This window comes from Kluyvera sp., from assembly GCF_047971185.1.
In the GTDB taxonomy this organism is placed as follows: domain Bacteria; phylum Pseudomonadota; class Gammaproteobacteria; order Enterobacterales; family Enterobacteriaceae; genus Kluyvera.
The window spans coordinates 1-55,019 of the sequence record NZ_JBKDZH010000034.1; the positions used below are offsets into that span (position 1 = coordinate 1).

58 protein-coding genes and 1 pseudogene are annotated in these 55,019 nt (G+C 56.9%); 31 read left to right on the forward strand and 28 right to left on the reverse strand.

Features of this window, described 5'->3' with window-relative positions; all coding sequences use genetic code 11:
- Window positions 1-497 (reverse strand): glyceraldehyde 3-phosphate dehydrogenase NAD-binding domain-containing protein (locus ACK5JN_RS09235; RefSeq protein WP_416869901.1); only part of this gene is annotated, 497 nt, incomplete at its 3' end.
- 339 nt (window positions 498-836) lie between these two features.
- On the opposite strand from ACK5JN_RS09235, the gene msrB reads away from it, so the two are divergent.
- Both msrB and ACK5JN_RS09245 read left to right on the forward strand, forming a co-directional pair.
- On the forward strand, window positions 837-1,250 hold the full coding sequence (msrB, locus tag ACK5JN_RS09240) for a peptide-methionine (R)-S-oxide reductase MsrB (RefSeq protein WP_416869902.1): 414 nt from the start codon (window positions 837-839) through the stop codon (window positions 1,248-1,250).
- A gap of 43 nt (window positions 1,251-1,293) precedes the next feature.
- Entirely contained in the window at window positions 1,294-1,572 is a 279-nt protein-coding gene (locus tag ACK5JN_RS09245) for a YeaC family protein (protein ID WP_416869903.1), read from the forward strand.
- On the opposite strand, the gene ACK5JN_RS09250 is transcribed toward ACK5JN_RS09245, so the two are convergent.
- The gene (locus ACK5JN_RS09250; protein ID WP_416869904.1) at window positions 1,569-3,497 is read right to left on the reverse strand and encodes an aliphatic sulfonate ABC transporter substrate-binding protein; all 1,929 of its coding nucleotides are present in this window, start codon (window positions 3,495-3,497) and stop codon (window positions 1,569-1,571) included. The genes ACK5JN_RS09245 and ACK5JN_RS09250 overlap by 4 nt on opposite strands.
- Before the next feature lie 273 nt (window positions 3,498-3,770).
- On the opposite strand from ACK5JN_RS09250, the gene ssuD reads away from it, so the two are divergent.
- Genes ssuD through ACK5JN_RS09265 form a run of 3 tightly spaced genes read left to right on the forward strand, consistent with a single transcriptional unit; the run spans window position 3,771 to window position 7,792 of the window.
- Entirely contained in the window at window positions 3,771-4,943 is a 1,173-nt protein-coding gene (ssuD, locus tag ACK5JN_RS09255; protein ID WP_416869905.1) for an FMNH2-dependent alkanesulfonate monooxygenase, read from the forward strand.
- A gap of 10 nt (window positions 4,944-4,953) precedes the next feature.
- Window positions 4,954-6,339: an FAD/NAD(P)-binding protein gene (locus ACK5JN_RS09260; protein WP_416869906.1), complete on the forward strand. Its 1,386-nt coding sequence runs from the start codon at window positions 4,954-4,956 to the stop codon at window positions 6,337-6,339.
- 55 nt (window positions 6,340-6,394) lie between these two features.
- Window positions 6,395-7,792 carry an LLM class flavin-dependent oxidoreductase gene (locus ACK5JN_RS09265; protein ID WP_416869907.1) on the forward strand — a complete coding sequence of 466 codons (1,398 nt, stop codon included), beginning with the start codon at window positions 6,395-6,397 and terminating at the stop codon, window positions 7,790-7,792.
- Between the two features lie 56 nt (window positions 7,793-7,848).
- Here the strand turns inward: ACK5JN_RS09265 and ACK5JN_RS09270 are convergent, their stop codons facing one another.
- Complete coding sequence (locus ACK5JN_RS09270; protein WP_416869908.1) at window positions 7,849-9,102, reverse strand: glycoside hydrolase family 18 protein; 1,254 nt, start codon at window positions 9,100-9,102, stop codon at window positions 7,849-7,851.
- Between the two features lie 47 nt (window positions 9,103-9,149).
- On the opposite strand from ACK5JN_RS09270, the gene ACK5JN_RS09275 reads away from it, so the two are divergent.
- The gene (locus ACK5JN_RS09275) at window positions 9,150-9,341 is read left to right on the forward strand and encodes a hypothetical protein (RefSeq protein ID WP_416869909.1); all 192 of its coding nucleotides are present in this window, start codon (window positions 9,150-9,152) and stop codon (window positions 9,339-9,341) included.
- On the opposite strand, the gene pncA is transcribed toward ACK5JN_RS09275, so the two are convergent.
- The 3 genes from pncA to sppA are packed head-to-tail and all read right to left on the reverse strand — an operon-like array spanning window position 9,338 to window position 12,916.
- Window positions 9,338-9,979 carry a bifunctional nicotinamidase/pyrazinamidase gene (pncA, locus tag ACK5JN_RS09280; RefSeq protein ID WP_416869910.1) on the reverse strand — a complete coding sequence of 214 codons (642 nt, stop codon included), beginning with the start codon at window positions 9,977-9,979 and terminating at the stop codon, window positions 9,338-9,340. The two genes, ACK5JN_RS09275 and pncA, sit on opposite strands and share 4 nt — an antisense overlap.
- Window positions 9,980-9,989: 10 nt before the next feature.
- Window positions 9,990-11,006: an asparaginase gene (ansA, locus tag ACK5JN_RS09285; protein ID WP_416869911.1), complete on the reverse strand. Its 1,017-nt coding sequence runs from the start codon at window positions 11,004-11,006 to the stop codon at window positions 9,990-9,992.
- Between the two features lie 56 nt (window positions 11,007-11,062).
- Window positions 11,063-12,916 carry a signal peptide peptidase SppA gene (gene sppA, locus ACK5JN_RS09290; RefSeq protein WP_416869912.1) on the reverse strand — a complete coding sequence of 618 codons (1,854 nt, stop codon included), beginning with the start codon at window positions 12,914-12,916 and terminating at the stop codon, window positions 11,063-11,065.
- 162 nt (window positions 12,917-13,078) lie between these two features.
- On the opposite strand from sppA, the gene ACK5JN_RS09295 reads away from it, so the two are divergent.
- The 3 genes from ACK5JN_RS09295 to ACK5JN_RS09305 all read left to right on the forward strand — a co-directional run bounded on the left by ACK5JN_RS09295 (window position 13,079) and on the right by ACK5JN_RS09305 (window position 16,745).
- A complete protein-coding gene (locus ACK5JN_RS09295) occupies window positions 13,079-13,630 on the forward strand; it encodes an NAD(P)H nitroreductase (protein WP_416869913.1) in 552 nt (183 codons plus the stop codon).
- 129 nt (window positions 13,631-13,759) lie between these two features.
- The gene (selD, locus tag ACK5JN_RS09300; RefSeq protein ID WP_065357628.1) at window positions 13,760-14,803 is read left to right on the forward strand and encodes a selenide, water dikinase SelD; all 1,044 of its coding nucleotides are present in this window, start codon (window positions 13,760-13,762) and stop codon (window positions 14,801-14,803) included.
- 4 nt (window positions 14,804-14,807) lie between these two features.
- Window positions 14,808-16,745, forward strand: a complete 1,938-nt coding sequence (locus ACK5JN_RS09305) for a DNA topoisomerase III (protein WP_416869914.1) — start codon at window positions 14,808-14,810, stop codon at window positions 16,743-16,745.
- Between the two features lie 143 nt (window positions 16,746-16,888).
- Here ACK5JN_RS09305 and gdhA read toward each other — a convergent pair whose 3' ends face one another.
- Complete coding sequence (gene gdhA / locus ACK5JN_RS09310) at window positions 16,889-18,232, reverse strand: NADP-specific glutamate dehydrogenase (protein WP_167576135.1); 1,344 nt, start codon at window positions 18,230-18,232, stop codon at window positions 16,889-16,891.
- Between the two features lie 235 nt (window positions 18,233-18,467).
- Between gdhA and ACK5JN_RS09315 the strand changes: the two genes are divergently transcribed.
- Window positions 18,468-18,737: a DUF1496 domain-containing protein gene (locus ACK5JN_RS09315; RefSeq protein ID WP_416869915.1), complete on the forward strand. Its 270-nt coding sequence runs from the start codon at window positions 18,468-18,470 to the stop codon at window positions 18,735-18,737.
- Here ACK5JN_RS09315 and ACK5JN_RS09320 read toward each other — a convergent pair.
- A complete protein-coding gene (locus tag ACK5JN_RS09320; protein ID WP_416869916.1) occupies window positions 18,697-19,113 on the reverse strand; it encodes a pyrimidine (deoxy)nucleoside triphosphate diphosphatase in 417 nt (138 codons plus the stop codon). The two genes, ACK5JN_RS09315 and ACK5JN_RS09320, sit on opposite strands and share 41 nt — an antisense overlap.
- A gap of 78 nt (window positions 19,114-19,191) precedes the next feature.
- Between ACK5JN_RS09320 and ACK5JN_RS09325 the strand changes: the two genes are divergently transcribed.
- Window positions 19,192-19,761: a carboxymuconolactone decarboxylase family protein gene (locus ACK5JN_RS09325; protein ID WP_416869917.1), complete on the forward strand. Its 570-nt coding sequence runs from the start codon at window positions 19,192-19,194 to the stop codon at window positions 19,759-19,761.
- Entirely contained in the window at window positions 19,751-20,383 is a 633-nt protein-coding gene (locus ACK5JN_RS09330; RefSeq protein WP_416869918.1) for a CDP-alcohol phosphatidyltransferase family protein, read from the forward strand. The genes ACK5JN_RS09325 and ACK5JN_RS09330 overlap by 11 nt, the downstream gene beginning before the upstream one ends.
- On the opposite strand, the gene ACK5JN_RS09335 is transcribed toward ACK5JN_RS09330, so the two are convergent.
- The 8 genes from ACK5JN_RS09335 to ACK5JN_RS09370 form a co-directional block, all read right to left on the reverse strand.
- The gene (locus ACK5JN_RS09335; RefSeq protein WP_416869966.1) at window positions 20,380-21,684 is read right to left on the reverse strand and encodes a rhodanese-like domain-containing protein; all 1,305 of its coding nucleotides are present in this window, start codon (window positions 21,682-21,684) and stop codon (window positions 20,380-20,382) included. The genes ACK5JN_RS09330 and ACK5JN_RS09335 overlap by 4 nt on opposite strands.
- 84 nt (window positions 21,685-21,768) lie before the next feature.
- A complete protein-coding gene (locus ACK5JN_RS09340) occupies window positions 21,769-22,401 on the reverse strand; it encodes an ATP-binding cassette domain-containing protein (RefSeq protein ID WP_416869919.1) in 633 nt (210 codons plus the stop codon).
- On the reverse strand, window positions 22,401-23,936 hold the full coding sequence (locus ACK5JN_RS09345; protein ID WP_416869920.1) for an ABC transporter permease subunit: 1,536 nt from the start codon (window positions 23,934-23,936) through the stop codon (window positions 22,401-22,403). The genes ACK5JN_RS09340 and ACK5JN_RS09345 overlap by 1 nt, the downstream gene beginning before the upstream one ends.
- Complete coding sequence (locus ACK5JN_RS09350; protein ID WP_416869967.1) at window positions 23,909-25,069, reverse strand: ABC transporter substrate-binding protein; 1,161 nt, start codon at window positions 25,067-25,069, stop codon at window positions 23,909-23,911. Before ACK5JN_RS09350 ends, ACK5JN_RS09345 begins: the two co-directional genes overlap by 28 nt.
- Before the next feature lie 17 nt (window positions 25,070-25,086).
- Window positions 25,087-25,779 carry a TVP38/TMEM64 family protein gene (locus ACK5JN_RS09355; protein WP_416869921.1) on the reverse strand — a complete coding sequence of 231 codons (693 nt, stop codon included), beginning with the start codon at window positions 25,777-25,779 and terminating at the stop codon, window positions 25,087-25,089.
- The gene (locus tag ACK5JN_RS09360) at window positions 25,776-26,438 is read right to left on the reverse strand and encodes a TVP38/TMEM64 family protein (RefSeq protein WP_416869968.1); all 663 of its coding nucleotides are present in this window, start codon (window positions 26,436-26,438) and stop codon (window positions 25,776-25,778) included. The genes ACK5JN_RS09355 and ACK5JN_RS09360 overlap by 4 nt, the downstream gene beginning before the upstream one ends.
- Before the next feature lie 175 nt (window positions 26,439-26,613).
- Window positions 26,614-27,417, reverse strand: coding sequence for an exodeoxyribonuclease III (gene xthA / locus ACK5JN_RS09365; protein ID WP_416869922.1), 804 nt, complete (start codon window positions 27,415-27,417; stop codon window positions 26,614-26,616).
- Window positions 27,398-27,733, reverse strand: coding sequence for a hypothetical protein (locus ACK5JN_RS09370; protein ID WP_416869923.1), 336 nt, complete (start codon window positions 27,731-27,733; stop codon window positions 27,398-27,400). Before ACK5JN_RS09370 ends, xthA begins: the two co-directional genes overlap by 20 nt.
- 134 nt (window positions 27,734-27,867) lie before the next feature.
- On the opposite strand from ACK5JN_RS09370, the gene ACK5JN_RS09375 reads away from it, so the two are divergent.
- The 6 genes from ACK5JN_RS09375 (at window position 27,868) to spy (ending at window position 34,726) form a co-directional block, all read left to right on the forward strand.
- A complete protein-coding gene (locus ACK5JN_RS09375) occupies window positions 27,868-29,088 on the forward strand; it encodes an aspartate aminotransferase family protein (RefSeq protein WP_416869924.1) in 1,221 nt (406 codons plus the stop codon).
- On the forward strand, window positions 29,085-30,119 hold the full coding sequence (gene astA, locus ACK5JN_RS09380) for an arginine N-succinyltransferase (RefSeq protein ID WP_416869925.1): 1,035 nt from the start codon (window positions 29,085-29,087) through the stop codon (window positions 30,117-30,119). The genes ACK5JN_RS09375 and astA overlap by 4 nt, the downstream gene beginning before the upstream one ends.
- Window positions 30,116-31,594, forward strand: coding sequence for a succinylglutamate-semialdehyde dehydrogenase (gene astD / locus ACK5JN_RS09385; protein WP_416869926.1), 1,479 nt, complete (start codon window positions 30,116-30,118; stop codon window positions 31,592-31,594). Before astA ends, astD begins: the two co-directional genes overlap by 4 nt.
- A complete protein-coding gene (astB, locus tag ACK5JN_RS09390) occupies window positions 31,591-32,916 on the forward strand; it encodes an N-succinylarginine dihydrolase (RefSeq protein ID WP_416869927.1) in 1,326 nt (441 codons plus the stop codon). Before astD ends, astB begins: the two co-directional genes overlap by 4 nt.
- 9 nt (window positions 32,917-32,925) lie before the next feature.
- Window positions 32,926-33,903, forward strand: a complete 978-nt coding sequence (gene astE / locus ACK5JN_RS09395; RefSeq protein ID WP_416869928.1) for a succinylglutamate desuccinylase — start codon at window positions 32,926-32,928, stop codon at window positions 33,901-33,903.
- Window positions 33,904-34,219: 316 nt separating this feature from the next.
- Entirely contained in the window at window positions 34,220-34,726 is a 507-nt protein-coding gene (gene spy, locus ACK5JN_RS09400; RefSeq protein ID WP_416869929.1) for an ATP-independent periplasmic protein-refolding chaperone Spy, read from the forward strand.
- Between the two features lie 81 nt (window positions 34,727-34,807).
- Here the strand turns inward: spy and nadE are convergent, their stop codons facing one another.
- The gene (gene nadE / locus ACK5JN_RS09405) at window positions 34,808-35,635 is read right to left on the reverse strand and encodes an ammonia-dependent NAD(+) synthetase (protein ID WP_416869930.1); all 828 of its coding nucleotides are present in this window, start codon (window positions 35,633-35,635) and stop codon (window positions 34,808-34,810) included.
- A gap of 216 nt (window positions 35,636-35,851) precedes the next feature.
- On the opposite strand from nadE, the gene osmE reads away from it, so the two are divergent.
- The 8 genes from osmE to cedA all read left to right on the forward strand — a co-directional run bounded on the left by osmE (window position 35,852) and on the right by cedA (window position 42,089).
- Window positions 35,852-36,193, forward strand: coding sequence for an osmotically-inducible lipoprotein OsmE (gene osmE, locus ACK5JN_RS09410; RefSeq protein ID WP_416869931.1), 342 nt, complete (start codon window positions 35,852-35,854; stop codon window positions 36,191-36,193).
- A 285-nt stretch (window positions 36,194-36,478) separates the two neighbouring features.
- The gene (locus tag ACK5JN_RS09415) at window positions 36,479-36,799 is read left to right on the forward strand and encodes a PTS sugar transporter subunit IIB (protein WP_416869932.1); all 321 of its coding nucleotides are present in this window, start codon (window positions 36,479-36,481) and stop codon (window positions 36,797-36,799) included.
- A gap of 81 nt (window positions 36,800-36,880) precedes the next feature.
- Entirely contained in the window at window positions 36,881-38,239 is a 1,359-nt protein-coding gene (chbC, locus tag ACK5JN_RS09420; RefSeq protein WP_416869933.1) for a PTS N,N'-diacetylchitobiose transporter subunit IIC, read from the forward strand.
- A 56-nt stretch (window positions 38,240-38,295) separates the two neighbouring features.
- Window positions 38,296-38,643 carry a PTS N,N'-diacetylchitobiose transporter subunit IIA gene (chbA, locus tag ACK5JN_RS09425; RefSeq protein ID WP_416869934.1) on the forward strand — a complete coding sequence of 116 codons (348 nt, stop codon included), beginning with the start codon at window positions 38,296-38,298 and terminating at the stop codon, window positions 38,641-38,643.
- A 25-nt stretch (window positions 38,644-38,668) separates the two neighbouring features.
- Window positions 38,669-39,493: a transcriptional regulator ChbR gene (gene chbR / locus ACK5JN_RS09430; RefSeq protein WP_416869935.1), complete on the forward strand. Its 825-nt coding sequence runs from the start codon at window positions 38,669-38,671 to the stop codon at window positions 39,491-39,493.
- Window positions 39,494-39,599: 106 nt separating this feature from the next.
- Window positions 39,600-40,946: a 6-phospho-beta-glucosidase gene (locus ACK5JN_RS09435; protein WP_416869936.1), complete on the forward strand. Its 1,347-nt coding sequence runs from the start codon at window positions 39,600-39,602 to the stop codon at window positions 40,944-40,946.
- A gap of 11 nt (window positions 40,947-40,957) precedes the next feature.
- Window positions 40,958-41,713 carry a chitin disaccharide deacetylase gene (gene chbG, locus ACK5JN_RS09440; protein WP_416869937.1) on the forward strand — a complete coding sequence of 252 codons (756 nt, stop codon included), beginning with the start codon at window positions 40,958-40,960 and terminating at the stop codon, window positions 41,711-41,713.
- Between the two features lie 136 nt (window positions 41,714-41,849).
- A complete protein-coding gene (cedA, locus tag ACK5JN_RS09445) occupies window positions 41,850-42,089 on the forward strand; it encodes a cell division activator CedA (protein WP_416869938.1) in 240 nt (79 codons plus the stop codon).
- 88 nt (window positions 42,090-42,177) lie between these two features.
- Here the strand turns inward: cedA and ACK5JN_RS09450 are convergent, their stop codons facing one another.
- The 4 genes from ACK5JN_RS09450 to hxpB all read right to left on the reverse strand — a co-directional run bounded on the left by ACK5JN_RS09450 (window position 42,178) and on the right by hxpB (window position 46,011).
- Window positions 42,178-43,569, reverse strand: coding sequence for an L-cystine transporter (locus ACK5JN_RS09450; RefSeq protein ID WP_416869939.1), 1,392 nt, complete (start codon window positions 43,567-43,569; stop codon window positions 42,178-42,180).
- Window positions 43,570-43,748: 179 nt separating this feature from the next.
- Window positions 43,749-44,339 (reverse strand): metal-dependent hydrolase, encoded by a 591-nt coding sequence (locus ACK5JN_RS09455; protein ID WP_416869940.1) that lies wholly within the window; start codon window positions 44,337-44,339, stop codon window positions 43,749-43,751.
- Between the two features lie 88 nt (window positions 44,340-44,427).
- Window positions 44,428-45,189 carry a 2-dehydro-3-deoxy-D-gluconate 5-dehydrogenase KduD gene (gene kduD / locus ACK5JN_RS09460; protein ID WP_416869941.1) on the reverse strand — a complete coding sequence of 254 codons (762 nt, stop codon included), beginning with the start codon at window positions 45,187-45,189 and terminating at the stop codon, window positions 44,428-44,430.
- Window positions 45,190-45,342: 153 nt separating this feature from the next.
- Window positions 45,343-46,011, reverse strand: coding sequence for a hexitol phosphatase HxpB (hxpB, locus tag ACK5JN_RS09465; RefSeq protein WP_416869942.1), 669 nt, complete (start codon window positions 46,009-46,011; stop codon window positions 45,343-45,345).
- A 137-nt stretch (window positions 46,012-46,148) separates the two neighbouring features.
- On the opposite strand from hxpB, the gene ACK5JN_RS09470 reads away from it, so the two are divergent.
- Complete coding sequence (locus ACK5JN_RS09470; protein WP_416869943.1) at window positions 46,149-46,685, forward strand: YniB family protein; 537 nt, start codon at window positions 46,149-46,151, stop codon at window positions 46,683-46,685.
- A 33-nt stretch (window positions 46,686-46,718) separates the two neighbouring features.
- Here the strand turns inward: ACK5JN_RS09470 and yciA are convergent, their stop codons facing one another.
- From yciA to ACK5JN_RS09485, 3 genes are read right to left on the reverse strand one after another with little or no spacing between them, the layout of a single operon-like run.
- Window positions 46,719-47,117, reverse strand: a complete 399-nt coding sequence (yciA, locus tag ACK5JN_RS09475; protein WP_416869944.1) for an acyl-CoA thioester hydrolase YciA — start codon at window positions 47,115-47,117, stop codon at window positions 46,719-46,721.
- Between the two features lie 15 nt (window positions 47,118-47,132).
- Complete coding sequence (locus tag ACK5JN_RS09480; protein WP_416869945.1) at window positions 47,133-47,672, reverse strand: septation protein A; 540 nt, start codon at window positions 47,670-47,672, stop codon at window positions 47,133-47,135.
- 46 nt (window positions 47,673-47,718) lie between these two features.
- Window positions 47,719-48,462, reverse strand: coding sequence for a YciC family protein (locus ACK5JN_RS09485; protein WP_416869946.1), 744 nt, complete (start codon window positions 48,460-48,462; stop codon window positions 47,719-47,721).
- 387 nt (window positions 48,463-48,849) lie between these two features.
- Between ACK5JN_RS09485 and ompW the strand changes: the two genes are divergently transcribed.
- Window positions 48,850-49,485 carry an outer membrane protein OmpW gene (ompW, locus tag ACK5JN_RS09490; protein ID WP_416869947.1) on the forward strand — a complete coding sequence of 212 codons (636 nt, stop codon included), beginning with the start codon at window positions 48,850-48,852 and terminating at the stop codon, window positions 49,483-49,485.
- 66 nt (window positions 49,486-49,551) lie between these two features.
- Here the strand turns inward: ompW and ACK5JN_RS09495 are convergent, their stop codons facing one another.
- The 4 genes from ACK5JN_RS09495 to ACK5JN_RS09510 form a co-directional block, all read right to left on the reverse strand.
- Complete coding sequence (locus ACK5JN_RS09495; protein WP_416869948.1) at window positions 49,552-50,658, reverse strand: phage integrase Arm DNA-binding domain-containing protein; 1,107 nt, start codon at window positions 50,656-50,658, stop codon at window positions 49,552-49,554.
- Entirely contained in the window at window positions 50,636-50,884 is a 249-nt protein-coding gene (locus tag ACK5JN_RS09500) for an excisionase (RefSeq protein ID WP_416869949.1), read from the reverse strand. Before ACK5JN_RS09500 ends, ACK5JN_RS09495 begins: the two co-directional genes overlap by 23 nt.
- Before the next feature lie 51 nt (window positions 50,885-50,935).
- On the reverse strand, window positions 50,936-51,337 hold the full coding sequence (locus tag ACK5JN_RS09505; RefSeq protein WP_416869950.1) for a 3'-5' exonuclease: 402 nt from the start codon (window positions 51,335-51,337) through the stop codon (window positions 50,936-50,938).
- 438 nt (window positions 51,338-51,775) lie between these two features.
- On the reverse strand, window positions 51,776-52,735 hold the full coding sequence (locus tag ACK5JN_RS09510; protein ID WP_416869951.1) for a hypothetical protein: 960 nt from the start codon (window positions 52,733-52,735) through the stop codon (window positions 51,776-51,778).
- Window positions 52,736-52,904: 169 nt separating this feature from the next.
- Between ACK5JN_RS09510 and ACK5JN_RS09515 the strand changes: the two are divergent.
- From ACK5JN_RS09515 to ACK5JN_RS09525, 3 genes and pseudogenes are all read left to right on the forward strand, one after another.
- Window positions 52,905-53,092 (forward strand): annotated as a pseudogene (locus tag ACK5JN_RS09515) (cytosine-specific modification methylase); the annotation flags it as partial.
- Between the two features lie 301 nt (window positions 53,093-53,393).
- Window positions 53,394-53,915 carry a hypothetical protein gene (locus tag ACK5JN_RS09520; protein WP_416869952.1) on the forward strand — a complete coding sequence of 174 codons (522 nt, stop codon included), beginning with the start codon at window positions 53,394-53,396 and terminating at the stop codon, window positions 53,913-53,915.
- 481 nt (window positions 53,916-54,396) lie between these two features.
- Entirely contained in the window at window positions 54,397-54,630 is a 234-nt protein-coding gene (locus ACK5JN_RS09525; protein ID WP_416869953.1) for a DinI-like family protein, read from the forward strand.
- The last annotated feature ends 389 nt before the right edge of the window (window positions 54,631-55,019 follow it).

Genomic DNA, 55,019 nt, shown 5'->3' on the forward strand with positions numbered 1-55,019 from the left:
AAGTTGTCGTTGATAACTTTTGCCAGCGGAGCCAGGCAGTTGGTGGTGCAGGATGCGTTAGAAACGATGTCCTGGCCTTCGTATTTGTCAAAGTTAGCGCCTTTAACAAACATCGGCGTGTTGTCTTTGGACGGACCAGTCAGAACAACTTTTTTCGCACCAGCGGTGATGTGCTTACGAGCGGTTTCGTCAGTCAGGAACAGACCAGTTGCTTCAGCAACGATGTCAACACCAACTTCGTCCCATTTCAGGTTAGCCGGATCACGTTCAGCGGTAACACGGATTTTTTTACCGTTTACGATCAGATGACCGTCTTTCACTTCTACGGTACCGTTGAAACGGCCGTGAGTGGAGTCATATTTCAGCATGTAAGCCATGTAGTCTGCGTCTAACAGATCGTTGATTGCAACGATCTCGATGTCAGAACGTTCCTGAGCAGCACGGAAAACAATGCGACCGATACGGCCAAAACCGTTGATACCTACTTTGATAGTCATATATTCCACCAGCTATTTGTTAGTGAATAAAAGGTTGCCTGTAAAATTACAAAAACCTTACGCAGCGTCAAGCGGAATCGTGTCAATCATTGCGACAAATCAATCTGCTGCCTAAGCTTTGCACGACTAACCTGTCTCACTCTTCCTATGAGCTAGAAACCACATGAGGGCGGCGCCGGGAATTTTAAAGGGCACGCGAGATAAAAATGTGATGTTTATCACAATTACCTGGCTGCCTTTTCACGCCGATTAAGTTTAGAACAAAAGTTCACGCTTCATTGTTAATGTTTTGTTAGAATCGCCATGTAAATGTATTTTTCATAGCGAGATGTGAGAAAAATGGTGAACAAACCCGCCCCAGAAGACCTGAAAAATACCCTCAGTGAGATGCAGTTCTATGTCACCCAGAAACATGGCACAGAGCCGCCATTTACCGGACGTTTGCTGCACAACAAGCGCGATGGGATCTACCACTGCCTGGTGTGCGACGCGCCGCTTTTTCACTCCCAGAGCAAGTATGATTCCGGATGTGGCTGGCCAAGTTTTTATGAGCCGGTAAGCGATACCGCCATTCGTTATCTCAATGATTACTCCCACGGCATGCAACGTACTGAAATTCGTTGCGGAAATTGCGATGCGCACCTGGGGCACGTCTTCCCCGACGGCCCGCAGCCGACCGGCGAACGTTTTTGCGTTAATTCCGCGTCGCTCAGCTTTACGGATGACGAGAGCGGCGACGCAACCAAAGGTTGAAGAAACGATTCAGCAAATTATTCCACAGGAGAGGGGGCTGAACATGAGTATTGAGCAAATGATCGACAACATGACGCCGGAAATTTACCAGCGCTTAGCCACCGCGGTGGAGCTCGGAAAATGGCCGGACGGCGTGGCGCTCACCGACGAACAAAAAGAGAACTGTTTACAGCTGGTGATGCTTTGGCAGTCGCGCAATAACAGCGATGCGCAGCACATGACCATTGATACCCGCGGTCAGATGGTGATGAAGAGCAAGCAGCAGCTGAAAGAAGACTTCGGCATCGCGCCGAAGCCGATTGCGACATTTAAACCGCACTAAGCGGCCGCCCATGGCTCGATCAGCCGTTCTCTGGCGTACCACATCGCTTCTCTGACCGCGACGGGCCTGCTCAGCAGGCCCAGCGCGTAAAAGCGGTCGGCGATGGTCTGCTGGGCGCGTATGGCCTGCAAATCCATTTCTCGCGTCTGATGGCTACGCCGCGCCAGCGCGCAGGCCAACGCCTCGGTGTCCAGCCCCAGTTCCCCCGCTAGCAGCTTCGCCGCTTCGTGGCGATGCCGGTCGATAAATTTTCCCGTTTTCACCAGCGCCGCCACGACCCCGGCAATGACCTCCTCATTTTGCCGCGCGTACTGGCGGCGGGTGAGATAGAACTGATGATTATTGACGCGGCCTTCACCGGTTGCCAGCACCCGTAGCGTCCCGCTGCGCTCGGCGTCGCTCAGCACCGGATCCCACATCATCCAGGCGTCGGCGGACAGATAGTCGCTGGCGGTCAGCGGATATTTGGGCGGCGCATAGACCACCTTGACGTCATCAAGCCCCAATCCCGCTTCTTCCAGAATCTGCACCAGCAGCCAGTGCACGTTCGAACCTTTATTCAGCGCAATGCGCTTGCCCCGCAGCTGCGCGAGCGAGCGTATATCGCTGGCGTTCGGCACCACCATGGCCACGCTGCGCGGCGCCGGCGGCTCCCAGGCCACATACAGCAGCGAATTGTCTTTTGCCTGGGCGAAAATCGGGGGTGCTTCGCCGGTGGTACCAAAATCAATTTCATCATTGCTGAGCGCCTGCAGCAGCTGCGGCCCGGCGGGATATTCGCTCCACATCACGTTGATACCCAGATTGGCAAAATTCTGCTCCAGCAGCTGACGCGCCTTCAGCACGCCCAGATTGCCGAAACGTTGATAGCCAATGCGCAGTTCGCGTTCACGTGGCGCAGCGGAAGGCCGCTCTGCGGGCTTACGCCGTTGCTTGATGACCCCCAGATGCGCCAGCTGCGTCCGCAGCGTATGGCGGCTGATGCCAAGCAGCTGTGCCGCCTGACTCTGGTTATTGTGGCTTTGGCTCATTGCCGTCTGGATCATGGCGCGCAGCAGGCGATCGTACAGCGCCCCGTTGTGCGCCAGCAGCTGGCGACGCATAAACGCCGCCAGTTCATCCTGTTGCGCCGGCGGTGAAGGCGACGTGGAAGGGGCGGTAGTAAGGCGGAGATGTTCAGGGCCAAGCTCTACCTCTGGATTCAGCAGCACCGCGTTGTGCAGGGTATTTTCCAGCTCACGAATGTTTCCCGGCCACGGATAGTCATGCAGCAGCGCCAGCGCCTGCTCTGAGAGCCGCTGTGCCGGGCGGCCGAGCCGCCGCGCATAAAGCTGTACAAAGTGGTGCGCCAGAACCGTGATGTCCTGCTGGCGCTGACGTAGCGGCGGCAGGGTCACGGCGGCGATATTGAGTCGATAAAAAAGATCCTCGCGAAAGCGACGTTCCTGGATAGCACGGGCCAGATCGACGTGGGTGGCCGCCACCACGCGGACGTTAATGCCAATCGGCTTATGGGAACCGACGCGCGTAATCTCGCGTTCCTGGAGGACACGCAGCAGCTTAACCTGTAACGACAAACTCAGCTCGCCAATCTCATCCAGCAGCAGCGTACCGCCCTCCGCGGCTTCAAACCAACCCTGATGGGTATGCGTCGCGCCACTAAATGCGCCTTTCTCATGGCCAAACAGCTCTGATTCCGCCAGCGACTCGGTTAGCGCACCACAGTTGACGGCCAGGAAAGGGCCGTTTGCCCGCAGGCTATGACGGTGCAGATAGCGGGCCACCACCTCTTTGCCGGTACCCGTTTCACCGACGATTAACACCGTGGCGTCGGTGGGGGCAAGGCGCGCCAGCACGTTCTGAAAGGCTTGTGAAGCCGGGTCGACCAGTACCGGCCCGGATAATGTGAGTTCTGCGTTGAGCATCGGAATTCTCCAGCAAGTTCATGTCTGGACGGTATCTGTTGGCGGCGCAAGATTCCAGAGGGGGTAAACGGCCGATTGTTGCCATTGCGGCAGTTTGTGCCGTCAGGGTGTTGCATTTGCAGCATGTGGCAAAACGTGAGTGTGTTTATAACCTATTAATAAATAAAGATATTAACGCATTCAAAAGTTGGCATGTATTTCGCTAATCTCTTTATAACTGACGAAGATAACCGCTTCTATAAATACCAAATATAGTTATAAAGGAAATGGATAATGACAGTACAAGCCGCTGAGCAAATTAATCTCTTCTGGTTCTTACCCACCCATGGTGATGGGCGCTATCTGGGCACCACCGAAGGAGGGCGTCCGGTGGATCTTCCCTATCTGCAACAGGTGGCGCTGGCGGCGGACAGCCTTGGTTACTACGGCGTACTGATCCCGACGGGAAAAAGCTGTGAAGACTCATGGCTGGTGGCCGCCGCACTGGCCCCCATCACCCGCAATCTGCGTTACCTCGTCGCGGTGCGTCCCGGTCTGCAGCCGCCCACGCTGGCGGCGCGGATGGCGGCGACGCTGGATCGTCTCTCCGAGGGACGCCTGCTGATTAACGTTGTGACGGGCGGTGACCCGGTAGAGAACAAAGGCGACGGCATTTTCCTGAGCCACCGCGAGCGTTATGAAGTGACTCATGAATTCCTTGAGGTTTACCGTCGCCTGCTTGCGGGGGAAAAGGTGGATTATCACGGCGCGCATATTCAGGTTGAAGGGGCGGAAGTCCTGTTCCCGACGGTACAGCGCAACGGGCCGCCGCTGTATTTTGGCGGCTCGTCGGCGGAGGCGATAGACGTGGCCGCCGACCATATTGATGCCTATCTGACCTGGGGCGAACCGCCAGCGCAGGTGGCGGAAAAACTGGCGGTTGTCAAAGCTCGGGCCGAAGAAAAGGGCCGCAAGCTAGAGTACGGAATCCGCCTGCATGTGATTGTGCGCGAGACGGAGGAAGAAGCGTGGGCGGCCGCGGATAAGCTGATTGCGCACCTGGATGATGACACCATCGCACAGGCGCAGCAGATTTTTGCCCGCATGGACTCCGCCGGGCAGGCGCGAATGAGCGCGCTGCATAAGGGAAGCCGCGATAATCTGCGCATCGCCCCTAACCTGTGGGCCGGCGTCGGGCTGGTTCGCGGCGGCGCAGGGACCGCACTGGTGGGAAATCCGCAGCAGGTTGCCGAACGCATTCGTGAATATCAGGCGCTGGGGATCACCAACTTTATCTTCTCTGGTTACCCGCATCTTGAAGAGGCGCACCGCTTTGCCGAGCTGGTTATGCCGCTGCTGCCAGCCAGCACGCAGCCGCGTTCCGCGAAAGGGCAGGTCAACACCGGGCCGTTTGGGGAAACCATCGGCGGGGCGAAGCGTCCTGTTCCGCAGGCGAGCGCCAGTTGAGGAGGCGGCAATGTCACGACAAGAAAGCGAACCTCACATTGTGATCGTGGGAGGGGGATTCAGCGGCACGGCCGTGGCGATTCACCTGTTGCGTGAGTCGCGTCACGCTCTGCGCATTAGCGTGGTGGAGCCGCGTCCGGCGCTGGGGTGTGGCGTGGCCTACTCGGCGACCGATCCCGCACATCGCATCAACGTCCCCGCAGCGCGAATGCAGCTGGCGGGAGACGACGACGGCGCGTTTGATCGCTGGTATCGCCGGCATGGCGATTTTCCACAGGATCCCCAGGCGCGGCTCGCTGACGGCAGCGTCTATCCACAGCGCGGCGTATTTGGGCGCTACGTGCAGGAGAATCTGGCCGAGGCCGTGAAGGGGCAGGACGGGCGTCTGACGCATCTACGCGATCGCGCGATCGGCTGGCATGACGGCTGCGTGGTGACTGCCGGGGGGCAACGGCTGCGCGCCGATGGCATGGTGCTGGCGATAAGCCACCCGGCGCCGCGCTTGCCGACGGTGGTTCAGCCCCTTGCTCACCATCCGCGGCTGATAGCGAATCCGTGGCGCCCGGAGGCGCTAGCGGCGATCCCACACAACGCGCGCGTCGCCATTATGGGCACGGCGCTGAGTATGGCGGACGTGGTCGCGACGCTGCAACGACAGGGGCATTACGGGGCAACGTTCGCCTTCTCACGCCACGGTTTGCTCTCCAGATCGAATGCTCCGCTCGCCGCATCGACGTGGCAGGCCGACTACCAAACCGGCACGCTGCGCCAGCGTCTGCGGCAGATCCGCGCGGATATCCCGCGTGCGGCGGCGCTGGGGTTGCCCTGGCAAAGCGTACTGGACGCGGTGCGCGGGCAGGGGCAGAACATCTGGCAGCAGCTTAGCGAGCGGGAAAAACGGCAGTTTTTGCGCCATTTGCGCCGCTTCTGGGACGTGCATCGCTACCGAATTGCGCCACAGGTGGCGCAGGCCATTGCCGAAAAACGGGCCGACGGCACATTTCGCACGCTGGCGGCGCGGCTGCGCGCGCTGACCGCTGAGGGCGAGAGTTTTCACCTTGATCTAGCCCTGCGCGGTGCTGGGAGCCTGCGGGAAGAAGTGGACTATCTGGTGCTGACGACGGGGCCAGACCATGCCGATTTGGTCGCCAGTGAGCCGTTTCTGGCAGCGCTCCAGCGGAGCGGGCTGCTTCGCCCGGATGCGCTGGGGCTGGGGATTGAGGTTAACGCCCATTCGCAGGCCGTTGGCACCTCTTCGCGCGTCTGGGTCGCCGGCCCGGCGGCGCGCGGACGATTTGGCGAACTGATGGGGCTACCGCAGGTGGCGGATCACGCCCGTCAGGTTGCGCAAACGGTGCTGCAAACGCTGGCCAGCCACCAGAACGTCACCGCCTGAACCTACCTGTAAACTGATTATTGCGCCGGGAAAGCCGGGCGCAGGAGAGACCGCTATGTCTTCACAACGTGAAATTCGTCTGAATGCTTTTGATATGAACTGCGTCGGCCATCAGTCGCCGGGGCTGTGGGCGCACCCGCGCGATCGTTCCTGGCAGTATAAGGATCTGGACTATTGGGTCGATCTGGCGCGTCTGCTGGAGCGGGGAAAGTTTGACGGCCTGTTTATTGCCGACGTGCTGGGCGTCTACGATGTGTATAACGGCAACGGTGATGCGGCGATCCGTCAGGCCGCGCAGGTGCCGGTAAACGATCCGCTGGCGCTGGTGACGCCGATGGCGCTGGTGACCGAGCATCTGGGCTTTGGCCTGACCGCCTCGCTGTCGTTTGAGCACCCGTACCCGTTTGCTCGCCGTCTCTCGACGCTGGATCACCTGACCAAAGGCCGCGTGGGCTGGAACATCGTCACCTCGTATCTGGAAAGCGGGGCGCGCAATATCGGCCAGCAGGCGCAGACGGCGCACGATGCCCGCTACGACTATGCCGATGAGTATCTGGAGGTTATCTACAAGCTGCTGGAAGGGAGCTGGGAGGAGGGGGCGATTCTGCGCGATCGTGAGCGGCGCATTTTCAGCGATCCGAGTAAAATTCACGCCATTAACCATCATGGCAAATTCTTTGACGTGCCGGGCTATCACCTCTGTGAACCGTCGCCGCAGCGTACGCCGGTGCTGTATCAGGCGGGTGCCTCCAGCCGCGGGAAGCAGTTTGCCGCCAGCCACGCCGAATGCGTGTTTGTGGCTTCACCGTCAAAAAGCGCGCTGAAAAAAACGGTCGCGGACATTCGCCGCCGCGCGGAGGAAGCGGGGCGCGATCCGCACAGTATTCTCATTTTCAACATGCAAACGGCGATCGTTGGTGAGACGGATAAAGCCGCGCAGGCGAAGTGGCAGGAGTACAAAAGCTGGACCAGCTATGAAGGGGCATTGGCGCTGATCTCCGGCTGGACGGGGATTGATTTCGGGCAGTACCAGCCGGATGAAGTGTTTACCTATGCTAAAACCAACGCCATCCAGTCGGTAGTCGATACCTTCTCTACCGCCGATCCGGATAAACAGTGGTCGGTGAAAGCCATGGCCGACTGGGTGGGTATCGGCGGCTTTGGCCCGCTGGTGGTGGGTAGCGCGGAAACGGTAGCGGACGAGCTGCAATCGTGGGTGGAGGAGACGGACGTGGATGGCTTCAATCTGGCCTACGCGGTCACGCACGAAACCTTTACTGACGTTGTCGAACTGCTGATACCCGAACTGCAAAAACGCGGCGTGTATAAACGCGAGTACAGCCAGGGGACGCTACGCGAGAAGCTGTTTGGCGGCAGCGCCAGGCTTCAGGCTCCGCATCCGGGCGCAGGCTACCGTATTCATGAGCAAAGCGGGATTTTAACGCCGGTGTGACACCTGCTGATAAACGATAACCCGGTCAGGTCACCGGGTTATCGTGTCAGGATGCGTTAGTGTTTGATCCCCAGCGACTCCGCCAGCTGCTTCGCCAGCTGATTGTTGTCATCGGCACCGTACTCCCAGAACATCGCGCCGCCTAACCCCTTACTCTTGATGTAGTCGGCCTTTATGCTGACCGATCGCGGATTCTCATACGACAGCGCGAACAGCGGCTTGCCCTCCGCCGATTGCACCGACAGCCACGGTACCTTGGCCTGGTCATCCCAGTGCTCGGTAAACCGCTTCTGCGGGTCGTTGAGCAGCTTGCTGACGATATCGTTGTACTTCACGTAGGTATCTTTACTGAGGTCGACGCCGAGCGATTTAAACAGCTCAATTTCCTGCGCGCCGAAGTAAGGCTGGGTGACCGGATTTTTCTGCGCATCCGGCTTGCTCCAGTCGATACCCGGTTCCACGCTCCGTTTCGGCACGCGCCCGTAGAAGCCAATCCCCAGGTTCATCTGGCTGGGTTTTAAACCGGCGGCGAGGTAGTTATTGACCACGAAATCGGCGCTGTATTTATCGGCCTGCGCCACCGTTGGCCACTGCGTTGAGTCATACAGGTTCGAGTTAAAGTACTGGGTGCCGTACGCCATGTCGTAGGTCATCAGGTTGATGTAATCCAGCAGCGGCGCGATCGCCTTCACGTCGACCCAGCTTTTCGGGCTTTCCGCGTTCGCCCCCACGGCGATGGTCACCAGCTTTTTGTCGCCAAACGCCGCGCGCAGCGCTTTGAGCAGGGTGGTGAAGTTATCGCGATCCGCAGGCTGGCTGGCCACCAGCCCCCAGGCGCCGTTTACCGGGTATTCCCAGTCCAGATCGATACCGTCGAGGCCATATTTAGCCACCACCTCCTGAGCGGAACGGATAAACACCGCGCGCGCTTCCGGCGTTGCCGCCGCGCCGGAGAAGCCGCGAGCGCCCCAGCCGCCGACCGACAGCAGCACTTTCAAATTCGGGTTCTGTTTACGCAGCGCGGGGATTTTCGATAAATCGGACTGTACCTTGGGCGATAGCCAGATCTGGTGCAGCTTCGCAGGATCTTTTAACGCGTCGTTGGTTTCGTCTTTTTCGTCATTGTAGATAAGGCCAAACGAATAGTTGAGGTGGGTAATTTGCCGTACGTCCAGCTTATCGATATCGCCACCCGGCCCGGCGGTAACGTCACCACCGCCGTTGAAGTAGCCAACGGACATCAGGGAATTCGCGGAAACAACCGAAACGCAGAGCAGGGGTAATGCTGCCAGCAAAGGCAAAAGTTTCATACACGGTCCTCTTTGACATTCAAAAGCAAACACGCCACGGAAATGGCGTGGCGAAAAAACAGCCTTTCGAACATAGCATTGCCGCGGAGGGAAATCTGCGAGGGAGTTCACGGGAGGACGTTAGCGGCTATTTCCCGGCGTCGCTGCGCTCGGCCGGGCTACCGCAGATTGCGGGCCCGGTTATCGTAGCCCGGACGAAGCGCTTTAGCGCTGACTCCGGGATGGTGCCACGGGATTAACCCTGGATTTCCAGCCAGTCATCCAGCGTATACAGCGTTGCGCCTGCCGTCGCCATCTCCATAAAGGCGTTAGCGCTGTCCTGCGGCTGGATATTCACGCCGCGGCAGCCGTCGGTAATCACGTTGACCGCATAGCCGAGCGTGAGCGCATCCAGTACGGTGAACTTGACACAGTAGTCGGTGGCCAGCCCCAGCACGGTCAGCTCGTCAACGCCGTGCTCACGCAGCCAGGCGTCCAGCCCGGTTTTCTGCCGATGGCCGTTGTCGAAAAAGGCGCTGTAGCTGTCGATGTTCACGCTTTCACCTTTGTGGAATACCGCATCGATCGCCTGCTGAGCCAGCAGCGGATGAAACGCCGCGCCGTCGCTGTTTTGCACGCAGTGATCCGGCCAGAAGGTTTGCGGCAGGCCGTCGAGCGTTCCCTGGCTGTAAGGCGCTACGCCGTGCTGGCTGGCGAAACTCCCGTGGTTGGCCGGGTGCCAGTCCTGGCTTGCGATAACCGCGTCACCGCGGATTTTGGCGGCCTGAATCAGCACGTTCGCGACGTCAACGGTGCTGTCGCCTTCCGCGACCGCCAGCGCGCCGCCGGCGCAGAAATCGTTTTGTAAATCGACTAAAAGCAGAGCCCGTTTGCTCATCCTCGTCTCCTTAATCGTCAGGCGTCAGTTCGCCGCGCAGGTTCTGCTGCATGGCCGCGCGAATGGCGTCCGCATCCAGCCCCTGGCTCAGCAGATAATGAAGTTTGGTCAACGTGGCTTCCACCGTCATGTCTGCGCCGCCGATCACCCCGGCCTGCGCCAGCGCGTTGCCGGTGGCGTAGCCGCCCATATTGACCTTGCCGGACATGCACTGGGTGAGGTTAACCACCACAATACCGCGGCTGCTGGCCTGCGCCAGCTCTTTGAGGAAGACGTCGTTCTGCGGCGCATTGCCCACGCCGTAAGAGCGCAGGATCAGCGCTTTTACCGGCTGTAGCAGGAAGTTGCGTACCACATCGGCGGAGATCCCCGGATAAATCGTCACCACACCAATCGGCTGCGGGGTAATCGGGTGCACAATCAGCGCGCCGTCGCCGTGCGGCGCGGGCGGGGTACCCAGTTTGCGGATATGAATCCCGGCTTCCAGCAGCGGCGAGAGGTTGGGCGACGCGAACGCGTCAAAGCCGTCGGCGTGGGCCTTGGTGGTACGGTTACCGCGATACAGACGATTGTTGAAAAACAGCGTCACTTCGTTAATCGGGTAGTTGGCGGCCACGTACAGCGAATTCAACAGGTTGATTTGCCCGTCCGAGCGCAGTTCGGCCAGCGGGATCTGTGAACCGGTGACGATAACCGGCTTGCCGAGATTTTCCAGCATAAACGACAGCGCCGAGGCGGTGAACGCCATGGTGTCGGTACCGTGCAGGATCACAAAGCCATCGTACTCGTCGTAATGCGCTTTAATATCGTCGGCGATGTGCTGCCAGTCTTCCGGGGTCATATCGGAAGAGTCCATCAGCGGATCGTATTCGTGGATAGTAAAGTCCGGCATCTCGGGGCGATGGAACTCAGGCATCAGCGCCAGCTGGCGCTGCAAATGCCCGGAGACCGGGATATAGCCGTGGTCAGAGCGCTGCATCCCGATGGTCCCGCCGGTGTAGGCGACGTAAATGGATTTTTTTGGCATGGTTTGTCTATTGATTGAGCAAAAGGAAATCCCCTCCGGTGAGGAGGGGATTGCGATTAGCGAATATTGGCGCAGGCCAGGCAAATTGCATAGCGATTTTGCGGATCGTTAAAGATCGCCAGCTTATCGCTTTCGGCCTTCATCGCGCTGGCGGCACTCGCCAGCGGGGCCGGGAGGTAGGCCTGCAAGGCCTGCGGCAGCGAGGCGCGCACGGAGCCGGAAAGGTTATCCATCACCATATCGAAGAACGTCGGTTCGCTCTGATAATAGTCGATGTGCCACGTCTTCACTTTCGCCAGCTCGGCGGCTTTTTTCACCGCGTCGTCGAAGTCGCCGAGGCTATCAACCAGCCCGTTCGCTTTCGCATCTTCACCGGTCCAGACGTGGCCCTGGGCGATGCGGTCGATGGCTTCAGGGGTGCTCTTACGTGACTGCGCGACAAGGGTGATGAAGCGCTTGTAGCCGTTCTCAATGCTGAGCTGCATCATCTGCTGCACTTCCGGCGTCAGCGCCTTGGTGACCGCCATATCCGCCAGCGGGGATGTAGCCACGCCGTCGGTATGCACACCAATCGAGTCGAGGGTGTTCTCCACCGTATTAATCACCCCAAAGATACCGATAGAGCCGGTCAGGGTGCTGGGGCTGGCGATGATGTAATCCGCCGGGGTTGAGATCCAGTAGCCGCCGGAGGCCGCCATGCCGCCCATGGAAACAACAACCGGTTTGCCCGCCGCTTTCGCCGCCGCCAGCTCTTCGCGGATCACCTCAGAGGCGCTGACGCTGCCGCCAGGGCTGTTAACGCGCAGGACGATGGCTTTCACCTTCGGATCCAGACGCGCATCGCGAATCTGCGCCGCGGTGGTGTCGCCGCCGACGTTGCCCGGGGTCTCTTCTCCGTCCATGATGGCGCCGTTCGCAAAGACCACCGCGATGCTTGAACCGCTGTCAGCCGGGGTTTTCACCGTATAGTCGTACATACTGATGGCGCTGTAGTTATTGTCGGCCTTGCTCCAGCCGAACGCTTTGGTCATCGCTTTTTCAATATCCGCGCTGGAACCTAAGGTATCCACCAGCTTGTTATCGAGCGCGTACTGCGCCGTATCGCCATCGACCTTACGCAGCCCATCCAGCACGCCCTGTGCGCCGGGGAAGATCTGCTGCGCGGTCACCTGACGATTTGCCGCGACGGTATTGAGGTAGTTCTGCCACAGCTCGCCAATCCAGCGGCTGTCCGCTTCGCGCGCCGCCGGTGACATATCGTCACGAATAAACGGCTCAACGGCGGATTTATAGGTGCCCACGCGGAAGACGTGCGTCGACACTTTCAGCTTGTCGAGCAGCGTTTTGTAGTACAGGCCGTTGGTGGCGAAACCGTGCAGGTCGACCACGCCCTGCGGCGACAGCCAGATTTTATTGGCGAAGCTCGCCAGGTAGTACTGCGCCTGGCTATAGCTATCGCCCACCGCATAGACCGGCTTGCCGCTGTCGCGGAATTCGCGCAGCGCTTTGCCGATATACTGCATGGAGGGCTGATCGCCGCCGGCGAAGTTTTTCAGATCCAGCACGATACCGGTGATATTACGGTCATCCTTCGCCTGGCGGATGGTCTGCACAACATCGAACAGGGAGTTTTCCTGCAGGCGGTCGGAGCTGGCGCCGAAGAACTGACGGCCAATCACGCTGAGCTTGCTGCTCGGCGAGGGTTTATCGACCACCACGCCGCTGATGTCCATCAGCAGCGCGCCGCGAGTGCTGTGTTCCGTGGAACTGCTGCTGAGCTGCATCCAGATGCCGACGCCAACCAGCACCAGCAAGATAAAGAACAGGTTGAGCACCAGTTCACGAACGAAATTGAGTAATCGCCACGTCCATTTAAAGAATCCGGCGATGAAGCGCCATACGGTTCGCATCTATTCTCCCTGCAATAACGAAAAAAGGTTCACCGAAACGGTGAAACGTGAGGCTATCCTAAATAGACCGTCGCCGGTTGTCAGCAGGAATCGCCTTCGGCGCTGTAACAAAATCCTCGCGCATGTTAATTTTATGAAAAATAACGTGAGAGGAGTGATTCAATGGATGCACTGGAACTATTGGTGAATCGCCGTAGCGCTTCCCGCCTTGCCGAGCCGGCACCGGCGGGGGAACAGCTGCAAAATATTCTCCGCGCCGCGCTGCGCGCGCCGGATCACGGCACCCTGCAACCGTGGCAGTTTGTGATTGTGGAAGGCGAAGGCCGAGAGCGTTTCAGCCAACTGCTGGAGCAGGGGGCGGTGGCTGCGCAAAGCGACGAGAAGGCGATTGAAAAAGCCCGCAACGCGCCGTTCCGTGCGCCGATGATCATCGTGGCGATCGCCAAATGCCAGGATCACCCAAAGGTACCGAAGTGGGAACAGGAGATGTCGGCTGGCTGCGCGGTGATGGCGATGCAGATGGCGGCGGTGGCGCAGGGCTTTAACGGCATCTGGCGCAGCGGCGCGCTGACCGACAGCCCGGTGGTACGCACGGGCTTTGGCTGCGGCGAGCTGGATAAAATCGTCGGTTTTCTCTACCTCGGCACCCCACAGCTGAAGGCCTCGACCACCATCGCGATGCCGGACACGGCGCCGTTCGTCCGTTATCTCTGAAAAATCACCACGATTGTCTGCATTCCAGGCAAATGCCCGCGAATTCAGACAGTCGTACTTATCACCGCTGTGTTCTGGCGTTACCATATACCCTCTATGCAAATGCCAAAGCAATGACAGGAGTTGTCCATGAGCGAGCAGGCCATTCGTTTAACGCAGTACAGCCACGGAGCGGGTTGCGGTTGTAAAATTTCGCCGAAAGTGCTGGAGACCATCCTGCACAGCGAGCAAACGAAGTTTATCGACCCTAACCTGCTTGTTGGCAACGAAACTCGCGACGATGCTGCCGTTTACGACCTGGGTAATGGTACCTCGGTCATCAGCACCACCGATTTCTTTATGCCGATTGTCGATAATCCGTTCGACTTTGGCCGCATTGCGGCGACCAACGCCATCAGCGACATTTTTGCCATGGGCGGCAAGCCGATTATGGCGATTGCGATCCTTGGCTGGCCGATCAATAAGCTGGCGCCGGAAATTGCGCGTGAAGTGACCGAAGGCGGGCGCTTTGCCTGCAAGCAGGCCGGTATCGCGCTGGCGGGCGGCCACTCTATCGACGCGCCGGAGCCGATTTTTGGCCTCGCGGTCACCGGCATTGTGCCTACCGAACGGGTGAAGAAAAACAGCACCGCGCAGGCGGGCTGCAAGCTGTTCCTGACCAAGCCGCTGGGGATTGGCGTGCTGACCACCGCCGAGAAAAAATCGCTGCTGAAGCCTGAACATCAGGGGCTGGCGACGGAAGTGATGTGCCAGATGAACCTGGTCGGCTCCGCGTTTGCCAATATTGATGGCGTTAAAGCCATGACCGATGTCACCGGTTTTGGTCTGCTGGGCCACCTGAGCGAAATGTGCCAGGGCGCAGGCGTTCAGGCGCAGATTGATTTTGCCGCGGTGCCGAAGCTGCCGGGCGTGGAAGAGTACATTGCTCAGGGCGCGGTCCCGGGCGGTACCGAGCGTAACTTTGCCAGCTACGGTCACCTTATGGGGGCGATGAGCGACGCGCAGCGCGCGCTGCTGTGCGACCCGCAAACCTCCGGCGGCCTGCTGCTGGCGGTGACGCCGGATGCCGAAGCCGCCGTGCAGGAGGCTGCCGCTGAGTTTGGTATCACGCTAACCGCTATCGGTGAACTGGTCACCGCGCGCGGCGGCCGTCCGATGGTCGAGCTGCGCTAATCCCATGCGGCTGTTCATTGCGGAAAAACCGAGTCTGGCCCGCGCCATTGCGGATGTACTGCCGAAACCCCACCGCAAGGGCGACGGCTTTATCGAATGTGGCAACGGTCAGGTGGTGACCTGGTGCATTGGTCACCTGCTGGAGCAGGCGCAGCCGGACGTTTACGACAGCCGCTACGCCCGCTGGAATCTCCAGGACCTGCCGATCGTCCCGGAAAAGTGGCAGCTTCAGCCCCGGGCGTCGGTGACCAAACAGCTCAACGTCATCAAGCGTTTTCTGCACGACGCCAGCGAAGTCATTCACGCCGGAGACCCCGACCGCGAAGGGCAGCTGCTGGTGGATGAGGTGCTGGACTACCTGCAGCTGCCGGCGGAAAAACGCCAGCAGGTGCAGCGCTGTCTGATTAACGATCTCAATCCGCAGGCGGTGGAGCGGGCGATTTCCCGTCTGCGCGCCAACAGCGAATTTATTCCGCTGTGCGTCTCGGCGCTGGCCCGCGCCCGCGCCGACTGGCTGTACGGCATCAATATGACCCGAGCCTACACCATTCTGGGGCGTAACGCCGGTTATCAGGGCGTGCTCTCGGTCGGCCGCGTGCAGACGCCGGTGCTGGGGCTGGTGGTGCGCCGCGACGAAGAGATTGAAAACTTCGTCTCGAAAGATTTCTTCGAGGTGAAGGCGCACATCGTGACGCCGAAAGACGAACGCTTTACCGCCGTCTGGCAGCCAAGCGAAGCCTGTGAACCGCATCAGGATGAAGAAGGTCGCCTGCTGAACCGCGCGCTTGCCGAGCACGTGGTGAAACGGATAGCCGGGCAGCCCGCGCTGGTGACCGCCTATAATGATAAGCGCGATTCTGAGCCCGCGCCGCTGCCGTTTTCGCTGTCGGCCTTACAGATTGAGGCCGCGAAGCGTTTTGGCCTCAGCGCGCAGAACGTGCTGGATATCTGCCAGAAACTGTATGAAACCCACAAGGTCATCACCTATCCGCGTTCCGACAGTCGCTATTTGCCGGAAGAGCACTTTGCTGGCCGCCATGCGGTGATCAATGCAATCGGCGTTCACGCCCCGGTTCTGCTGCCGCAGCCGGTGGTCAACACCGAGACCCGCAACCGCTGCTGGGACGACAAAAAGGTCGATGCCCACCACGCGATTATTCCGACCGCGCGCGCCAGCAGCGTCAATCTCAACGACAACGAAGCGAAGGTGTATAACCTGATTGCGCGTCAGTATCTGATGCAGTTCTGCCCGGATGCGGTCTACCGCAAGTGCCAGATCGATCTGGATATCGCCAACGGCAAATTTGTCGCCAAAGCGCGTTTCCTCGCGGAAGCGGGCTGGCGTACGCTGTTGGGCGCGAAAGAGCGTGACGAAGAGAACGACGGCACGCCGCTGCCGGTGGTGACCAAAGCGGACGAATTACTGTGCGAGAACGGTGAAGTCGTTGAACGACAGACCCAGCCGCCGCGCCACTTTACCGACGCCACGCTGCTGTCGGCGATGACCGGTATTGCCCGTTTTGTGCAGGATAAAGATCTGAAAAAGATCCTCCGCGCGACCGACGGTTTAGGCACCGAAGCTACGCGCGCGGGCATTATCGAGCTGCTGTTTAAGCGCGGTTTTCTGACCAAGAAAGGGCGTTACATTCACTCTACCGACGCCGGTAAAGCGCTGTTCCATTCGCTGCCCGAAATGGCAACCCGCCCGGATATGACCGCGCACTGGGAGTCCACGTTGACGCAAATCAGCGAAAAGCAGTGCCGTTATCAGGACTTTATGCAACCGCTGGTGGGGACGTTGTTCCAGCTGATCGATCAGGCTAAGAGTACGCCGGTGCGGCAGTTCCGCGGGCTGGCAGCGCCAAGCGGCGCAAAGAAAACGTTCAGTAAAGGGAAGGGGAAGAGTAAGAAAGCGTCGGCAAGCCCTGCACCAGACGCATAGTCGGGGATGTCCTTTTGTAGGCCGGATAAGGCGTATACGCCGCCATCCGGCAATGTGCTCAGACCGCCTGATGGCGCTGCGCTTATCAGGCCTACGGTTCAAAACGATAGCCCGGCATCGCTTACGCGTCCGGGCTATTTGTTTTAAATCACGCCCTGCGCCAGCATCGCGTCAGCCACTTTCACAAAGCCAGCGATGTTCGCGCCGCGAACGTAGTTGGTCTGCTTCGCTTCACCGCCGTGCTCAACGCAGGCATGGTGAATATCCAGCATGATGTGGTGCAGACGGGCGTCCACTTTCTCCGCTTTCCAGCTCATACGTGCGGCGTTCTGCGCCATTTCCAGGCCGGAAGTCGCTACGCCACCGGCGTTCGCCGCTTTGCCCGGTGCGAACAGAACGCCCGCCTCGAGGAACAGATCCGTCGCCTCGATAGTGGTCGGCATGTTGGCGCCTTCCGCAACTGCCTTCACGCCGTTGGCGATCAGTACGCGCGCCGCATCGGCGTCCAGCTCGTTCTGGGTGGCGCACGGCAGGGCGATATCCACCGCCACGTTCCACGGCTGCTGGCCTTCCAGATACACCAGACCAAACTCACGCGCATAGTCGGCGACGCGGCCATCGCGGCTGGCCTTGATTTCGCACAGACGCGCCAGCTTCTCTTTGGTGAAGCCAGACTCATCGACCACGGTCCCGCTGGAGTCGGAAGCAGTGATCACGCGCGCGCCCAGCTCCATAGCCTTCTCAATGGCATATTGCGCCACGTTACCGGAACCGGACACCGCCACGCGCATGCCTTCGAAGCCCAGACCGTGACGTTTGAGCATTGCTTCGGTGAAGTACACCAGGCCGTAGCCGGTGGCTTCCGGACGAATCAGGCTGCCGCCGAAGGAGAGCCCTTTGCCGGTGAACACGCAGGAGGTGTCGTTGGACAGTTTTTTCATCATCCCGGCCATAAAGCCGACTTCACGACCGCCCACGCCGATATCTCCCGCCGGAACGTCGGTGTCGGAGCCCAGATGACGATAGAGTTCGGTCATCAGCGCCTGGCAGAAGCGCATCACTTCGCCTTCGCTTTTGCCTTTCGGATCGAAGTCAGAACCGCCTTTACCGCCGCCCATTGGCAGGGTAGTCAGGGCGTTTTTGAAGGTCTGTTCGAAGCCGAGGAATTTCAGAATAGAGAGGTTTACGGACGGGTGGAAACGCATCCCGCCTTTGAACGGCCCGATGGCCGAGCTGAACTGCACGCGCCAGGCGCGGTTCACCTGGACCTGATTACGATCGTCCACCCACACCACGCGGAACTGAATCACTCGCTCAGGCTCAACTAATCTTTCCAGCAGGGACAGCTGGCGATAGCGCGGGTTTTGTTCGAGGAACGGCCAGAGTGTTGTCATGACTTCGCGTACGGCCTGAGCAAACTCGGTCTGGTGTGGGTCGCGCTGTTGAACATGAGCCAGGAAGGTATCCAGGGAGCAAACCTTGTCCATAAGTATAAGTACCTCTTATGATTGTGGATGTATGTAGTTGTTATGGTTGTGTTTAATAACGTGCGTTATTTCGACTATATCACTACCCTGCTAACGGATGACAAGGATTTTCCGGAAGCAGAATAAAATTAATACTCGGCGTCGGGTCATAACCAAAAGCGATGACGTAAAAAAGTTAAGTTGAACGCCAATCTGGTCGATAGTAATAAGAGGTGTTTTTTTAAGGAGATAGATAATGAAATGCTTGTGGATTGCCGGGGCGCTGGCGCTGTTTTGCAACGTCGCGCAGGCCTGCCCTCAGGTGGAAGTGAATGTTCCGCCTGAAGTGTTCAGTAATAACAACAGCAGCCAGCGCGCGCAGCCGTGCGCCCAGTGCTGTATTTATGAAAATAAAAACTATTCTGAAGGGGCGGTGATTAAAACCGAAGGCGTACTGCTCCAGTGCCAGCGGGATGAACGCACCCTCAGCACCAACCCGCTCGTGTGGCGTCGGGTAACGCCATAAAGGCTTCCAGTAGTGGGACGTCGGCAGGCGCCAGATTGTAGGCTAGCGCTTCCTGCGGGGTACACCACGCCAGCGCGCTGTGCTCGCGCGCGATAAGCTCGCCGTCGAAGCGCGGCACGTACCAGGCGTGCAGATGAATAATACGCCCGGAAACTTCCCGACGGTGGCTGGCAACATAGCAGGCGGGCCAGGCGGTAATCGCCAGCTCTTCCTGCAGTTCACGCACCAGCGCCGCCTGCTGGCTCTCACCGGCCTCAACTTTACCGCCGGCAAACTCCCAAAGACCGGCCTGATCGGCATGAGGCGGGCGCTGGGCGAGGAGAATTTTGCCATTTTGTTCGATAATCGCGGCAACAACATCAATGGTTTTTAGCATAACGGTCAAAGACGAGATAAAGGAGTTGCCATATTATCCTTGCTTTGCCGTTAGCTAAAGTTTTGCAGGAGTCTGCGGGTGAAAAATCGCCAACCCTGGGTGCAGCCGCTCAGCCACTTACCGCTCAGTTTAAAACCGATTGCCGCCATGCAGCGCAAGCACTATGGCGAGGTCCTGAATCCCACGCGCTGGTGGGGGCGCATGCCGCGCCTGTTCTGGCTGGTAGCGCTGTTTGTCGGCTATCTGGAGCGCAAAAAAGCACGACTCGACCCGACGCTGCGCGCGCTGCTGATGACCCGCGTATCCCAGCAGTGCGACTGCGCATTCTGTATCGACGCCAACAGCTTGCGTCTGGCCGAGCGCTGCGGGGCGATGGATAAAGTGCTGGCGCTGGGCGACTGGCGTAATTCGCCGCTGTTTACCCCGGCAGAGCGCGCCGCGCTGGACTACGCCGAGGCGATGACCGCCACGCCTCCGCAGATCTCCACCGCGCAGAAACAATCGTTACACTGTCACTTTAATGAGGCGCAAATTAGCGAAATGACGGCGCTGGTGGCGTTCCAGAATTTGTCCGCCCGCTTTAACGCCGCGCTGGAGATTCCGTCGCAGGGGCTGTGCCCGCTGGGAGATAACACCGATGCTGGATAAACATCTTCACCCGCGGCTCAAACCGTGGCTTAACCGTGCGGCGCAGGCGCTGGATAAGCCCGGCGTGTCGGCGGATGGCCTTACGCTGTTTGGCTTCGCTATCGGTATCCTGGCGCTGCCGTTCCTGGCGCTGGGCTGGTACGGCGCGGCGCTGGTGGTCATTGTGGCGAACCGGCTGCTGGATGGCCTCGACGGCGCGCTGGCCCGGCGGCGCGGGCTGACCGATGCCGGCGGTTTTCTCGATATCGCGCTGGATTTCCTGTTCTACGCGCTGGTGCCGTTCGGCTTTATGCTCGCCGACCCGGCCGCCAACGCGCTGGCGGGTGGCTGGCTATTGTTCGCCTTTATGGGCACCGGCAGCAGCTTTCTGGCCTTTGCGGCGCTGGCGGCGAAGCATCAGATTGATAACCCGGGCTACGCGCACAAGTCGTTTTACTATCTTGGCGGGTTAACCGAAGGCACTGAGACGATCCTGCTGTTTGTGCTCAGCTGTCTGTTCCCGGCGTGGTTTGCGTGGATGGCGTGGGTGTTTGGCGCGCTGTGCTGGCTGACAACGTTCAATCGCGTGTGGGGAGGGTACATGACGCTGAAAAGGCTTCAGCGTCATGAAGGGGCAAATTAACGGGCGCTATCCGGGCCGCGATCGCCGGTAGCCACCGGGTTTTTCGGGTCGCTGCTCCACTCGTACCAGCCGCCGTCGTACACGCTCACGTGCTGCCAGCCCATCGCGCGGGCGTACATAAAGGTTTCCGAGGCGCGCCAGCCGGTGCCGCAGTAGAAGGAAACCTGCTGGTCCGGTGTGATATTCCATGATTTCCACATCGCCGAAATATCATCGGCGCTGCGCATGGTGCCGTCCGGGTTATGGAAGTCTTCCATATGGGTAGAGTCGCTACCCGCGTGGCCCCAGCGCGCGCCCGCAATGTCACCTTTTGGCTTGATGTAGCTATAGCCGCTGGTGGTGCCGATAAACTCTGGCCATGAACGGATACTCACCAGCGAGGCGTCCTGACGATGCAGCAGATCGCGCGCTTGTTCCATATCCAGCATCAGCTGCGGCTGCGCCGGGATGGTAACGCCGAAGTCCGGCTCTGGCTTCACCTCTTTCGCTAACCCACGTTCTACCGGCAGGCCGGCATCGGACCAGGTCTTCCAGCCGCCGTCCAGCAGACGCACGTCTTTGACGCCCGCATACAGCATGATCTGCGCCACGCGCGCCGCCGCGTAAACGTCGCGGCCGTAGAGAATCACGGTGGTGTCGTGGCGAATACCGTGCTTCGCCAGCATCTCCTTCAGCTGCGCGTCGGACACTTTATTCCACAGCGGCTCGCTTTCTACTTCGTTGGTGTCGATATAGCCCGCATCCGGAATATGGCTGACCAGATACAGCTTCGGCGCGCCCCACGCGGCTTCAATCACCTTATAGTCGCCCGCCGGTTTCGCCGGAACGTCTTTACCCTGCTGCAGGTCGTGCAGCCACTGCGGGTAAACCAGCTGTTCGAAGTGCGGCAGCTTTTGCAGGCGCTCAGGCTGTTGCAGCGCGTCGCTGAGGGTGGAAATGTGGGTGAAGCCCGCATCCTTCAGACGCTTAGCCACCGCGTCATTATCTTTGCTGTCGCCGTAAAGGGCGATAGAGGTCTCTTTTTTCAGCTGGTGCTGCTGCGCCCAGGCGTTCAGTTGCTCATTGTTCATGGCGGAAAGCCAGCTGGCGGAGAGGTTAAGCGCCCCCGGTTCATGCCCCTGCGGGCCGTTCGCCTGCTGCGGCCAGCCGTTATAGAACGCGCTCAGTCGCGTATCGATGGCGGTGCCTTTTTGCTGGAGCAGATGGGTGAAGGTCAGGGTTTGTGCCGTTTCAGCGGCGAAGACAGAAGAGGCGAGGCCAAGCGCAAGGGCCAGCGCGGTCAGTTGAGAAACACGTTTCATCAAATCGTCCGACGAGGATAAAAGGAGCGTCATTTTGCACCTCTATGGTTAGAAATACCTTGCGTTAACGCAGTTTTTCCCGCGTCAACGCCAGTTTGCCAGCTGCAGGCAGCGCCCGCCGGGCGGCACGTCGTCCGGGTCGTGGGTCACCTGCACGACCGGAATGCGCTGCTGCTGAAGTTCGTGAAACACCCACTGGCGAAAGCTGCCGCGCAGCTGCTGGTCAAGACGGCTGAAGGGCTCATCAAGCAGCAGCGCATCCGGCTGCGCCAGCAGCGCGCGCAGCAGCGCGACTCGGGCACGCTGTCCGCCGGAAAGTGTGGCCGGGTCGCGGGGGTAAAAACCCGCCAGATCGGCATGCGCCAGCGCCTGCTCAACCCGCGCCTGACGCGCAGGTCGGCCTACGCTGGCCGGTAGCGCCAGACGTAAATTTTGCCCGACGCTCAGGTGGTCGAACAGCAGCGCGTCCTGAAACAGAATGCCGATGCGCCGCTTTTCCGTCGGCAACACGTCGACGCGCTGGCCATTCAGCCACAGTTCGCCGTGCGCGCGGAACGCGCCGTCCAGCGCGCCGACCATCCAGGCAAAGAGCGTGGATTTGCCGCAGCCGGAAGGGCCCATCAGCGTGACAATTTCGCCGGGCGGAACGTCAAAGTTAACCTCATGCAGCAGCGGCTGCTCCGCCAGCGTAAGCGTGAGATTCTGCACCTGCAACATTAGCGTAGCCCTCGTCGAAAGCGGCTGATTCGTCGCGCCAGCAGCGCGGTCAGCAAGAAAAAGAGTGTGGGTAATAGCAGTTGCCACAGGGCCTGGGTGGCCAATGTGGCGGTTGCGCCGCCGCTGCTTAAGGCCACCGCCTCGGTGGTTAGCGTAGGAACTCGCCCGCCGCCCAGCCACTGGGTGGGCAGATACTGGGCGATGCTGACGGAAAACCCCACCGCCAGCGCTGACAGCAGCGGGCGGATAATCAGCGGGCATTTTAGCTGTAAAAAGCGCCGCAGCCGCCCCCAGCCGAGCGTTTGCGCCAGCAGCGTCTGGCGCGGGTCAATCTGCCGCCAGGCGGGACGCAGCACGAACAGCATCCACGGCACCACCCACAGCAGGTGCCCCCACAACACGGTCGTGAACTGGCCGTCAAACCAGCCGTACAGCGCCAACTGATATTGCCCGGCGGCCAGCGGCAGCGCGGGCAGCAGCAGGGGAAGATCCAGCGAGCGCGGGTGCCGCACAGGCCCCCATTCCAGCCAGAGCAGGCAGACCACCCCGCCGATCAGCGCCGACAGCAGCGCCAGCCACAGGCTGTTGGTGAGGGTTGTGGGATTCGGCAGCGTGTGGGCCGCCAGCCCCAATAAAAACAGCACGCACAGCGCGCCGCACAGCGGGAGAGCGATCCCCAGTGCCTTACCCGGCAGCAGGGGGAAATCTGGTCGACGCGTACCGCTGAGTTGCGGTATCTGGCTTTGCCAGACTCGCCAGCACAGGACGGCGACGGCGGACAGCGCCGCGAGCATCGCTATCAACAGCAGGCAGGCCAGCCCGCCTTTAGCCTGATAATCGGCGTCGGCATCGTTCAGCCACTGCCAGGCCAGCACCGCCAGCGTCGGCGGGTTGCCGGGGCCAATCACGAGCGCCACGTCGACGACCGACAGCGTCCAGGCGGTGGTCGCCAGCAGTGCGACGCTCAGCGACGGCATCAGCGCCGGGAGGATCACCCGGGTTAAACACTGGCCGCGCCCGTAGCCGAGGCTCTTAAACACCGTCACCTGTTCAGCCAGCCGCCGTTCGCCGAGCAGCGCCCAGCATACCCACAGCAAAAAACCGCTCTCTTTTACCGCCAGCACCACGCCAAGCCCGATGCCGTAACGATCCTGCAGCGGGCTAAGCGCAGGCAGCAGGCGGTACAGCGCGCCGCCTTCGGCAAACAGCAGCAGCGCGCAGGTGGCGAAAGCGACGTGCGGCAGCGCCAGCAGCCACGGCAGGCGTGATGATAATTTTTGCCAGCCGGGTGAGGGCCAGAGGGTGGCGATAAGTAGCAGCGTCAGCAGCAGCGCGCCGCCGACGGCAATCAGCGTCGAGATAAGCGTCGCCGTCACCGCCTGCGGCAGCTGCGGGTCGGACAGCAGCGATTGCCAGTGCGCCAGCGACAGCGCGGGCGTGAGGAGCACGCCCGCAGCAGGCAGCAGGGGCAGGTAGATGACCAGCATCATGCCCCAGCACAGCAGAATCAATGCGTACCGTAACGGCGCAGCCATTCCTGATCCAGCGCGTTAACCCACGCGGCATGCGGCTCGGCCAGCACCGGCGGGGTATTTTCCGGTATCAGGGCCAGCAGCGTTTTTTGCTGCCCGGCGTCGAGCTTTGCCGGATCCAGCACGCTGGGGTCGCCCCACACCGCCGGATCCGCTTTACGCAGCTGCGCCGCGGGCGACAGCAGGAAGTTGGCCACCACCTGTGCCCCGGCGCTGGCGGAGGCGTTGGCCGGAATGGTGACAAAGTGGACGTTGCCGAGCATGCCGTTGCTAAAGCCGAAGCTGTAGCTATCCTTCGGCAGCTGGCCTTTCGCCACCTTTTGCTTTGCGTGCATCGGGTTAAAGGTCAGCGACAGGCGCAGCGTGCCGTTGGCCTGCATGGTGTCCATCCGCGCGGGCGACGGCGGGAAATCTTTGCCGTTGCGCCACAGCAGCGGGTGCAGCTGGTCGAGGTAGCCCCACAGCGGGGCGGTGACGGCGGCGAAGGTTTTCGCCTCCGGCGGCTGCTTCAGCGCCTCGGGCTGGCCGGTGAGGGTAATCAACAGCTGTTCCAGCAGCGCGGTACCGGTGAAGTCCGGCGGGCGTGGATAGGTGAGGGTTCTGGGATGCGCTTTGGCGAACTCAAGCAGCGCTTGTGGCGATTGCGGCGGCTGCGGCGTTTGCTGCTGGCGGGCGATAAAGGTGAGCTGCGCGCTGCCCCACGGCGATTCGGCCCCGTCGACCGGCACGGAGAAGTCTTCACGAACCGGTTTAGTCACGTCGACATAGCGCCAGTTCGGCAGCTGCTCCGCCCAGCCGGTGCGCAGCAGGTTGGCCTCTTTGAGCGCGCGGAAATTCTCGCCGTTCACCCACAGCAGGTCGACCGAACCGTGGGTTTTACGCCCGGCGCGGGCCTCGGTCTGAATACGTTTTACCGTATCCGCCGCGTCGGCGATGTGCACAATGCGCAGATCGACGGCGTAATCGCGCTTCACTTCACCGCTGACCCAGTCCAGGTAGTGGTTAACCGCCTCATCGCCGCCCCAGGCGTTAAACCACACGGTCTGGCCTTTGGCCTCGGCTTCAATTTGCTGCCAGTCGGCGGCGCCGACGGTGAATGAACAGAGCGTCAGCAGCCCCAGCAGGCCATGGCGCAGTTCTCGGTGATAACGCATCAGGATTTCCTCTTTTGGCGTTCGTGATAGAACGTCTTAGCGACAAAAATAACGATAGTCAGTGCAAACAGAATGGACAGCCCGGTCACCAACCAGAACGTGCCGCCGGTCAGCATGCTGCCGACCCACGAGTAGACAATTGTCGCTGGTAGCTGGCCGAGGCCGGTGGCGAGCATAAAGTGGCGAAAGCGCAGTGAAGTCAGCCCGGCGGCGTAGCTGACGGGATCGAACGGCACGAACGGCAGCAGGCGGCAGATCAGAATGGTGTGTTTGCCGTAGCGGTCGAAAAAACCGTCGACGCTTCTGAGCACCGTTTTGCCGGTCAGCTTCTCAACCACCCCGCGCCCCATCACGCGGGCGATATAAAAGCACAGCGCCGCGCCGACCATCGCGCTGCTCCAGGAGAGCAGGCCGCCCCAGAAGGCGCCAAACAGCGAGGCGTTGGCGAAGGTAATTAAAAACGCGGGCAGCGGCGCGGCGATGGCCTGGAAAATCATCAGCAGGAACGACACCACCGCCGCCTGCGAACCGTAAGCCTGAATAAAGCGTTCGATGCCCTGCTGGTCTAACGCCAGAAAGGCGCCCAGGCTCTCGTGGATAAATAGGTTTACGCTCGGTATCAGCTGCCAGGTCAGCAGCAGCGCGATAAACGCCGCCACCACCAGCGCGCGGGCGTACCAGATAGATTTCATTGATCGTCCTCGGTGACCAGCGCGACGCGCTTATGACGCGCGTAGCCTTTCGCCGCCTGCACCAGCGCAAACAGCGCCAGCCCTGCGAGGCTCAGCTTGAGCAGGAAGGCGAGGGTGACGCCCTCCGCTGCCAGTTCGCTGGCCATCAGGGTATAGATACAGATCCCCGGCAGCGTGGTGAGCGCGGAGATCAGCGTATACGGCCAGAAGGGAATGGCGGTTAAGCCGTAGGCATAGTTTTGGATATTGTACGGAAACAGCGGGATCAGGCGGGTGAGGATCAGAAAATCGACCCCCGATCGCGCGATGCCACGCTCAATGGCCTGAAAGGTGCGCGTATGCCCGACGTATCTCAGCAACAGCGCGCGCCCCAGCCAGCGGGCGAGCAGAAACGACAGCGCCGAAGCGGCGGTGGCGGCTATCAGCGACAGCAGCGTTCCTAACCACGGGCCAAAGACAATGCCGCCGACCAGCACCAGCAGGCTGCCGGGCAGTAGACACACGGTGGCGAGAATAAACAGGGCGATATACAGCGCGTAACCGAGCGTACCGCTTGCCTGCACGGTATCCTGTAGACGACGTAAATGGGTTATCAGGTCAATGAGACCGAAGGTGTGAACGACAAAGAAAAGCAGGCCGATCGCCACGACAATCAGCAGGAGCTTAGAGGCTGTGCGGTACCGACTTCTTTTGCATGGGGTCCTCCTGCCGGGAAGAAAATGTGCGCGCGACGTTATTATAGAATCACGATTCCAGCAAGAGTTTAGCGCCTGTTTATTGATTTTGCTCAGAATTATCTGGGTAACCCGGCGTCCGGGCTACCCACAGCACATCTTACTTGAAGGTCGCCCACACCGGCGCGTGATCCGACGGTTTTTCCATCGCGCGGATCTCATAGTCGATGCCGGTTTCCACGCAGTGCGCCGCCAGCGGGGCGCTGGCCAGCAGCAGATCGATACGCAGGCCGCGATTGTCGTCAAAGCCTTTCGAGCGATAGTCAAACCACGAGAAGCGGTCGTGGGTTTCCGGGTTGGCATTACGGAAGGTATCCACCAGGCCCCAGCCCAGCAGGCGCTGCATCCACTCGCGCTCTTCCGGCAGGAACGAACATTTGCCGGTACGCAGCCAGCGCTTGCGGTTCTCCTCACCGATACCGATGTCGAGATCCGTCGGGCTGATATTCATGTCACCCATGATCAGCACCGGGTTCTCTTTACTCAGACGGGTTTCCAGGTAGTCCTGCAGATCCTGGTAGAATTTGGTTTTGGCCGGGAATTTGGTTTCGTGATCGCGGCTTTCCCCCTGCGGGAAATAGCCGTTAATCACCGTGACGTTACCAAACGGCGACGGCACTTCGGCGATGATAATACGGCGCTGGGCGTCTTCGTCATCGGTCGGGAAGCCGCGATAAACGGCAACGGGTTCGGCTTTGGTCAGTATCGCTACGCCGTAGTGGCCCTTCTGACCGTGATAGAAAATGTGGTAGCCGAGTTTAGCGACCTCTTCCAGCGGAAACATGTCGTCGTGAACCTTCGTCTCCTGCAGGCCAATCACGTCGGGCTGGTGCTTTTCAACGATGGCTTGCAGTTGATGAGGACGGGCGCGCAGGCCGTTGATATTAAAAGAGACAAATTTCATAGTCGTCGCCACTTTGCAGAATGAATTGTGACGGGATAGTAGCAGAATTTAACGTCTCTCGCTGCCTTCGCCCGGCGGTATGATCGATTTCTTTTATCGTTGTTGCCATCTTGCCGAGCAATATTTGCACCAGGTTGAGGCAATCTGCGCCGTGGCGAGGCATAAATCTACGATAAATTTCGTAGCCGATCACAAATCCAGAAGGATATTTTGCGGATGCATAATATTTCTTAATTTTGCCCTGCAAACGTCGCAAGATGCCACTGATATTCACTTTGTATGCAGTTTTAGTGAATAGGTTAATCCTGTAACTCATTGATATTCCGTTATCTCACTTCATTTATGCACTTCTGTCGCTCGCTGGCACGAACCGTGCAATCTACATTTACAGTGAAATGCACTCAAATAATTAACACAAATTAAACCATTTATTCACCTGCAGAGGTCGCTATGTCTCAGTCAATCAGCCGTCAAAATTTTGAACAGTGGATGATGCCGGTTTACGCACCGGCACCGTTTATTCCGGTACGCGGTGAGGGCGCATGGCTGTGGGATCAACAAGGGAAAGGCTATATCGATTTCGCGGGCGGTATTGCCGTGAATGCGCTGGGGCACGCCCACCCGGCGATGATCCGCGCGTTGACCGAGCAGGCCGCTAAGTTCTGGCATACCGGTAACGGCTACACCAACGAACCGGCGCTGCGGCTGGCGAAACAGCTGATTGACGCCACCTTTGCCGATCGCCTTTTTTTCTGTAACTCCGGCGCAGAGGCCAACGAAGCGGCGCTGAAAACGGCGCGTAAGTTTGCCCACGACCGGTTTGGCAGCCACAAGAGCGGCATCGTGGCGTTTAAAAACGCCTTCCATGGCCGCACGCTGTTTACCGTCACCGCGGGCGGGCAGCCTGCCTACTCACAGGACTTCGCGCCGCTGCCGCCGGACATTCGTCACGGCGTCTATAACGACATCGACTCTGCCCGCGTGCTGATTGACGACGATACCTGCGCGGTGATCGTCGAACCCATTCAGGGCGAGGGCGGTGTGATCCCCGCATCGCTTGAGTTTCTGCAGGCGCTGCGCGCGCTGTGCGACCGCCACCATGCGGCGCTGATATTTGACGAAGTGCAGACCGGCGTGGGGCGTACCGGCGAGCTGTATGCCTATATGCACTATGGCGTCACGCCGGATCTGCTCAGCACCGCCAAAGCTCTGGGCGGCGGCTTCCCGATTGGCGCGCTGCTGGCCAGCGAGGCCTTTGCCAGCGTGATGACGGTAGGCACCCACGGAACGACCTACGGCGGCAACCCGCTGGCCTGTGCGGTGGCCGGGGAGGTGCTGTCGATAATCAACACGCCGCAGGTGCTCAACGGCGTCAAGCAGCGCGAACAGTGGTTTAAAGAGCGGTTGCAGGCCATTAACGCACAATTTGGGCTGTTTAAAGAGATTCGCGGCGTCGGCTTGCTGATTGGCTGCGCGCTGCGCGATGAGTATGCCGGCAAGGCCAAACTGATTAGCCAACTGGCCGCCGAAGAAGGGCTGATGGTGCTGATTGCCGGAGCGAACGTGGTGCGTTTTGCCCCGGCGCTGATCGTTAATGAAGAGGATGTGACCCTGGGTCTCAACCGCTTCGCTGCCGCCTGTGAACGTTTTGTTGCGGGGGAATCATCATGATGATTATCCGTCCGGTGGGGGCTGCCGATCTGCCCGGCCTCTTAACTCTGGCAGGGGAAACGGGCGGCGGGCTGACCTCACTGCCCGCCGATGAACAGACGCTGGCGGCGCGCATTGCCCGCTCGCAGGCCACCTGGCAGGGCACCTTGCCGCGCGGCGATCAAGGATACGTGTTCGTGCTGGAAGATACCCGCAGCGGCGCGGTTGTGGGGGTGTGCGCCATTGAAGTCGCGGTGGGCATTAACGATCCCTGGTACAACTATCGGGTTGGCACGCTGGTCCACGCCTCGAAAGAGCTTAACGTCTATAACGCGTTGCCGACGCTGTTTCTGACCAACGACCACACCGGCAGCAGCGAGCTTTGTACGCTGTTTCTTGACCCGGCGTGGCGGAAAGAGAGCAACGGTCATCTGCTGTCGTCATCGCGCTTTCTGTTTATGGCCGCCTTCCGCGACCGCTTCAACCATAAAGTCGTGGCCGAGATGCGCGGCGTTATCGACGAGCATGGCTACTCGCCGTTCTGGGAAAGTCTGGGCAAGCGTTTCTTCTCGATGGAGTTTGCTCGCGCCGATTACCTGTGTGGTACCGGACAGAAGGCGTTTATCGCCGAGCTGATGCCGAAACACCCGATCTATACCGATTTTCTGAGTGCAGAAGCACGCGCGGTCATTGGCCAGGTACACCCACAAACCGCGCCCGCCCGGGCGGTGCTGGAAAAAGAGGGCTTCCGCTATCGCGATTACGTCGACATCTTTGACGGCGGCCCGACGCTGGAGTGCGAAATCGACCGGGTGCGGGCGGTGCGTAAAAGCCGGCTGGTGACGGTCGCAGAAGGTGCGCCGGGTAGCGATCAACTGCCGCTGTGCGTAGTGGCAAATGAACAGTATCAGCACTATCGCGCCATGCTGGTGCACGCCGACCCGGCGTGTGAAACGCTGACCCTGAATGCCGAACAGCTGGATGCCCTGAACTGCCATCCGGGCGATGCGGTTCGCCTGGTACGCCTGTGCCCTGAGGAGAAAAAAGTATGAGCCTATGGATAAACGGAGAGTGGCTGGTCGGCGGCGGGCCGCGGCGGCAACGCGCTAACCCGGTGAGCGGAGAAACGGTGTGGCAGGGGCACGATGCCAGCGCGCTGCAGGTAGAGTCGGCGGTAAGCGCCGCGCGTCGCGCATTTCCCGGCTGGGCTAAGCGCACGTTCAATGAACGCCAGCAGATCGTTGACGCGTTTGCCGGGCTGCTGGAGGCCAACAAGGCGGCGCTGACGGAAACTATCGCCCGCGAGACTGCTAAACCCCGCTGGGAGGCGGCGACCGAGGTGGCGGCGATGGTCAACAAAATAGCCATTTCGGTGAAGGCTTACCACAGCCGGACCGGTGAAAGTCACGCCGGGATGGTCGACGGCGCGGCAACCTTGCGCCATCGTCCGCACGGCGTGCTGGCGGTTTTCGGCCCCTATAATTTCCCCGGTCATCTGCCAAACGGGCATATCGTGCCCGCGCTGCTGGCGGGAAACACGCTGGTGTTTAAGCCTAGCGAGCTGGCACCGGACTGCGCGCAGGCGGTGGTCAAACTCTGGGAGCAGGCCGGGTTACCCCCGGGCGTACTGAATCTGGTGCAGGGCGGCCGCGAGACCGGCGAGGCGCTGAGCGTGCAGCCGGGGCTCGACGGAGTCCTGTTTACCGGCAGTTCCGCCACCGGTTTTCATCTGCATCGCCAGCTGGCAGGGCAACCGCAGAAAATGCTGGCGCTGGAAATGGGCGGCAACAACCCGCTGATTGTTGATGAACCCGTCGATATTGACGCCGCCGTGCACCTGACTATTCAGTCGGCCTTTATTACCGCCGGGCAGCGCTGTACCTGCGCCCGTCGGCTGCTGGTGAAGCGCGGCGCGCTGGGTGATGCCTTTTTACAGCGGCTGGTAGAGGTGAGTGGACGCATTATCCCCGCCGCCTGGGATGCCGAACCGCAGCCGTTTATCGGTGGGCTGATCTCGGTGCAGGCGGCGGAGCGGGTGTATCAGGCCTGGCAGATGCAGGTGGAACGCGGAGGCGTGACATTGCTGACGCCGCGCCTGTTGCAGCCTGGCACCTCGCTGCTGACGCCGGGGATTGTCGAACTTAGCGAAGCCCATGACATTGCCGATGAAGAGGTGTTTGGGCCGCTGCTGGGGGTCTGGCGCTATGACGATTTCGACCAGGCTATCGCGCTAGCCAACGCCACGCGCTACGGCTTGTCCTGCGGGCTGATTTCGCCGGAACGGGATAAATTTGACCGTCTGCTGCTGGAAGCGCGGGCCGGTATCGTGAACTGGAATAAACCGCTAACCGGGGCGGCCAGCATCGCGCCGTTTGGCGGCGTCGGCGCTTCCGGCAACCATCGTCCGGGGGCCTGGTACGCCGCTGATTATTGCGCGTGGCCGATGGCGAGCCTGGAAGCGCCGACGGCTACCTTGCCCGCAACGCTCAACCCGGGGCTGGACTTCCAGCGTGAGGTGCCGTCATGAACGCCTGGGAGGTGAACTTTGACGGCCTGCCGGGGCTGACACACCACTACGCCGGGCTGTCGTTTGGCAATGAGGCCTCGACCCGCAACCAGTATCAGATTTCGAACCCGCAGCGGGCGGCGAAGCAGGGGCTGCTGAAAATGAAGGCGCTGGCGGATGCCGGTTTCCCGCAAGGCGTGATCCCGCCGCAGGAACGCCCCAATCTGATGCTCCTGCGTCAGCTTGGCTTCAGCGGGCGTGACGAGCAGGTGCTGGCGAAGGCCGCCGCACAGGCCCCGGACCTGCTGAGCGCCGCCAGCTCGGCGTCGGCGATGTGGGTGGCTAACGCCGCCACGGTGTGCCCCTCGGCGGACGCGCTGGATGGCAAAGTCCATTTGACGGTCGCCAACCTGAGCAGCTTGCTACACCGCGCCAGCGAAGCCCCGACGACGCTGGCGACGCTGAATGCGATCTTTGCCGACCCCGAACATTTTGCCGTGCACGGCCCGCTGCCGTCGGTGGCGGCGATGGGGGATGAGGGGGCGGCTAACCACAACCGACTGGGGCGTGAGTACGGCCAGCCGGGCACGCAGCTGTTTATCTATGGCCGCGATTCGCTGGCCTGCAGTGCGCCGCAGCGCTATCCGGCACGGCAGACGCGCGCCGCCAGCGAGGCGGTGGCACGGCTCAATCAGCTAAACCCAAATCAGGTAATTTTCGCGCAGCAAAACCCACAGGTGATTGACCAGGGCGTGTTTCACAATGATGTGATTGCGGTCAGCAACCGGCAGGTGCTCTTTTGCCACGAACAGGCGTTTGTCGACCAGCCTGCGCTGCTGCGCCAGCTGGCGCACAAGGTGCCGGGGTTTATGCCGATAGAGGTTCCGGCCTCGCAGGTGACGGTTGCCGAGGCGGTGGCAACCTATCTGTTTAACAGCCAGCTGCTGAGCAAGTCCGACGGCAGCATGCTGTTGGTGCTGCCGGGCGAAGCGCAGGCGCACCCTCGCGTCTGGCGCTATCTCAATACGCTGCTGGCGCAGGATAATCCGATTGACGAACTGAAGGTATTCGACCTGCGTGAAAGCATGGCCAACGGCGGCGGCCCGGCCTGCCTGCGCCTGCGGGTAGTGCTGACTGACGTCGAGCGTCGGGCGGTGAATCCGGCGGTGATGATGAACGACACGCTTTTCGCCACCCTCAATGATTGGGTTGACTGCTTTTACCGCGACCGTCTTACGCAGGCGGATCTTGCCGACCCACAGCTGCTGGTGGAAGGGCGCGAAGCGCTGGACCGCCTGACGCAAATTTTGCAATTGGGGTCGATCTACCCTTTTCAGCGTTAAGGAGGCGGCATGAAACAGTTTCTGGCGTTGACGCTGGCGGGTAAGCTGCCGCCGCAGCCCGAGGGCGACACGGCGAATTTTCACTGGGAGTGGCGCGAGGTGGGCGTCTTGCAGCTCACCCCTCATCATCCCTGTTCGCGGGCGATGGTGCTGTCGGCGGGGATCCACGGCAACGAAACCGCGCCGGTCGAAATACTCGACAACCTGCTGGCTGCACTGATCGGCGGCCAGCAGGCGCTGCGCTGGCACCTGCTGGTGGTGTTGGGTAACCCGCCGGCGCTGCGTGATAATAAACGCTATCTGCACAGCGACCTGAACCGCATGTTCGGCGCCCGCTGGCGTCATTTCCCGGTCAGCGATGAAACGGTCCGCGCTGCCAGCCTTGAGCAGACGGTGGCGGCGTTTTACCAGCGTTGCCCGGCGGAAACGCGCTGGCACCTTGATATGCATACCGCCATTCGCGGCTCACACCATCCCCGCTTTGGCGTGCTGCCCGCGCGCGAATCGTCGTGGGATCCGGATTTTTTACGCTGGCTGGGGTCGGCGGGGCTACAGGCGCTGGTGTTTCATCAGGCCCCGGGGGGCACCTTTACCCATTTCACCAGCGAAACCTTTGGCGCGCTGGCCTGCACGCTAGAGCTGGGCAAAGCGCGGCCGTTTGGGCAAAACAGCCTGAGCCAGTTTGCGCTGGCGGAACGGCAGCTGGCGAATCTGCTGGCGGGCGAGTTGGGCGGTGGCGCGCCGACCGCGCCGCTTTATTATCGGGTCGTGCAGCAGATTACCCGCCGCAGCGCCGCGTTCCGGCTACATATGTCGGCGCAGACGCTGAACTTCACGCCGTTTGTGAAGGGGACGCTGCTGGCAGAGGACGGTGACACCCGCTACGTGGTGGAGTCGGCCTGTGAGTATGTTCTGTTCCCCAATCCTGACGTGGCGCTGGGGCTGCGTGCCGGTCTGATGTTAGCGCGTTGCCCGCCTGCGATATAAATAACAAGCCGCACATCATCATGTTGCGGCTTTTTATTATTGTTCTCGTGAAATATTACGGATTATTCCTGGAATATTGCTTTATTAATAAACACGTCTGCTTTATACTTCTTCAAAATCTCTTCTTAATCAGTGTGTTGAGTATTTTTGTTGCAACTCTCCACAGTTTATCCTTAATTTCCTCATAATTGGCGCGAAATCGTTTTTTACACTTTCATTGTTTTACGCATGCTCTGACTAATTGACGATAAACCCCGTAAAGTTAATCTCGTCAACACGGCAATGCGCCGTCAGAATAACTGAAAGTAAGGAATTGATGATGAAAAAATTAACTGCACTGTTTGTTGCTTCTACTCTGGCTCTGGGCGCGGCTAATCTGGCGCACGCTGCGGATACCACTTCTACCACCACCACCGATGCGACGCAGCCGGCCGGTAAGATGATGCATCATCACAAAGGCAAAATGGGCCCGCGTCACGACATGATGTTCCAGGGGCTGAACCTGACCGATGCGCAGAAACAGCAGATTCGCGACATTATGAAAGACCGCCGCGAACACATGAAACGTCCGCCGCAGGAAGAGATGCGTGCGATGCATGATCTGATTGCCAGCGACAGCTTCGACAAAGCGAAAGCTGAAGCGCAGATTACGAAGATGGAAGCGCAGCATAAAGACATGATGCTGTCCCGTCTGGAAACCCAGAACAAGATTTACAACATCTTAACACCGGAACAGAAAAAACAGTTTAATGCCAATTTTGAGAAGCGTCTGACAGAACACAAAGCGCCAGAAGGTAAAATGCCTGCTGCGCCTGCCGAATAATCCACTCGGCACCCTGTTTTAAGACCGCCGGAGTTGCTCATAAATGCCAAAGGGCTATGGGCAGCTCCGGCGGTTTTTTCTTTATTTCTTCCAGAAATCATCAAACACGGTAATCGGCGGACGGCGCTTGTGCTCGGTCTTCAGATACCAGCCTTCGAGGGTTTTCGCCAGATCCGGCGCCAGGGTTTTGCCTTCCAGATAATCGTCAATATTATCGTAGGTCACGCCCAGCGCGACTTCGTCCGGCAGAGAAGGGCGATCGTCTTCGAGGTCGGCGGTTGGCGCTTTCTTATAAAGGTGCTCCGGGCAGCCGAGGGCGGCCAGCAGCTGTTTGCCCTGGCGTTTATTGAGACGGAAGATCGGGTTGATGTCGGTGCCGCCGTCGCCGTATTTGGTGAAGAAACCGGTGATCGCTTCCGCCGCGTGGTCGGTGCCGACCACCACACCGTGGGTCATGCCCGCAATGCTGTACTGTGCTTTCATCCGTTCGCGGGCTTTTTCATTGCCGCGAACAAAGTCGCTGAGCTCAATGCCCGCTTCGCGCAGCGCCTGTTCACTGGCCAGCACCGCGCCTTTAATATTCACCGTCAACACGCGATCCGGCTGGATGAACGCGATGGCATCCTGACAATCCTGTTCGTCAGCCTGCACGCCGTAGGGCAGGCGCACGGCGATAAACTGTAGCGCGCTGTCGCCGCCTTCCGCCCGCAGTTCATTAATAGCCTGCTGGCACAGCTTACCGGTCAGGGTCGAGTCCTGGCCGCCGCTGATCCCTAACACCAGTGATTTGATAAACGGATAGGTTTTGAGGTACGTCTTGAGGAAATCCACGCTGCGGCGGATCTCTGCCTGTACATCAATCTGTGGTTTTGCGCCGAGCGCTTGAATAATCTCTTGTTGTAGTGCCATTCACCCCTCCGGAATGTGTGTGCCAGCCCTGTCGATAGCCCATCAGAACAAAGTGTTAAAGCTACCTCTTTGACGGTAAAACGACAAGGATCACAGTTTTGACTGCGGTAAATAAATCCGATTCATCGCATTTACGGCGTTGATTTCGGCGTATCGGTTGATAAATAGCAATATTTATTCCAGGCTTAAAAAACATCGAACGAAAGGAGAGGGAACATGAATAAGAACGTCGTTGGGCTTCTGGGTGCCGCCGCTGCGTTGGCAATGCTGGCTGGGTGTACTGCGTACGATCGTACGACAGACCAATTTACGCAGCCGGTGGTGAAGGATGTGAAAAAAGGGATGAGCCGATCTCAGGTAATGCAGGTGGCCGGTAAGCCGTCATCTGAAGTGAGCATGATCCATGCGCGCGGCACCTGCCAGACCTATATCCTGGGTCAACGAGATGGTAAAGCTGAAACCTACTTCGTGGCGCTGGACGACACTGGCCATGTGATTAACTCCGGCTATCAGACCTGCGCCGAGTACGATTCCGATCCGCAGGCTCCTAAGAAATAATCGTGTGTTTGTTGGACCTCTACGAAAGCCCGACCTTAGCGTCGGGCTTTTTTATCAGATCTGATGCTTATTTCTTGTCGCGAATTATTTTGAGCAAAGTGTGAAGGTAGTCAAAACGGGAGGTCAATGAGAGACAATTTTCGGCCCTCAGGAATTATCGGTAGACAAAATGTTGCCGTATACTCAATGCATAAACAGAAGATAACTCATCTGTTACATACGAGGGTAGTGGGCACATGGAACATCGCCCGGTGATGACAGATTTCACAAGTTGAGGAAGCGTGAATGGAAAAGAAACATATCTATCTATTTTGTTCTGCAGGCATGTCCACTTCATTACTGGTCTCCAAAATGCGAGCGCAGGCTGAGAAATATGAAGTTCCGGTCGTTATTGAAGCATTTTCTGAGACCTTTGCCGCGGAAAAAGGACCGCAGGCTGACGTTGTTTTACTCGGCCCTCAGATTGCCTACATGCTAAACGATATTAAAAAGATTTTACCGAATAAGCCGGTTGAGGTGATCGATTCCACCCTCTACGGCAAAGTAGATGGTTTAGGTGTGTTAAAAGCAGCTGTTGCTGCGATTAAGAAGTCAGCTGCGCAGTAATTTTATTATTTTTCCCGTCAAAGAGTTATTTCATATTTAATCGCCGCAATATGATTTGCGGTCTTTTAAGGGTATTTTTCTATGAGTAAAGTGATCGATTCGCTTGAAAAGGTACTCCTTCCTTTTGCTGTTAAAATAGGAAAGCAGCCACACGTTAACGCAATTAAAAACGGTTTTATTAAATTAATGCCGCTGACCCTTGCGGGGGCCATGTTCGTATTAATTAACAACGTTTTTCTGAGCTTTGGCGAAGGTTCATTCTTCTATTCCATGGGCATTCGTCTGGATGCTTCAACCATTGAAACACTTAACGGCTTTAAAGCCATCGGCGGTAACGTTTATAACGGTACCTTAGGCATTATGTCGCTGATGGCGCCTTTCTTTATCGGCTCAGCGTTAGCGGAAGAGCGCAAAGTTGACCCGATGGCCGCTGGCTTAATTGCTATCGCCGCGTTTATGACCGTGACGCCGTACAGCGTGGGCGAAGCCTATGCGGTAGGGGCCAACTGGTTAGGCGGGGCGAACATTATTTCGGGTATCGTCATTGGCCTGGTTGTCGCGGAAATGTTTACCTTTGTGGTGCGCCGCAATTGGGTTATCCGCCTGCCGGATAGCGTACCGGGTTCCGTTTCCCGCTCGTTCTCGGCGGTTATCCCTGGCTTTATTATTCTGTCCATTATGGGGATTGTCTCCTGGGCGCTGACGCACTGGGGCACCAACTTCCACCAGATCATCATGGACACCATCTCTACGCCGCTGGCCTCTATGGGTCACGTTGTGGGCTGGGCTTACGTTATCTTCACCTCGCAGCTGTGGTTCTTTGGTGTGCACGGTTCTCTGGCGCTCTCCGCGCTGGACAGCGGCATCATGACCCCGTGGGCGCTGGAAAACATCTCGCTGTACCAGCAGTACGGTTCGGTTGAAGCCGCGGTTGCCGCTGGCCACCAGTTCCACATGTGGGCGAAGCCGATGCTCGACTCCTACATCTTCCTGGGCGGTACCGGTGCGACGCTGGGTCTGATCATCGCTATCTTCATCGCCTCTCGCCGTGAAGATCACCGTCAGGTTGCGAAACTGGCGCTGCCGTCAGGCCTGTTCCAGATTAACGAACCGATTCTGTTTGGTCTGCCGATCATCATGAACCCGGTGATGTTCATCCCGTTCATCCTGATTCAGCCGCTGCTGGCCGCGATCACCATGACCGCGTACACCTTAGGGATTATCCCGCCGATCACTAACGTGGCGCCGTGGACCATGCCGACCGGTCTGGGTGCGTTCTTTAACACCAACGGCAGCGTAGCGGCACTGATTCTGGCACTGTTCAACCTGGGTATTGCGACGCTGGTTTACCTGCCGTTCGTGATTATCTCGAACAAAGCACAGGCCACCATTGAAGAAGAAGAAAGCGAAGAAGACATCGCTGAAGCGCTGAAATTCTAATGCCAATGCGGTATGGAGAGCGTCTCCATACCGCCCTCAACAAAAAAGGAATAGGTATGTTCGATCTGGATAATGTGGTTGCTGAGGACGTGCAGGAAAACGATCTTGAAGAAGTGGTGATGGGCCTGATTATCAACTCAGGGCAGGCGCGTAGCCTGGCATACACCGCACTGAAGCAGGCCAAGCAGGGCGATTTCGAAACCGCGAAGGCGACGATGGAGCAGTCCCGCGTAGCGCTCAGCGAAGCGCACCGCGTGCAGACGCAGCTGATTGAAAGCGATGAAGGCGAAGGGCGCATGAAGGTCAGCCTGGTGCTGGTTCATGCGCAGGATCATCTTATGACGTCAATGTTAGCGCGCGAGCTGGTTGCTGAATTGATCGAACTTCACGAGAAGGTACAATAGGCTTTTCCCTATGAGGCAACCTAAGATGATCACCATGGAAATCAACACCGCCCGAGAACAGCAGCTCTTTAACGGTAAGAATTTTCATGTCTTCATCTACAACAAAACGGAAAGCATCAGCGGGCTGCACCAGCACGACTACTACGAGTTCACCATCGTACTGACCGGGCGCTATTATCAGGAGATAAACGGCAAACGGGTTATGCTGGAGCGCGGAGACTTTGTCTTCATCCCAATGGGGTCGCATCACCAGAGCTTCTACGAGTTTGGTGCAACGCGAATCCTTAACGTCGGGATCAGCAAAGATTTCTTCGATACCCACTATCAGTCGCTGGTTCCGTTTGCGCTGGTTGCATCACAAGTCTATTCGATTAAAAGCACGTTTCTTAGCTACATTGAGTCGGTTATTTCATCGCTGCATTTTCGCGAAACGGAATTTGACGAGTTTATTGAGCTGGTTTCCTTCTACGTGATTAATCGCTTACGCCATTATCGCGAAGAACAGGCGCAGGACGTTACGCCACCGTGGTTAAAATCCACCGTCGAAGCTATGCACGATAAATTAAAATTTGGTGAAGGTGCGCTGGAAAATATGGTCGAGTTATCCGGGAAGACCCAGGAGTATTTAACCCGAGCAACCCAGCGCTACTATGGAAAAACGCCGATGCAGATTATTAATGATATCCGTATCAACTTTGCCAAAAAACAGCTGGAAATAACCAACTACTCGGTAACCGATATTGCTTATGAGTCTGGATATAGCAGCCCAAGTTTGTTTATTAAAACGTTCAAAAAGCTGACTTCATTCACGCCAAGCAATTATCGCAAGCAGCTGACGTTTATCAAATAACGCGCTGTGGAATAATTTCCGCAGCTCTGAATTAAAGACTTTAACTATCCACGCATAATGTGGAGGGTAACCCACGTTTAACTTGTGGATCACGAGGGAGAAAGAGATGAGCCAGAAATTAAAAGTCGTCACAATTGGTGGTGGTAGCAGCTATACGCCGGAATTGCTGGAAGGTTTTCTCAAACGTTATCACGAACTGCCGGTCACTGAACTGTGGCTGGTGGATGTGGAAGATGGCCAGGAGAAGCTGGATATTATTCATGCGCTGTGCCAGCGTATGGTGGAAAAAGCCGGCGTGCCGATGAAGGTCTATAAGACGCTGAATCGCCGCGAAGCGCTCCAGGGTGCCGACTTTGTGACCACGCAGCTGCGCGTAGGTCAGCTCAAAGCCCGTGAGAAAGATGAACGTATCCCGTTGAGCCACGGTTACCTGGGCCAGGAAACCAACGGCGCTGGCGGCCTGTTTAAAGGCCTGCGCACCAGTCCGGTGATTTTCGACATCATTAAAGATGTGGAAGAAGTGTGCCCGAACGCGTGGGTGATCAACTTTACCAACCCGGCAGGGATGGTGACCGAAGCGGTTTACCGCCATACCAACTTCAAACGCTTTATCGGCGTGTGCAACATTCCAATCGGCATGAAGATGTTCTTCACCGACGTGCTGCGCCTGAGCGAGAAAGACGATCTTTCCATCGACCTGTTCGGCCTCAACCACATGGTGTTCGTGCGCGACGTGCTGGTCAACGGTGAGTCCCGCTTTGCGGAACTGCTGGACGGCGTTGCCTCCGGTACGCTGTCGGCCAACACTGTGAAAAACATCTTCGATATGCCGTTTAGCGAAGGCCTGCTGCGTTCCCTGAACCTGCTGCCGTGCTCTTACCTGCTGTACTATTTCAAGCAGAAAGAGATGCTGGCTATCGAAATGGGCGAGTACTACAAAGGCGGCGCGCGTGCGCAGGTGGTGCAGAAGGTCGAGAAACAGCTGTTCGAGCTGTACAAAAACCCTGACCTGAACGTGAAGCCGAAAGAGCTGGAGCAGCGCGGCGGGGCGTATTACTCCGACGCGGCCTGTGAAGTGATCAACGCTATCTACAACGATAAGCAGACTGAACACTACGTGAATATTCCGCATCACGGCCATATCGACAACATTCCGGCGGATTGGGCGATTGAAGTCACCTCCATTCTGGGCCGCGACGGTGCGAAACCGCATCCGCGCGTCACCCATTTCGATGAAAAAATGCTGGGCCTGATCCACACCATCAAAGGCTTTGAAATCGCGGCCAGCAAGGCGGCAATCAGCGGTGATTTTAACGACGTGCTGCTGGCACTGAACTTAAGCCCGCTGATCCACTCTGATAAAGATGCAGAGATTCTGGCGCGCGAACTGATTCTGGCCCATGAAAAATGGCTGCCGAACTTCGCTGCCACCGTGGAGAAACTGAAACAGTGACAGGAGGCATGATGGAACGTTTGTTAATCGTGAACGCCGACGATTTTGGCCTGAGTAAAGGGCAGAACTACGGCATCCTCGACGCCTGTAAGAACGGACTGGTCACGTCTACCACCGCGCTGGTTAACGGCGCGGCTATCGACCACGCGGCTCAGCTGAGCCGCCGTACGCCTGAGCTGGCGGTGGGCATGCACTTTGTGCTGACGCTGGGTGAACCGCTGACGCCGATGCCGGGACTGGCCCGTGAGGGCAAGCTCGGTAAGTGGATCTGGCAGGTGGCCGAGGAAGATGCGCTGCCGCTGGACGAAATTGCGCGCGAGCTGGCGTACCAGTATCAGCGGTTTGTCGACCTGTTTGACGCTGAGCCGACGCATTTTGACAGTCACCACCATGTGCATATGATCCCGCAGATCTTCCCGCTGATGGCGGAGTTTGCGCAATCTAAGGGCATCGCGCTGCGTATTGACCGCACTATCCCGTACCCGTTTGCCATCCCGGAAGGGCTGCGCAGCAGCGAAGGGTTTAGCAGCGAGTTTTATGGTGACGCTGTTTCTGAAGCCCTGTTCCTGCAGGCGCTTGATGCCTCGACCGCCCGCGGCGAAGCCTCGCTGGAAATGATGTGTCACCCGGCATTTGTCGACAACACCATTATGGGCAGCGCCTATTGCTACCCACGGCTGGCGGAGCTGGATGTCCTGACCTCCGCCTCGCTGAAATACGCCATTGCGGAACGAGGCTATCGTCTCGGCACATACCGCGACGTGTAATCGATTGTTTTTACCCCTCAACCCTTTGCCCGGCAGCGATCCTGCCGGGCTTTTTTGTGTATGACGATCGCCCGGGAATCCTGCTATCATAAGGGTTTCCTGCTTTTGTCATTATTGATTGTGAATTGAACTGCTTATGAAACCGCTTCGCCAACAAAATCGGCAGATAATCAGCTATGTACCGCGCACCGAACCCGCTCCACCCGACCATGCCGTGAAGGTTGAAGGCTTTCGCGACGTCTGGCTGTTGCGCGGTAAGTATGTGGCGTTTGTGCTGATGGGCAACGCGTTTCGTCGTTCGCAGGCGTTCAGTATCCCGGAATCGGCCCAGCGTTGGGCGGTGCAGATGCGCCAGGAAGGGGAGCTTGACGCATAAAAGAAAGCCGCTGATTTTACTCAGCGGCTTTTTGTCGCCCGGAGGGCAGTAAGGCTCCCGGCGTCGCTTTCGCTCGGCCGGGCTACTTTTAGCGATGCGCCAGTTCGGCATCCTCTTCGCTGTTTAACACGTCTTTATCGGTCTGACGCAACCACTGGCTGGTCAGGGTACCGGCGGTCATTGAACCGCTCACGTTCAGCGCGGTACGGCCCATATCAATCAGCGGTTCCACGGAAATCAGCAGCGCCACCAGCGTGACCGGCAGACCCATCGCTGGCAGCACGATCAGCGCGGCAAAGGTCGCGCCGCCGCCCACGCCCGCAACACCTGCGGAGCTGATGGTCACCATACCAACCAGAGTGGCAATCCACAGCGGATCCAGCGGGTTAATGCCCACGGTCGGCGCTACCATCACTGCCAGCATTGCCGGGTAAAGGCCCGCACAGCCGTTCTGCCCGATGGTCGCACCAAAGGACGCGGAGAAGCTGGCAATGGATTCCGGTACGCCCAGACGGCGAGTCTGCGCTTCAACGTTCAGCGGGATAGACGCGGCGCTGGAGCGGCTGGTAAAGGCAAAGGTCAGCACCGGCCAGACTTTGCGGAAGTACTTCAGCGGGCTGACGCCGTTAACGCCCAGCAGAATGCCGTGCACCACAAACATAATCAGCAGGCCAAGGTAGGACGCAACCACAAAGCTACCCAGCTTGATAATGTCCTGCAGGTTAGAACCGGCGACCACTTTGGTCATCAGCGCCAGTACGCCGTACGGCGTCAGCTGCATCACCAGACGCACCAGCTTCATCACCCAGCCCTGCAGCGTGTCGATAGCGGTCAGCACGCGCTGGCCTTTCGGCTCGTCATCTTTCAGCAGCTTCAGCGCAGCCACACCCAGGAACGCGGCGAAGATAACAACGCTGATGATCGAGGTTGGGTTAGCGCCCGTGAGGTCCGCAAACGGTTTTTTCGGCACAAACGACAGCAGCAGCTGCGGCACGCTCAGGTCGGCGACCTTGCCCGCATAGTTGCTCTGGATGGCGTTGAGACGCGCGGTTTCGGCGGTACCCTGAACCAGACCTTCTGCGGTCAGGCCAAACAGGTTGGTCACCAGCACGCCGACCAGTGCGGCAATCAGCGTGGTGAACAGCAGGGTGCCGATGGTCAGCACGCTGATTTTACCCAACTGAGAGGCGTTATGCAGACGGGCTACCGCGCTCAGAATGGAGGCGAAGACCAGCGGCATGACGATCATTTGCAGCAGCTGTACATAGCCGTTACCGACCACGTTAAACCACTGGATAGAGTCCTTCAGCACTTTGCTGTCAGAGCCATAGATCAGCTGCAGCGCCAGGCCAAAGACCACACCGATAACCAGGCCGACCAGCACTTTTTTGGCCAGGCTCCACTGCTTGTGGCGCGTTTGCGCCAGCGCCAGCAGCAATACGGCGAACACAATTACGTTCGCGACTAATGGAAAGTTCATCCCCGTTCTCCTGAAGTATTTTTCACGCCGTCCGCGGCGATGTTTTGGCTGCCGCGGCGGGTGTCTTTTTAGGACAAACCCGTAAAGATTTGTCTGGATGTGAGAAGGTTAACAGAACTGAAATGGTACGCTTATATCCAAATGGAATTGATTATGCCAAAAATGCGATCTTCGCCGAATTATTGCTCAGTGCGGCGATGAATAAAGCGATTGAAGTCGGTTTGCAGCAGATTGATCATCGATGATGACCAGCGCACGGCGCTGTTTTCCGGCAGCGACTGCGGCATAAACACCGCGTAGGCGAACAGCGCCATGCACAGCACGCGCTCAAGCTGATTGCCTTTGCGCGGCGCAAGGATCGGCAAACGGAAGCGCCAGCGGCACGGCCACAGCAACGGCACGCCCGCGGGCGTAAGCATGTCGGCGAGAATATGGCTCAGATAGCCCAGCACCATCCCCTGTACGGCGTCGGCGGGGACGATCCAGCTGTCCGGCACTTTCAGATAGAAAAGGGTGAGCGCAGCAAAGACGGCGAGCAGGCTGTGGGTAAAACCCCGGTGGCCAAACATGCGGGCAATGGGTTTCGACAGCCAGCTCAGCCGCTGCCCAAGAAAAGAGCGCGGGTGGTCGATGTCCGGAAGCAGACAGGTCAGTATCGCCGACGGCACAATGTGCCACCAGTCTCCTTGCGCCAGGACCGGCGTCAGTTCGGCATTTTTCGCAAATACCGCGCAGGCGATAGAAAAAAGGAGATGTCCTTCCGCCGTCATGATAAAACCCATTAATCTGTGAATTCATACAGTATAGGGTTTTTATACAGTAGGCGGAAGAGGTTACAGTGTAACTCTTTGTCAAAAATTAACGCGCCAGCCAGCCGCCGTCCACGGCTACCGTGTAGCCATTAATATAGTCAGAGGCCGGGGAGGCGAGGAACACCACCGGGCCTTTGAGATCGTCCGGCGTACCCCAGCGGCCAGCGGGAATACGGTCGAGAATTTCTTTGCTGCGATCGGCATCGTCGCGCAGCTGCTGGGTGTTGTTGGTGGCCATATAGCCTGGGGCAATGGCGTTCACGTTGATGCCGTGCTGGGCCCATTCGTTGGCCAGCAGGCGGGTGATGCCTAATACGCCGCTTTTTGAGGCGGTGTAGGATGGCACACGAATACCTCCCTGGAAAGAGAGCATCGATGCAATATTGATAATTTTCCCGCCGCTACCCTGTTGCAGGAACTGTTTCGCCACTGCCTGGGAGAGGAAGAAGACCGACTTCAGGTTGAGGTTCATCACGTCGTCCCAGTTTTTTTCGCTGAAGGTCAGCGCATCTTCGCGACGAATGGTGCCGGCGTTGTTAACCAGGATATCAATGCGCCCTGCGGCGGCAACGGCGGCAGGGACGATATCGGCGATGGCGTCAGGCTGGCTCAGGTCGGCCTGAATAGCGAACATCCGACGGCCGAGCGCCGCCACTTTTTCTGCGGTTTCCTGCGGAATGCTGCGGCTAACGCTGACGATATCGCATCCGGCTTCCGCCAGCCCCAGCGCCATACCCTGACCGAGACCTTTATCGCAGCCGGTGACGAGTGCGACTTTACCTTGCAGATTGAAAGCATGAAGAATCATTTCGACCCCTGTATACGGTTTTTATCGTTATGAGATGACCTACAGGGCTAAAGCATAGAAGGGCGCGAGGGAAAATTCAAATAAAAATAAAACAGCGTTTCATTTTTATGATTGGGTTGGCATTTGCGGGCACAATAGCTGCCCGCATCATGATTAGCCGCACAAATTTTCGCGAGTGAGCAACGCCAGTGACGGCAGCTTCACGTCGGCGAGGGCAAAACGCGGGTCGAGCTGGCTTTCCGCCGCCGGGACAACGATCGAGCGCATCCGCGCGGCCTTGCTGGCGATCATCCCGTTCACCGAATCCTCCAGCGCCACGCAGCACAGCGGGTCGACGCCCAGCGCGCTCGCGCAGTTCAGGTACACCAGCGGATGCGGTTTGCTGTAGGCCAGTTTTTCGGCGGAGGCCAGCGCGTCAAACTGCTCGCGCAGACCGAACATGGCCAGCACTTTTTCCAGCATGTACAGCGGAGAGGCCGAGGCGAGGCCCACTTTCAGTCCCTGCGCTTTACACAGGGCGATGGCTTCAGGCACCCCAGGCAGCAGCGGGCGCGTCTGCTCAACCAGCGAAATCACGCGGGCAATCATCATCTCGACCACGGCGGCGCGATCCGGGCCGCTCCACGGCTGCTGGCCGAACCACAGATCGACCACCAGATCGATACGGAGACCGCGGGTATCGGGAAGTTCGTGACGACGGGTAAAATCGACGCCCAGTTCGCTCAGCACTTCGTGCTCGGCACGGTCCCACAGCGGCTCGGAATCGATCAGTAATCCATCCATATCGAAAATAGCGGCGCGTATTTGACGCTCGGTGGACATAACTACCTCTCCTTAAGGGTAACGAATGCCGGTTAATGGTATATCATATCGCGCGTAAAGTCGGGCGAAAGTCACCTTCAGCAGGTAGACTTAATAAGCACTTAGCCCGAGAGTAAGCGTCTTAACAAGGGGAACCCATGACGTATCAACAAGCTGGACGCATTGCCATCCTCAAGCGTATTGCCGGGTGGGTCATTTTTATACCTGCGCTTATCTCTACGCTGATTTCCGTGCTGAAATTCATGTACGAACACAGCGCTAAGCAGCCGGGAATCGATGCCGTGATGATGGATTTTGTCCACGTGATGGTCGAGATGATGCGCTTCAATACGCCATTCCTGAATCTGTTCTGGTACAACTCGCCGCAGCTGGACTTCCATAACGGCCTGAACATCCTGTTCTGGATTATCTTCGCGCTCATTTTCGTGGCGCTGGCGCTGCAGGACTCCGGCGCGCGGATGGCGCGTCAGGCGAAGTATCTGCGCGAAGGGGTGAACGATCAGCTGATTCTGGAGAAGGCGAAAGGGGCGGAGGGGCTGAGCCGTGAAGCGCTGGAAGCGCGCGTCGAGGTGCCGCGTCATACCATTTTCGTGCAGTTTTTCCCGCTCTATATTCTGCCGATTATCGTGATTGTGATCGGCTACTTCGTTTTGAAGGTGCTGGGTTTCCTCTGAATGCAGCAGGCCCGGCGAATGCCGGGCCTGTGATTATGCAGCTGGAATGGCGCGCGGTTTCCCCGACGGGTCGACCGCGACGTAGATAAACAGCGCCTCGGTCGCTTTATAGCGCTGACCAATCGGCTCTGATGACACCTTCTTCACCCACACTTCGATATTGATCGTCACCGACGTATTGCCGCGCTTAACGCAGCGCGCGTAGCAGCACACCACGTCGCCAACCGCAACCGGACGCAGAAACGTCATGCCGTCTACCCGCACGGTGACCACGCGGCCGTGAGCGACTTCCTTCGCCATAATGGCGCCACCAATATCCATTTGCGACATCAACCAGCCGCCGAAAATATCGCCGTTGGCATTGGTATCCGCAGGCATGGCTAACGTGCGTAATACCAGCTCTCCCTGTGGAGCGTCATTCTGTAGTGTCATTATTATTCTCTGTACTTACTTAGAATCATCTTGTGGCATATGACGATAGATGTACACGCCGCTCAGCACGGTGAATACCAGCGTCAACGCCGTCAGGCCAAACACCTTAAAGTTTACCCAGATGTTTTGCGGTAACCAGAAGGCGATATAAATATTTGCCAGCCCGCAGAGGATGAAGAACAGCGCCCAAGCGAGGTTCAGCTTCGACCAGACCGCTTCCGGCAGGGTGATCTCTTTGCCCAGCATGCGCTGAATCAGCGGCTTTTTCATCACCCACTGGCTGACCAGCAGCGCGCCGGCGAACAGGGCGTAAATCACCGTGACCTTCCACTTAATAAACTCATCGTTGTGGAAGAAGATGGTCAGACCGCCAAAAAACGCCACCACGATAAAGGTGACCAGCGCCATTTTTTCGACTTTGCGATAGCGCACCCAGCTATAAATCAGCACCACCGCGGTGGCGACGATCAGCGCGGCGGTGGCGGCATAGATGTCGTAAATTTTATAGAAAGCAAAAAAGACAACCAGCGGTAAGAAATCAAGAAACTGCTTCATACTTCGATTCCGTAGTTCAGCGCCGCCCATTACGGGCGGCATCAGATTATTGACGAATAAGCATATACACGCGGAATAAATAGATCAGCAACAGCGCGGAAATCAGGTTGCTGAGCGTGTTGGCCACCACGGCGCCGAGATACGGCGTCAGGAAGGCAAAGCTTGAGGCAAACAGCAGCAGCAGCGTTTTTGCCAGCATCCAGCCGACAACCGCAGGGGCAATCAGGCGGATATTGGCCCAGCCCAGGCGGGTGCTGTGGCGAATGGCGGCAAAGATGCCCAGCTTATCCTGCACCATTATCACCGGCGCGAACGCCAGCACGATTGCCAGCAGAATGCCGGGAACCACGATCAGCATAACGCCCATCTGGATCAGGAAGGTACTGATAAAGATCAGCACCAGCAGCTTCGGCAACACCGGCGCGCTGGCGCCGATCGCCCGCAGCGCACTGACCGGCTGCCCGGCGGAGATCAGCTGAATCATCAGCAAAATACCGCCCGCCAGAATCGCGTTGCCGATAAGCCCGGCAAAGGTGGATGCCGCAGAGGATTGCAGCAAAATTTGCTGCTGTTCCGGCGTCATGTTTTGCACCAAATCAAACAGCCCGGTGCTGCCCGCCAGATGGTCCCCGGTGGTCAGCGTCGCAAGCTGTTCATCGCTGGGGGAAAAGGCATGGCCAAGCACCACCGTGATAAATGAACAGAGCAAGGCAATCAGTAAAATGGTGACGAACTGATTACGGAAAAAATTACCCGTGTCACGGTATACAGACTGCGCCGTGATAGACATGCACTCTCCTTGAGTATTGCAGGTGTTAATTAGCCGGCAATTGTACCGCAAATCGCGTCTGCGTAGCAGCCTCTGCGCTATCCCTGCTAAGTATATCTTTGTAAAGAGGATTCAGCGGCGGCGGGCCGTACTGCGCGTGGTCTTCATGTTCCGTCCGGCAGGGGGGGAACAACGAACCTTGTGTCGCCCAGCGGCGATAAAGCATCTTTTCCTATTAAATTCATAAAATTGACATGGGTGATTATTTCCATTCTGACGCAAGTGACAAAAATTGATCTGGATTAATAAATGTTAAATCTAATGAATTAGTGTGATCCGTGATGGATCAAAAGTAACTCGTTATGGGTATATTTGCCGCGCTTGAAAAACCATAATGAGGAAGTGGATATGAAGAAGTTAGCAGCGGTTGCATTAATGTTGAGTACTGTTTCTGGCGGTGCCTGGGCGCATGAAGCAGGGGAGTTTTTCATTCGCGCCGGTTCCGCGACCGTGCGGCCTACCGAAGGTTCAGATAGCGTTCTCGGCAGCCTGGGGAGCTTTAACGTCAGCAATAACACGCAGCTTGGCTTAACCTTTACTTACATGGCCACCGACAATATCGGCATCGAGCTGCTGGCCGCCACGCCGTTCCGCCACAAAGTGGGCACCGGACCAACCGGCAATATCGCCACCGTTCATCAGCTACCGCCAACATTAATGGCTCAGTGGTACTTTGGTGATGCGCAGAGCAAATTGCGCCCATACATTGGCGCAGGGATTAACTACACCACCTTCTTTGATAACGATTTCAACAATACCGGTAAAGAGGCGGGGCTTTCAGACCTGAGCCTGGACGACTCGTGGGGCGCGGCAGGGCAGGTGGGGATGGATTATCTGATCAACCGCGACTGGCTGATTAACATGTCGGTGTGGTACATGGATATCGATACCAACGTGAAGTTTAAAGCTAACGGTGTGAACCAGAGCGTGAGTACCCGTCTGGATCCGTGGGTGTTTATGTTCTCTGCTGGCTACCGCTTCTGATTTCTTCTGCAAAACTCCTGCAAAACCTTTCTGCAAAACTGGTCATCAAATGACCAGTTTTTTCCATTATTTTCCCCGTGAATCGTTGTAACGATCAGTCATTGTTTTGCTCGAATGGCCGAGCAGAATCTGGGTATCAATTCCTTGCGTTCTGTACAGTCGTTCTGAGAGTGATCTCTGTTCGTGGAAACTTGGCGGCGTGCCGTTTTCTCCCCAGTTATAATCCACCTCATCTCTTGCCTTACTAAAGGCTACAGTTAGCGTTGCCGGCATGACTTTCCCTCCGCGCTTTGCCTTTCCTTTCGCGTGGTGGTGATGCAGAAGAAAAGGACTCAATACCTTATCTCTGCACATCGATACTATCTCCCCGAGGCTAATATTTAACTGCTGATTCCTGAGAGCCAGTGGTATTGCGATCTTTGCGCCTGTTTTACCCTGTTCAACAAGCAAATAATTGTCCTCGATGTCGCTGAATTTCATGTTGCATATATCAGCAAGTCGCTGGCCGGTCACAAGCGCCAACAGCATCGCGCGCTGTAAAAAATAATTATCCTTTTCTGCTGCTTTGTAGATCAACTCCCACTCGGCAAAGGTTAATCGTTGGCGAGATATTTTTACATGCGGTTTTTTCGCAACTTCCGCCGGATTAAATCCCACGGGAACTTCCCCCACTTGCTGAGCCTCTTTGAACACATCAATCACAATCTTCCTGAATATTTGCCCCATTCTGTTATGCCCCTTATCTTTGTATTCATCGAGGATGGCAACGATATCTTTAACTGTTATTTGATCCATCTGAGACATGCCGAGATGTTGTTCAAGAACCTTTAGGGGGGAATCTTTCTGCTTCAGGGTGGACATTTTTATCTCTCCCCGAACCAGTCTTTCCTCCTGAATTTTCTTATATCTCGGTATGAAATCAGAAATAGTCGATGAGCCGCCGAGGCGCGAATTAACTTCGTTTTTTATTTTGAGTATATGCCTCATTTTTTGCTCAGCTAACCGGCTGTTAGCTTCGACTGCAATTTCTTTGGCAATCTTTTCGTCGGTACCCAGTCCGTGAAATTTCCCTGTAACAGGGTGTTTGTAACGCCAATACACTTTATTTGTTCTTGAGTCTAAATAGGGGGAAAGGCCCGGGATCGTGACATTATGTTTCCGTGGTCTGCCCATCTTCTAAGATTCTCCTCAATAGCGGATGATCCTGCTTTTTCATTTCTGGTTGGGATGAGAAGCCAACGAACCGAGCTGTCATCTCAACGCGCCAGCTCTTTCCGACCTTACAGGCTGGTGGTGAGATCATCCCATTCTTTGCGTATTTATTTAATGTTGAGGGGCCGGGAATCGGATTACCAAATTCATGCTCAGCCCATTCCGAGAGCAGTACAAGTCTCGCCATTTTTCCTCCAGAGTATGGCCCATCGCTGGGCCACATGCTGATAATGAAAAATCAGTTCTTAATCAATTTCTGCCAGATAGCGGAAACGTATTTGACCTGATGACGGGCATCAGAAAGGGCATTGTGCATATCCCCTTCAAATGGAATGTCGTAGCGAGGTTTGATCCCAACTGCCTCGCCCATTTCGGTAATGGTTCGCACGTCACGATCATTCCAGAACTTCCACGGGCATTCGATATTTGCTCGCTCATACGATGAACGCAGGATGACATTGTCAAATGATGCGCCATTACCCCAGACCTGTACGTTAGAACCAGCGTCGGAATTTTCACTGATAAAGTCAGAAAATAACTCCAGTGCATCCCCGAGCGGCATTGCGTCACTCATTGTGATTTCAGAACGCGCTTCTGGAGACTGCTTTAACCACCATAAAACAGTCCCAGCATCTGGCAACCGACGAAGAACTCGACCAGATGATATGGAAGTTAGAGCGTGACGGAGGCATGACTCCCAAGGTGCTGTCGTTGATGAGAGAGCTGCGGGAAGTGCGGAAGGCGAATCCTCTGGTTGATGCTGACTTGCTTCATACGGCAGCGTCAGCGATTGAGGATTTGCTCACGACGAAAGACAGAAGCGGCGCCCATGCATGGCATGACATGCCGGCGAAACTCCGGAAGGCTGCGCAGCTAAACCTATAAGTGAGACTTACAAGCTGCCAGCTAGCGTCGCAGACGCACTTGAAAAGGCTATCCAGGCGATGTCGTTCATGGGCGATACGCCTATGCTGGCGCGTATGTGTTGACGTATGCAGCGCCAGTTGTGAAGAAGCAGTTTAATGCCCCTGGTATGCAGGGGCAGGCGATAACAGAGTACGAACCGTATGCTTAATTATTAAGGTTTAGTATTGCGAATGAACTGCAATCTTTCTAATTCTTCTCTTTCTTTTTCTCTTTCCAAAATATTATTTGCGTCGATAAGTAAAGGCTGTGCCTTTCTATTAATTAAAAAGCCCAGCCTCCCTTTCGCATTATATTTTTTTATTATATTTGGATATTTCTCTATAAATCCATCAATGGTTGCAATCAGGTAACCCAAGGAGCTTTGTAATATTTTGCTGGTTTCATCTGCGTTTTTTAGATTTTCCTGTAAAGAAGTCAGTGCCTCCTTTGATTTATTCATGGACGCAGTCACGCCAATTAACTTATCACTCATCGCTCGGTTACTTTCTTTCTCAATAGTTAACTCATTTTGTATTTGTGCTCTGGCTTCCTTCTCAACATTAAGCTGGCTTTCAGATTTGGCAAGCTTGCCTTCTAACTCTGTTCTTGTATTAAGTAAAAATTTAACATCTTTGTCTCTTTCAGATAGTTGTTCTTTTGCCTGTTCAAGTTCAATTTTGATTGCATGAATGCCGTCTTCAATAAATCGCTCTTCTTTTTTTTCTGCAAGTTTTTTTCTTGCTTCGCTTTCAGCAAGTGCTTGCTGTAATTCTGCAATTTCAATTTTTGAATTTAAGCTTAGAGTAATTGTTTCAATGTTAGGCTTGTCCTGCACCTTTGTTATTAATTTATTTATCTGTGGAAGAATTATTACTATCAATCCTGCGGTGATTATTGGTCCTAGCAAGTAGTCACCAATATCAAAGTTTTTATTTATAAGCTCAAGGCGTTCCTCAACCCCTTTTTTGCTTAGCAATAATATTGCTACCATCTGCCAATTGAAGCCAATCCATGAGAATACGAATGAACCGAGGTACGGGCTTTTAACCCTCTCAATGGAAGTTTGGCGGAATGAGGTATAAATGTCGCGAATGAAGTCAAGCATGTCACAACCTTGTGTTAATTGTTTCATGCATATTACCCATAAGGTAATCAGTAGTCACTAGGCAAAAAAATGCCCACCGAAGTGGGCGAACTGTTAACAAGGGATGGTACAGGCACTACTGGTATCACGGTCCCAAGGTGTGATTGGGTTGTGGTACTGAGCGTCAGCGTTTCCTTCGTCGTCTTGGTATCCGCCGCAACCGCACCAACTGTTCCGAGAACTGGGCTTCCCGGAGTGGTACATCCTTGACCGGGCTATACGGGTAAGAAGTGCCCGAAGGACAAGCAGGTTGCGCGCTGCGGCAACGCTGTGCCGCCACCGTTTGCTGAGGAGCTGGTGTGGGCTAATCTACCAGAGCTTTATAAGGTGTCCCTTGTGGCTTAAACCAGCAGTTGATGGCTTATAACGGAGGATATATGGTGACAAGGTCTATGCAGGGCTGTATCTAATTTCAGTGTATTTATAATGTTATTCAATAAGCCTGATAGATTGATAGATCTTCTTAAGTTAATGAAAGTTAAGTGTTTTTTGTGCGGGCGAGACAAGTTTCTAGGAAGCTGGTAATGCTTTTTTTTAGTGTGGGATTTGTTAGATTCAAAAAAAGATTGATCGATCGATAAAAAAACATTGATCGGTAAAACCTCTAAATCTACACTACGCATATGGACACTTATGAGAGATGCTTATGAACGATAATTACTCAACACAAGCATTCTTCGATTTTTTGATGAAGTTGCCTAATTTGGGGCTTATCAACGAAGCAACTGCTCGCAACTTAAAGAATTCGGCGTTGCTGCTGTTATCTGTTGTTGATACCAGTGATAGTGACGACGTTCGTGATTTGAATGTTGAAGAGCTTATTACTCGTTATGCTGAAACTCAGGCAAACAAACCCAGCGAATCCACCATTCATAACTATCGAAGTCGATTCAAAAGTGCTGTCAATAAATTTGAGGAGTACACGCGAGTGGGGACTTTAATCAATACGGCAGACACCGAAGGCAATTTAGACGGCTTTGATGCGGTAGAACAGAAGATGGAAAAAGCTAAAGCAGCAAGACATGAGAAAGTGCAAACCTTTAACTTGCCGATCGTTGTTCGACCAGAAACAGGGACGATGATTACAGTTCAGGGCTTACCTACAGATATTACGATGGAGGAGGCTGAGCGTGTGCTGTCAATTTTGAAGGCATATGTGCGGTCGTAAAATGAATTTGAGCCCTTCCTCGCCAAAGGAAGGGCTCGGATTGGGGATGTTAGAGCACCCGCAATCTGTACTGCGTCAACAACAGTACATTAGCGGATCCCCATATTTTTATCAAGTTTCAGGGAAGTGCTCGCCTGAGGCAGGGTTTATTTATGGCGTTAAAAGAAATTGCAACAAAGCCGCTCCCACCCGGTTTCCGCTGGGTAAAATGTCGTTTTCGTAAAGCGCGAGCTAAAGCTGGTACTCCTGACTCGGAGCGCCGAGTTTTGGATGCGCATGCATACGGCTATAAATGCTGGTCTTTCCCTGTGAGGACCAAGCATTAATAAAATCAAACCCGCTACGGCGGGTTTTTTGTTACTGGTATAAAAACACAATGGAAACAATGGGGTAACTTTCACAAAAAATGCTTTTTCGGGATTGATAAATCTCCCGCATGGGTATGCTGTTTATTTACACAGTACTTCTAGCGGGAGGAATTATGAAAGTTGAAGTGACGATCGACAAAACCAAAAAACTGCCCACAGACGCAGAAAATGCGCTGCAAACTGAACTACTTCACCGCCTTAATCAGAGCTTTGAAGATTGCAGGTTGATTGTGCGCGGCGCGGGTTCTGATGGCCTCTGCGTTATGGGTGGTGCAGATGGCGACAAAAAGCGAGTAGAGGAAATCCTGCAGGATACGTGGGAAAGCGCAGACGACTGGTTTTATTAATTCGACGCTGACACATTGCCGTAGCGAGGGTTTTTTAGTGGAACAAAAACAGAATATGCCTGATCGTGGGTATGTTGTAATCAGGTGTGATGACGGCGTCATAGTCGCCAGGCTGGCATCATTCCCCGTAACAGAACGTGCTTTGATGTACCGCCGTGGCGATATGGTTTCTTTCATGCCATTACAGCCTGATGAAATTATTGGCACTCCGTCGTTATTCGCACAAATGATTGAAATGGCGAAGTCCAGGCCCGGTTACCTCATTCCGTCTGGTTCTGCTAAACTCCCGTCATAGGCCTGAACAACCTATACCTGCTGCGCCACGGAGACACCATGGCGCAAAAAATACACACCACGAATTACTCCCTGATGTGCAGCCACGTCAGCGG

Coding starts and splice junctions, on each gene's coding strand:
- msrB (WP_416869902.1), top strand. CDS start 837: ATGGTGAACAAACCCGCCCCAGAAGACCTGAAAAATACCCTCAGTGAG.
- ACK5JN_RS09245 (WP_416869903.1), top strand. CDS start 1,294: ATGAGTATTGAGCAAATGATCGACAACATGACGCCGGAAATTTACCAG.
- ACK5JN_RS09250 (WP_416869904.1), bottom strand. CDS start 3,497: ATGCTCAACGCAGAACTCACATTATCCGGGCCGGTACTGGTCGACCCG.
- ssuD (WP_416869905.1), top strand. CDS start 3,771: ATGACAGTACAAGCCGCTGAGCAAATTAATCTCTTCTGGTTCTTACCC.
- ACK5JN_RS09260 (WP_416869906.1), top strand. CDS start 4,954: ATGTCACGACAAGAAAGCGAACCTCACATTGTGATCGTGGGAGGGGGA.
- ACK5JN_RS09265 (WP_416869907.1), top strand. CDS start 6,395: ATGTCTTCACAACGTGAAATTCGTCTGAATGCTTTTGATATGAACTGC.
- ACK5JN_RS09270 (WP_416869908.1), bottom strand. CDS start 9,102: ATGAAACTTTTGCCTTTGCTGGCAGCATTACCCCTGCTCTGCGTTTCG.
- pncA (WP_416869910.1), bottom strand. CDS start 9,979: ATGAGCAAACGGGCTCTGCTTTTAGTCGATTTACAAAACGATTTCTGC.
- ansA (WP_416869911.1), bottom strand. CDS start 11,006: ATGCCAAAAAAATCCATTTACGTCGCCTACACCGGCGGGACCATCGGG.
- sppA (WP_416869912.1), bottom strand. CDS start 12,916: ATGCGAACCGTATGGCGCTTCATCGCCGGATTCTTTAAATGGACGTGG.
- ACK5JN_RS09295 (WP_416869913.1), top strand. CDS start 13,079: ATGGATGCACTGGAACTATTGGTGAATCGCCGTAGCGCTTCCCGCCTT.
- selD (WP_065357628.1), top strand. CDS start 13,760: ATGAGCGAGCAGGCCATTCGTTTAACGCAGTACAGCCACGGAGCGGGT.
- ACK5JN_RS09305 (WP_416869914.1), top strand. CDS start 14,808: ATGCGGCTGTTCATTGCGGAAAAACCGAGTCTGGCCCGCGCCATTGCG.
- gdhA (WP_167576135.1), bottom strand. CDS start 18,232: ATGGACAAGGTTTGCTCCCTGGATACCTTCCTGGCTCATGTTCAACAG.
- ACK5JN_RS09315 (WP_416869915.1), top strand. CDS start 18,468: ATGAAATGCTTGTGGATTGCCGGGGCGCTGGCGCTGTTTTGCAACGTC.
- ACK5JN_RS09320 (WP_416869916.1), bottom strand. CDS start 19,113: ATGCTAAAAACCATTGATGTTGTTGCCGCGATTATCGAACAAAATGGC.
- ACK5JN_RS09330 (WP_416869918.1), top strand. CDS start 19,751: ATGCTGGATAAACATCTTCACCCGCGGCTCAAACCGTGGCTTAACCGT.
- ACK5JN_RS09335 (WP_416869966.1), bottom strand. CDS start 21,684: ATGAAACGTGTTTCTCAACTGACCGCGCTGGCCCTTGCGCTTGGCCTC.
- ACK5JN_RS09340 (WP_416869919.1), bottom strand. CDS start 22,401: ATGTTGCAGGTGCAGAATCTCACGCTTACGCTGGCGGAGCAGCCGCTG.
- ACK5JN_RS09345 (WP_416869920.1), bottom strand. CDS start 23,936: ATGGCTGCGCCGTTACGGTACGCATTGATTCTGCTGTGCTGGGGCATG.
- ACK5JN_RS09355 (WP_416869921.1), bottom strand. CDS start 25,779: ATGAAATCTATCTGGTACGCCCGCGCGCTGGTGGTGGCGGCGTTTATC.
- xthA (WP_416869922.1), bottom strand. CDS start 27,417: ATGAAATTTGTCTCTTTTAATATCAACGGCCTGCGCGCCCGTCCTCAT.
- ACK5JN_RS09370 (WP_416869923.1), bottom strand. CDS start 27,733: ATGAGTTACAGGATTAACCTATTCACTAAAACTGCATACAAAGTGAAT.
- ACK5JN_RS09375 (WP_416869924.1), top strand. CDS start 27,868: ATGTCTCAGTCAATCAGCCGTCAAAATTTTGAACAGTGGATGATGCCG.
- astA (WP_416869925.1), top strand. CDS start 29,085: ATGATGATTATCCGTCCGGTGGGGGCTGCCGATCTGCCCGGCCTCTTA.
- astD (WP_416869926.1), top strand. CDS start 30,116: ATGAGCCTATGGATAAACGGAGAGTGGCTGGTCGGCGGCGGGCCGCGG.
- astB (WP_416869927.1), top strand. CDS start 31,591: ATGAACGCCTGGGAGGTGAACTTTGACGGCCTGCCGGGGCTGACACAC.
- astE (WP_416869928.1), top strand. CDS start 32,926: ATGAAACAGTTTCTGGCGTTGACGCTGGCGGGTAAGCTGCCGCCGCAG.
- spy (WP_416869929.1), top strand. CDS start 34,220: ATGATGAAAAAATTAACTGCACTGTTTGTTGCTTCTACTCTGGCTCTG.
- nadE (WP_416869930.1), bottom strand. CDS start 35,635: ATGGCACTACAACAAGAGATTATTCAAGCGCTCGGCGCAAAACCACAG.
- osmE (WP_416869931.1), top strand. CDS start 35,852: ATGAATAAGAACGTCGTTGGGCTTCTGGGTGCCGCCGCTGCGTTGGCA.
- ACK5JN_RS09415 (WP_416869932.1), top strand. CDS start 36,479: ATGGAAAAGAAACATATCTATCTATTTTGTTCTGCAGGCATGTCCACT.
- chbC (WP_416869933.1), top strand. CDS start 36,881: ATGAGTAAAGTGATCGATTCGCTTGAAAAGGTACTCCTTCCTTTTGCT.
- chbA (WP_416869934.1), top strand. CDS start 38,296: ATGTTCGATCTGGATAATGTGGTTGCTGAGGACGTGCAGGAAAACGAT.
- chbR (WP_416869935.1), top strand. CDS start 38,669: ATGATCACCATGGAAATCAACACCGCCCGAGAACAGCAGCTCTTTAAC.
- ACK5JN_RS09435 (WP_416869936.1), top strand. CDS start 39,600: ATGAGCCAGAAATTAAAAGTCGTCACAATTGGTGGTGGTAGCAGCTAT.
- chbG (WP_416869937.1), top strand. CDS start 40,958: ATGGAACGTTTGTTAATCGTGAACGCCGACGATTTTGGCCTGAGTAAA.
- cedA (WP_416869938.1), top strand. CDS start 41,850: ATGAAACCGCTTCGCCAACAAAATCGGCAGATAATCAGCTATGTACCG.
- ACK5JN_RS09450 (WP_416869939.1), bottom strand. CDS start 43,569: ATGAACTTTCCATTAGTCGCGAACGTAATTGTGTTCGCCGTATTGCTG.
- ACK5JN_RS09455 (WP_416869940.1), bottom strand. CDS start 44,339: ATGACGGCGGAAGGACATCTCCTTTTTTCTATCGCCTGCGCGGTATTT.
- kduD (WP_416869941.1), bottom strand. CDS start 45,189: ATGATTCTTCATGCTTTCAATCTGCAAGGTAAAGTCGCACTCGTCACC.
- hxpB (WP_416869942.1), bottom strand. CDS start 46,011: ATGTCCACCGAGCGTCAAATACGCGCCGCTATTTTCGATATGGATGGA.
- ACK5JN_RS09470 (WP_416869943.1), top strand. CDS start 46,149: ATGACGTATCAACAAGCTGGACGCATTGCCATCCTCAAGCGTATTGCC.
- yciA (WP_416869944.1), bottom strand. CDS start 47,117: ATGACACTACAGAATGACGCTCCACAGGGAGAGCTGGTATTACGCACG.
- ACK5JN_RS09480 (WP_416869945.1), bottom strand. CDS start 47,672: ATGAAGCAGTTTCTTGATTTCTTACCGCTGGTTGTCTTTTTTGCTTTC.
- ACK5JN_RS09485 (WP_416869946.1), bottom strand. CDS start 48,462: ATGTCTATCACGGCGCAGTCTGTATACCGTGACACGGGTAATTTTTTC.
- ompW (WP_416869947.1), top strand. CDS start 48,850: ATGAAGAAGTTAGCAGCGGTTGCATTAATGTTGAGTACTGTTTCTGGC.
- ACK5JN_RS09495 (WP_416869948.1), bottom strand. CDS start 50,658: ATGGGCAGACCACGGAAACATAATGTCACGATCCCGGGCCTTTCCCCC.
- ACK5JN_RS09500 (WP_416869949.1), bottom strand. CDS start 50,884: ATGGCGAGACTTGTACTGCTCTCGGAATGGGCTGAGCATGAATTTGGT.
- ACK5JN_RS09510 (WP_416869951.1), bottom strand. CDS start 52,735: ATGAAACAATTAACACAAGGTTGTGACATGCTTGACTTCATTCGCGAC.
- ACK5JN_RS09520 (WP_416869952.1), top strand. CDS start 53,394: ATGAACGATAATTACTCAACACAAGCATTCTTCGATTTTTTGATGAAG.
- ACK5JN_RS09525 (WP_416869953.1), top strand. CDS start 54,397: ATGAAAGTTGAAGTGACGATCGACAAAACCAAAAAACTGCCCACAGAC.